Below are 57,671 nucleotides of genomic sequence, written 5' to 3'. Positions count from 1 at the left end.
TAGAGTGCGCGTTCGGCGTCCTGGATCGCTTTCCAGGCCCGTAGTGCTCGGACTGTTTCGGCGTCGAGGGCGATCCAGCGGGCGGAGTCGTCGGTTTTGACCTGAGAGTCTTGAGCGTGCCCGGCGACGACGACGCGGCCTTGATGCACTGACAGCGCTCCGGCGTCGAGATCGAGTGAAGACCAGCGCATTCCGCAGATCTCTGCGCGACGTAGGCCGGTGGTCAGTTCCAGGCGGAACAGTGCGTAGAACCGGTCGAAGCGAATGCGGTCCATGAACTGGGTGGCCTGTACGGGTGTCCAGACCGGTCGTCGTGTTTCGGCTACTCGGGGTGGTCTCGCGTTGTCGGCTGGGTTGTCGACGCGGTATTTCCAGATGTTCACGGCGTCGACGAGTGCGCGGTGGAGAGCGATATGGATGTTGCGGACTGTTTTGGGTTGCAGGCCAGGTGGTTTCGGTGTCGGGATCCGGCCGGATTTGTATCTTCGGACGGCTGCCCGGGCTGCGTGGATGGTGACACCGCAGGCAGTGGTGATCTCTCGTGGTGTCGGTCGTTTCCCGTCGTGGACCAGTACTCGTACATGCGAATGTTGTTGTCGGGCTTGATGCGTCCGTTGGCCAGCAGGTCGGCGTAGAACGACACTAGCATCGGCGCGGTCAGTTTCTGCAGGTCGCCGTCGCCGAGCCGGGGTACGACGTAGGCGGTGATCAGATCTTCCCAGTTGCCGTAGGTGGTGGCGTCGACAATCATCTTGATCGCGGGCAGCCATTGATCGACGAGGTAGGTGCGCAGGGTGATTGTCGAGCGCTTGACATGCTTGTTCTGCTCGACCGCTTTCATGGCGTCGCGGCAGGCGGCCCAGGCTTGTTTTTCGGTGGCGAACCCGCCTTTGGTCTCGTAGTCGGGTTTGCCGTTGGGCTTCTTGTTCGGCAGCCGGAACTGGTAGTACCAGGTCTTCCCGCGTTTGCGGACGTGGCCCTTGTTCATGCGGCGTCCTGCTCGGACGATTCCTGCTCGAGGAGTGCCCGTAGTCGGGCGGTCACGACGTGCAGCGGCCCCTGCCGGTGGGTGGATGGGGTTGCTGGTCAGACGACATAAGGGGGTTGTGTCGATCGTCGCCGCACGGCCCCAAACGGTCAGTCGTCGCGTTCCATAGCCCGCTCGATATGAGCGTCTACCGCCATCTGCTCGGCAACCAACGCGGTGCGCTCATACGAGCACACCCAGCAATGCCCGCCACCGATGGTCGCAGTCATGCCATCGCGGCTACGAGCCACGAACGCGGCCTCCCCGCACACTGGGCACATCTCCACATCCACCGGTTCGTCGGGACGCTCGAACGCCTCAACCTCGTAATCCAGGGCAGTCCGCCGTTCGATTTCCGCCGAGTTACCGAGGGCGTCGAGGTAGCGATGCGCACGGTCCACTTCGATGTCGTCGGCGGCGCGGTTGCTCTCCCAGTCCCTGTCGATCTGTACCCACGTAATCCCCCCCAGTTTCGGATGCCGGTCCAGCGCGGCGAGTGCGGCCAGATGCTCGACGGTCAACGCGCTGTCGGTGTCGGAACCGGTCTCCCGGGCATGACGGATCGCCTGCGTCGCGACGACCGCAGCCTTCAACAACGCGACGTCGACCTGGGTGAACGGCAGCACCACCAGCGGGTCGTGTGTGTCGGGGAGATCGGTGACCGGGTTGTCCGTGTCGTGCGGGACACGGCCGGTGCCGCCGGTCTTGTTCTTTATCACGTCCAGCAGCTCGTTCGCCGACTTGATCATCACCGTCCCGCGCACAGTTTTCTTTTCCTCGCCTGGCCACGTATGCGCGACCAGTACGGTGAGCCCGTTGGTTAATGCCTGGTCGAACACGGCCTCGCGACCGTCGAGACCGGGCTGGTGGGTCAACGTGTACGTGCACTTCGCATACTCGTGCGCCCGCCGGTCAGCATCCATTTCATCGCCCATGTTTGTCGTTGGCCGGCACACGGATGCCGCCCGGATCCTGTTCGCCCCAGCGCATGTGGTGCACAGCCAGAGCGACCGACGTCGAGGTTACAGGCCGCGCCGTACGCCACCTTCGAGTGCGACGCCGGGCTGGTGTGTTGCGCCGACGAACGCCTGGGCCCCGGGGGACGCCTCGGACACGCTGTGGCCCAGAGGTATTCGAGGACGGTGATACCTCAGTCGAATCTGTGGGTTCACCAACGCATCGATTTACAGCACTCGCCTGGCCGTGTCCGCGCGGTCATTCTGTAGGCAATGCGATAGGCCCGAAACCCCGCGGATTCCGTACGACCAGGCCGCTGCTGCCACGATCCACTACCCCCTGTAGTTGGACTGTCTCACCGGTGTTCATCCACTCTGTGACCGTCTTCAGCGGGGTGCCAGTGTAAGCGGTGACGTTGCAGGGGCGGCCACCTCGGACCGTCTTGATCGTCGCGTAGACAATCGGATCCTCTGGGAACTTGCTTACGGTGACGATCGGGCCAGTCATGACGTTGAATTCCCGCCGTTTTGATCGTTTCAGGATTCGGACCGTTTGAGTCAGCTTCTCCTTGGCTGCTGCGGGAACGCTGACTGTCTGCACTATGCGAGCGGGGGTCGGTTGCGAGGAGGCCCACTCGAAACGCGTTTCGAATTCCGCTACTGCATCTTCCGCGAGGACGCGGCTGATCGCCGACACGAACTCACGTGTCACCCCTGCGGAGACGAGCCCGATCACCTCGTCAGTTCTCGGCAGATGTTCTGGCGTGACGACGTGATCGTGGACGGCTTGCATCGCTTGGGCGAAGGTTCGAGTCATTCGACGTTCCGCCGACTCCACTGTCGCGACCGATCGGCGCTCCAACCCTTCCAGTGTCGGTTGTTCGTCATCTACTGGTTCGGGGTCGCTCAGTTTCACGTAGACGGGGATGACATACGAGCCCCGCTCGGTATGGCCCATCCTCACGGTGTCGCTGATGTCGTCGCCGATTTTCGAGTATCCACCGCTGATCTCAGGGCGGAGCCGTACGGCAGCGGTGGCCGAGCTTCGATACATCAGTCGTGCGGATTCGACCATGACTGCACCCGCGGTGAGGGGGATCGTATCGGCGATCACGCTGTCGTTGGCGGCGCGGAGCATGGTGACATCTGTGTCCCACCACCGTAGTCTGCGCTCGACTTCGTCGGCGGGCGTTCCGTGTGCTGCCGCGAGGCGCTGGACGACGCCGTTGAATGCGACGCTGTCGCTGGCGAGGTCTCGGACGATGGCGACCTTTCGAGGATCTTCACCGGGTGTGGTGCGCCTCCACATCCATCCGGCTGCGCCCTCGGAGACCTCGTTCCAGCCGTGTTGCAGCATCCACGCCTTGGTGTGTGTGAGCAGGTCGTCGTTGGACATCAGGATGCTGCCTCCTCTCCGAAGTCGTTCGCGAACTCAGCGTGCCACTCGGCGAGCGTGGAGACACCGAATCGGTTGGTGCGGGGGATAACGATTGACTTCTCCGTCGAGGTCCTGTCGAACTTGGCCCAGTACGCCTGCGTTCGATGCAGGGTGTCGGCACCGTACTCGACCCAGTCGGCCTTGTCCTTGGGAACAAGGACAAGGACAACGAACGTGGCTCCTTGGTGCTTCTTCCACTTGTCGATCCAGTCCGGCTGGAGTGGGAACCGGATGTGCGACCCAGTCATCCGATATGTGCTGGAGCACTTCATCTGGACGCGAACATCAGCTTCAGCGAACTGAACGGTGGCGTCGACAGCGTGAACATCAGAATCCTGAGGCGTCTCCAGCACAGTGCATCCCGCCTGAGAGCACACTGCATACAAGTAGGACAGGCTGTACCGCGACTTGGCGCCGTTGAGGCTCAACCCATAGTCCGGATGCGGGATCGCCAGCACGGTCATGCCCTGATCTCGTCGGCTGACCACAAAAAGTTACGGCGGACCAGGTCGTGCTGCCATATGTCGAGTGGTGTCTTCCCGCTCTCCCTCTTCGTCACCACTCAATTCTCGCCGAACTCCTAAGTCTTACAGCTGGTTTCCGCACGTAGACCTCCGAGGCTGGTGTCCCGGCAGCGGCCCAGTCGGCTACAGCAGACCCCGACGTCCGGTGAGCAGCACGATGAACAGCGGGACTCCCAGATAACGAGGCCAGTCGATTTCGGCCATGTCCGGATCGGAGGTCAGCAGCTGCTCTGTCAGCCGGTCGGTTCGTGGCAGGGGATTGGCGAGGACGTTGGCCTGGCCGTAGCCGAGACGACCGGAGCGTCATGGTGTACGACGCATCGAGTGTCAGACCATCGCCATGGTGGCAGACCGAGGGTCCGGCCAGCCGCGCATCTTGTCTTCAGGGCCGGGCGTTCCGGGAAAGCCGGGCGCGTCTGGCCGAGGAGCAGGGAAAGCAGTCGCGTATTTCGGCAGTCCGCGCGATGATCCGAGCCACCCGCGGTGCCGTCTCATGAGGAAGGGGAGCGATGCGTGCGGTGTGGATGGATTGCGACAGCGGATTCGACGATGTCGTGGCGTTGATGGTGCTCGCGCACGCGCCGGACGTAGACCTGCTGGGAATCTCGACGGTCGTGGGCAACACCAGCATCGACAACACGACCGCGAACACTCTCGACGCTGTCGAGTTCTGCAGCCTGGACACGCCGGTGCATCGCGGAGCCGCGAAACCGCTTGCGCAGGAACCGCAGACGATCGAGCGGATGCTCGGTGACGGCGCGATGGGTACCTTCGGCCGGCGGTTCCCCGCCGCCCGCCGCGCCGAGGCCGACACGGACGCGGTCGGGGCTCTGACCGCGACATTGCGTTCGGCCGAGCCCGGATCGGTCACGATCCTTGCGACCGGCCCGTTGACGAATATCGCCGTCGTCCTGCTGCTGCACCCGGAGCTGGCCGACGCCATCGACTCGATGGTCTGGATGGGAGGTTCGGCGACAAGCGGCAACCACACGGCCGCCTCCGAGTTCAACGCCTACGCCGACCCCGAAGCGTTCGACGGCCTGCTGCGGTCCAGCGTCGCGGTGCGCATGTTCGGCCTCAACCTCACCCGCCAGGTCCGTCGAGCTGAGCCGCTCTGTCGGGCGCGGCGCCACCTTCTGCGAGTTCCGCGTGCCGCGTCGGGCGCAACCTAACGTTCTGGTCGCGATCCCGCGATGGGGGAGGAGGTGATGGCACGGGTGCTGGGCGAGATTCACGTACTCGTCGCACCCGGCAGCGCCGGGGCTACCTAACGCCACGTGAGGGTCAAGCCCTGATTGGCTAGCTATGGCGCGCCCTGCCGAGTACGGAGACATCCTGGTAACGGGTGATATCGACCGTTGGTAAGTTAGGACAGCCCTGGGTGGGTTGTGGGCAAAATTCGTACAAATTTCGGAGCGGCGAGGGCCCGTACTGGCTGCTCAACGTAGGTCTGACCTGCGCGTGGTCGAACATCGAATCAATACCCCGCCCGTGGAAGATCCTCGGGTGGCGAAGCGCGGCGTAGGTGTTCGAAAACCGAACTGGCAGGATGAAATCCGACCTTGTGTTGCGATGGCGGGTTGAAACCGCCGGACGCTAGCGGTCGGGCAGGGTGCAACTCGTGTCAACTCTCTCATGGCGTTCGGCGACCGGTGCGTTCAACGCGCGTGGTTCCACAACCTAGGTGTCGCGTCTCACAAGGATGGTTCACTCGAAAATTCGAGCTCTTCGGAGTCGCGCGGATCTCGTCCGAGTGCGACCATACAGGGGCACTGAGTAGCGTGGCAGCCACGCGGTTGCCCCAACCGGGCTCGTCCGACGACAGTAGAGTCCGTGCGTCAGTCATTCGAGGGAACCGGATTGGTTTGCGGCAGGTGCTCGTCGAGCTTCGTCGACTAATAGGTGCAGCTGAGTAGCCAGGTGCTCAGCCTCGGCGGGGGTGAGGGCCAGCAGCGGTGCCTTTCCGTCGCGCAGTTCGATGACGTAGGACTCGGGGTCGCCGGCGAGAGTGTCTCCCCGGAGCATCGAGGTGGTGAGCGGCAAGTTGCCGAAGATGCTTAGTTCCCGGGTCGATTCCAGTCCCTCATGGATGTGCCCGAGGTCGAGGTCGTCGCCCTCGCGTGGTGTGTAGTGGTTGGAACACCATGCGGGACAGCGCTGTACAGCGTGGGGGCGGGCTTCGCTCACCCCGCGAGCATAGGCCGTGAGCGATGAGACCGAACCCCGTTTTCCGGCTGTCGGTGGATTCGGGGCCGCGAGGGGCGTGTCCGGCATCGGGTCAGCGAGGGTCGCGTGCCGGTCGAACGCCCCTTCTTACCGTCGTTCTACGCTGGCTGCTCCGGCATTCTGACGAGAGGAGCCAGGTACGGCTAAGAAGGTCACCGTTGAGCTGATCGAAGACTACGACGGTAAGTCCAAGGCTGAGGAAACTGTCCGCTTCGGTGTCGACGGTGTGGAGTACGAGATCGACCTGTCGATGAAGAACGCGGGGAAGCTGCGCGAGATAGTGTAGCAGTGGACTGGGGGTCTGGCCGCAAGGTTGGCCGAATCCCGAAAGGCAAGAACAAGACTGGCGTTCGGACCACGGCCGGCAAAGAACAGACCGGCGCGATTCGGGACTGGGCGCGAAAAAAGGGTACGAGGTGTCCAGCCGGGGCCGCATTCCAGCCGACATCGTGACGGCGTTCAACAGGGCGAGCTGAGACCCGTCCGATCCAGAGCGAGGCGTCATGGGGGCGCGGCCGGGCGGCAATACCTCGCCCACTCAGCGCGCACGATCTGGGACCTCTGGGAATGCTCTACCTGGGACTGCATGTGATACGGAGACAGGAACCCGTTCTGTGCTTCTTCAGTTCGAGGCGAACTGAAGCCCCTCCAACTGTGTCTTCAGCCGGTCTTCCTTCAGTTGCAACTCTCTATCTATGTTCAGCCACAACGGGGCCGCACACCACGTGAGAAAACCCGCGTTGTGCCGGTTCGTCCGAGTCCATGCGATGACGCACCACAGCACGGTCGGCCCGGCGACACTCACCATGGCCCAGCGTGCGCCGAATACCGGGGCCGTGGCGCCGTAAACCACTACTGAAGAAAGGTTGAACGCGATCCAGGCCGACCGCCCGACGGTGGCGACCACAAGATCCGTACGGCGTCGCCACGAGGCGGTCAGCCGTGTCCAGGACGCGAGGACGATTGATGTGAGCATCACGAACAGCGCCACCTCCGATACGGTTGCGACTGCCAGCTCACGGACGTAGTCCCACGACAACTGAACCGGGTCGTCAACGACATAACCGACCAGGCCCTCGACGAGTACCGACGTGGCGACGACCGGTAATGCTAGGACGGCAAGGCGAGGGAGATACAGGAAGATGATGCGGCGTGGTCGCGATGCCCAGAGCCGTCGATGGGTCGAACCCGGCCGGACACCGAGGTAGCGGCGGCGTTCCGTGACACTGTGGAGTCTCGCCGCTGTCCGTGCTGCGGCCAGTCGCTGGCGAAGGTCGCTGGCGTCGGTCTGGATGGCCACCACGACCAGGACCGCCAGGAGCGCCGCGAGGTCGGCACCGACCCGGTAGCCAATACTGTCGCCGCCCAGCGGTCCGAACCAGGTAATGACGCCGACCACGATGGTTGATGGCGCGGCAACTGCTGCTACCCGCAGCAACCCTGCACGCCACTGCAGGTGCGCTGCTTGGGTACGCAGGTCGGTCGGCTGGTCTCGGCCTACGGCCAGCGCGATGGTGACCGACGCGCACAGGGCCACAAGCGCGAGGTTGATGGTCAATGCGACCGGTGCCGAGAGTCGGCCTTCGAGCGTGTCCCGCAGGCTGGGCCATGGATTTGCTGCCAGCGGCAAAGGCAGGTTCGGTGGCATCGTTTCCCTGCTCGGTGCACCGACGATCCACGCCGCGTACGCGATCGCCAGCAACGCGACCGCAGCCATGCCGACGACGCCCACCGCGCGGCTACGGGTTTCGGCACGTACCTCGACGAAGGCAGCGCCTATCTCGTCAGCCACGGAACCGGTCTCGGTCGGCGCGCCGGGAACCTGAACGGGCGGCGGCACGGGCTTCTGGACACGGACGGACCTGTCGACCTGTCGGCCGCTGCGACGGCGTAAACGTTCCCGCAACACCGCGGTCACGGCGATCACTGCCAGCTGTGCAATCCGCGACACGACCTGCCCCCTCCTCAACTTTGAACGACAGTGGCGACGGCACTATGCGCCTGCGTGCCCGGCGCAGAGGTGGATGGCGATGGCCCCGGGGGTGTGCACCGACTCGATCATCGGAGTTCCTCGGGGGCGCTTCGGATGGTGAGCTCGAAGACTGCGCGCGCACGGGTTCAATTACCTTGGCCGGTGCCGCGAGCCTCGGCAACCGTGTCCTGGTCCGTGCATCCCGTCCAGGTGCCGAGTGTGAGGTAGGTGAAGTACCCCTCCGGGCTGATCGCCGAGTGCCGGATTTCGCAGTAGCCCAGTGTGAAGGTGCCTTGGTCGACGACGTGTCGTCCTGCCGCGTGCGCGTGGAGCAGTTTCGCGGGAACCACGTAGATCTCACCGTCGGCGCCGATCAGCCAGTATGCGGCTGTCGGGCTCGTCGCCAGGAGGTCACTGAGCTGGCTGAGCTTGATGGTCCATCTGTCGGAATCGGCGGCACCGGCCGTCTGATGGGATTTTTTCACCTGCACGAACTCGGCAAAGGTGATCGACAGCCGCGCCCCGTCACCTCGATCGCGACGACCAGCGCCAGGTCCGCACCGCCATCGTGCTCCTCGGACTTCGGATACGGTCGGTACTTGGTGATCACCTCGGGCGCGCGGCCCGGCTCGCCGGAGATCGAGTGGATGTGCTGGCGTGTGCGCAGCGTCGACTCGATCTCCTTCATCAGGCTACGCAGGTGCCCTTCTTCTTCGTGAGCCGCGAAATCGGCGAACTCCCTGGCGAACGCTTTTCGAGCGTCACCCACCGCGTCACACAGCATCGCCTCCAACTCGAGGTCGGACAGCCATGTTGCGCTGGGCTCGGCGAGGGGACGCGGGAACTCGTGCCGCGCTCGATCGGACCGCCGTGCGATCGCGGAGACGGACAGGGCGCCGGCCTCGTCGAGGTTGGCGACGACCGCGTGAAGTCCCGAGGCGCGCATCGCAATCTCGGGTATCGGGTGGGCAGTGGCGTCAGCGAGGGCACCATGCATGCCAGGGTCTGCCGCGAGGGCGATCGTGGTGCCGTCCACGAGTTCGTTGCGGCGAGGGTTCAGAATCTGCAGCAGCCAGGGCAGCGCTTCCTGCCAGGCTGAAGGATGCTGCTGGACAGCGACATGGAATTCACGGCGTGCGCCGTCCCCTACGAGCCCCTGCCCGTAGTTGAAGAGTCTTTCGCACACCACCGCCGCTGCAACAACTTCGGCGATATCAGAAGCTGCGTCTTCCTCGATAGCCGGGATACTCGCGCTACGAGCCCGCATCCTGCCGCGATCGCCCCGGCGGTCAGCGACATACCTCGCTCGATGAAACCCTGCGCGGACACCGTCGGCGACAGCGGCTGCTCTACGAAGCTCAGGCGGAACCGAACCGACCCGCGCGGTGACCGCTGCCCACCTGAGTAACAGGTCGAGGTTATTCCCGTCGGCGGCCAGGTCACCGGGCGACTCCAGCAGCGCCAGCTCAACCAGATCTGGAACGGATCCGGCCGCGACAGCGTGCAGGGAGATGTCTTCCGTGCTGGCACAGTAGGCACGAAATCCTTTGTGCTGCATGGCTTCTTGCAATATCATGGCGGCGAGATCGGGATACGCTTCGAAGGTCGAACCGAGTTCGGCGTCCGTGACGCCAACCTCGCCTCGCGGTGCGGGCCACAGGAACGGGTTGCCGTCGTCGAACCGCGCGCCACCGAGGTTCAACGCCAGCCGTGGCCTCAAGCTCTCACCCAGATGCTCCCTGACCTTGCCCCAGAGCTTGTCTTTCAACTCGTCCGGCAAGACGCCCCATAGATGGCCCCACACGCCCATGTCGCTCAGTGTGCCCGGCCAGACCGACATCTGTCCGATGATCGAGTCCCCAACCACCCGCGTGTGGCGTGTCAACGGCGGTATATTCGTGTCACGTCAGCAGCAGATCTGTCGCCGAGCGGGGTGCCGAGGGTGGACGAGGCGGCCGTGTTACCGCTCCCACGTCCCGCGCCTGCTCCACACCCGCAACGTGACTGACAGCTTCGGCCACCCACAGGGCCGGGATAACTGCGACGGTGAGCCCCGTTGGCACGCGGCTGACCTGGATGGTCCCGGGTTGCCACACAGTGAGGCGTTGACGGCTCTGCCAGGCAGGTCCCGCCTCACTTGCCGAAGACCGTTCACAGAGCCCTACGCGCTCTCGCGCGGGCGGCGATGGACTCGCATGAATCCGATCCCGTCGTCGATGCACCACTCCAGCACGTCAGGATCCATATGATCCGGGCCGGTCAGCAGTCCGGTCCGCAGTTCCTCGGCGTCGATCGGCAGCACTCGCGGTGTGCGGGCGTGCTCGACCAGCGTGGGGAACATGTCGATGACGCTGTCGTCGTAGTCCTCCAAGGGCTGCGATCCCGAAAACGACTTGTCGACAAACGCATTCACGAGAAGCGGCCAGTCCGGCATACCGAACCAGTCCCTATGCACACCGCCGAAACACGACGTCACCGAAATGAACCACTCGATATCGTGGTCGTCGCGCTCGGTCAACTCGGCGAAGTACATCACCGTATTCTCCGCGTGTCTCGCCCACCGGTCGTAGTACTCGCCAACGAGATCCTCGACGGTCCTCGACCCCGCCGCGAGGCGATCCGGACGGATCACCTCGTGAGACAGTCGCTGCCATGCCGTGTGTGTCCCGTCTGCGGCTTCCAGAAAGTCACGCAGCATCCGGAATATGGAGACGTTCGCGGCGAACATCTCGCCATCGCTGATGCGGTTCAGTCCATCGCCTGCGTGCGCGTCCTCGACGATCGTGTTGCGCCATACGCTCAGCATCATCGAATAGGCAGCGACCGGAGTTTGGTCGGTGCCGGTCCGGTCGGCCCGCTGCCGGGCGTAGAACTCCCGGCCCTGCTCCAGCGTCCAGGTCGCCATGTCGAAGTCACTGTTCACCGGCCGGTAGATGTTTCCGTAGTCAAGGGTCCGTTCGATCGTGACGAAACCCTTCGATTCCAGTCTCGCCAGCTTATCGCGGATGGCCTTGATCTGCCGGGCATCGATGTCGTGTTCGTCGATTTCCCAGGACCGCGGATGCGTCATCTTCGCGATCCGCCTCGCCTGGATCCCGCGCGGAAACAGGTCGACGACATCCACGATTTCGCGGTAGTCGGGTTTCAGAGACTCGTACACAGCGAGTTCCGATTCGCTCCTCATGCAACCTCCTCCCTGCGGCGTCTCTGGCCGGTGCAGTGCCGGGTCGGGCGCACCGCGAACCATCGATGGAGCCTGTGTTCGAGACTAATCGATCGACTGCACCCGGGCGGTGGTCCGCCAAGCCCGGAAACCGATCGTTCCGTGTCGCGTACAGGACCGCGCCCCAGGGCACGAACCTACGGCTGGGCAAACTTCAACTAGCCAGTGTTTTAAAGTGGGTGAGGGCGGGCGTGTGCCCGCCCTCACCCATGTCGGAGCCATTGGTTGATGGCGGTGATGTGGACGGTGGCCTGGTAGCGGACTGCGAGTTTGTCGTATCTGGTTGCCATGGCACGGTTTTCCTTCAGCTGGCCGATGCCGCACTCGACGGCGTGACGGTACTTGTATCGTTCGGCGTCGAACGCGGGTGGCCGGCCACCGGCGGAGCCTTTGTTCTTCCGGTTGGCCGCCTGATCCGCCTTCACCGGGATCGTGGCCTTGATTCCACGTTCACGCAGGTAGGCGCGGTTGGCGCGAGAGCCGTAGCCTGATCCACCGGGCACATCCGGCGCAGATGTCCCGCACTCCCGGATACACCGACTTGGTCCGGCAGACCCGCCCAGTGATCGAGGCGAGATACCGGGCCATGGTCGGCCCGGAAACCGGACGACCTCGTCCCCCGCGATGACCGGCCCGCCCTGGTCTGCGGCTATGCCCGAACTGCGGTGAGCGACAAGGCTTTTGTGAGCAGTGACCGGTCGGGAGCGGCAGTTGTCGACGGTCGGCGATGACTGTGGCAGAGATCGGACTACTCATGTCCGAGGCTCTATGTGTGTTCGTGCTATAACTCTGTCATGGGCATGGGGGTTCCGCTAAAAGAGACTGCGATTAGTCCGGCGCGGGTTCAGGTCATCGCTGCGGATCTTGCGGCGGTCTATCCAGGATTCGACGCTGGTGGGTTCGTGTCTGCTGTTGTGGCGAAGCTTCCGCAGCTGGAGCTGAAGGCGCGGGTCGCCTGGGTGGCAGACAAACTCGCCGAATACCTGCCTGGAGATATCGAGAGGGCCATCGAGGTTGTCGTATCGGCCTTGCCGGCCCACGACGACGCAAACTTTCGCGGGCCCGACTTCGGCCTGTACACATATGCGCCCTACTCTGATTTCGTTGCCCGGTATGGGTGTGCGCGGCCACATCTTAGAACCTCGCTGGATGCATTAGCGGAGATGACGAAGCACTTCACGGCAGAGGATGCCCTGCGGTACTTTCTGAATGCTTTCCCGGACGAGACGCTAGCGTCGGTGACGGCGTGGAGTGTCGATTCGGATTACCATGTCCGCCGCCTGGCTAGCGAGGGAACCCGCCCGTTGCTGCCGTGGTCGCCGCGTATTGCGTTGCATGTGACATCGGCGATTCCTGTTCTCGACAACCTTTTTTCAGACGAGCACCGTTTCGTTACGCAGTCGGTGGCCAATCACCTCAATGACATTTCACGCATCGATCCCGAATTAGTGTTGGCGACGTTGGAACGTTGGCGCGACTTGGGAACGCAGAGTCCTCGTGAAATGGATTTTATTGTTCGGCAGGCGCTGCGGACCCTGATTAAACAGGGCCACTATGGTGCCTTTGAGTTCCTGGGGCTATCGACGTCACCTGCTGTCGAGGTGGTGAGCTTGGCATTGGAGGCGAATGACATCGCTTTGGGCGGCGACCTGGCTTTCACCGTGTCTGTTCGTGCGCGGAGAGCGGAACGCGTGATGATCGACTTTGTTGTCCAGTATGCACGGGCCTCGACCGGTAGCTGTGGAGAAGCCGTGTTCAAGCTCAAGACCCTCGATCTGCCTGCCGGTGAGCAAGTCGTCCTCTCCAAGAGACAGACGCTGCGGCCGACTGCGAGTCGCCGGCTCGGCCCTGGACCCGGGCACCTCCACATCCAGATCAACGGCACGCGCGTTGCCGACGTCGGATTCCAGATTCACAATGCCGCGTTATCCGCCAGCCTCGACTGATCGTACCGCGTTCAGTAGTGGTGCGGTGGCCGCAGTGGTGACCAAGGCCATCACGACGAGCAGCGAATACAGTTGCGAGCCGATGATTCCCGCGGCCATCCCGACATTGAGGAGGATCAGCTCGGTCAGTCCCCGAGTGTTGAGCAGTACTGCGAGTATGCGTGCGTCCTGGGCGCTGGTCCCGGTCAAGCGGGCAGCGAGATAGGCGGCGCCTGCTTTTCCTACTACGGCGCACGTGATGAGCGCTGCGAGTTCTGCGGCTGCGGCGGTGTCGATGGATGTGAGGTCGACTTGTAGGCCAGCGATGACGAAGAAGCAGGGCAGTAACAGCTGAGCGAGTGGCTGGATCCCGGCGTCGGCGGCGGCCCGGAGTTCGGAGGGGAACGCGACGCCGAACAGAAAGGCGCCGAAGATGAGGTGCAGTCCGGCCCATTCGGTCGCCGCGCCCCACAGCAATGCGCCGCAGACCGCGACCAGCCATGCCGAGACGTCATTGGTGTCCTTCGCTGTACGTGTCAGTAGCGGCCGCACAATCCACCGAGTCCCTGCGAGGAGCGGGATGAGCAGTAGAAGCCGCCATTGCTGATGGTTTCCGGTGTCGGCGGTGGCGATGATGGCGGCGAGTAGAACCCAGGCCAGGACATCCTCGACCGCTGCGCAGCCGAGGGCGAGCTGGCCAGCGGGGGTGTCGAACATGCGCCGGTCGTGCAGGATTCGGGCCAGTACAGGAAACGCGGTGACCGCCAACGCACATCCGACGAATGCCACGAACTCGGCCTGGCCGATGCTGTGGTGCCGGGCCAGCACTGTCGCCGCGACGCCGCATCCGAGTGCGAACGGTGCGGCGTATGCCGACAGTGACACGACCAGTACCGTGTTCCGCGCTTGTGAGAACACCCGCATGTCGGTTCCGAGTCCGGCGACGAACATGAACAGCGTGATACCGACGTTCGCCAGCGCGGCGATCGACGGGCGTACATCGGGGGGAAACACGGACGCGGACAGGCAGGTGCCGAGAATGGTCGGTCCGGCGAGGATTCCGGCAGTGATCTCGCCGACCACGGGAGGCTGACCGATCCGTTCGGCCATCCAGCCGAATACGCGGGCAGCCACCAGGATAAGGGCAAGATCAGCCAGCAGAGCGGTGGTCTGACTACTGGGCATTGGTCCCCGGCAGTTCATCGCGGTGTGGGTGCGCCGACAAGGCCGGGCGAAATGTCATTCGTCCGTCGTAGCGAGTACGGGCAACCACCGGACGGCGTGGTCCTTGAAGGACTGGTGCTCGGGCACGAGGCTGGTGTGGTCGTCGAGGGACATCAGTGTCACGCCCATCATTTCGGCGTCGTCGTCGAGTGCGGCGACGGTGCTGCCGCAGGTCGGGCAGAATCCTCGTCGGGTGGTTGGGAAGGTGGCGTACCAGTGGGGCTCGCCGCCGGGGCCCGTCCATTCGAAGGTGTCGTTTGCGAAGTCGACCCAGGCCATGACCGGGCATCCGCCGAGTTTCTGGCAGTGCGGGCAGGAGCACAGGTGCGGCCAGTCGGGTTTTCCGGTTGTGCGATATCGGATCTGCCCGCACAGGCAGCCGCCTTCGTACATCAAAGTCTCCTTATGGTCGGTGTTGTGACTGCGTCGTCTCGGCCCCTGGTCGAGGCGTCCGGTGCTCGCGCGCGACCAGCGTAGAACCGTGTCCGATCGGACTTATGCTCGTTGACTAGAAACATGCCGAGTGCAGGAATCGGTGGATGTCGCGGATGCCGCTGGCGGCCATGCACAGTCGTTCGATGCCGATGCCGAGCCCCACGCTGGCTGCGGGGACGGTGCCGGCGAGGATGGCCTGCTGGACCAGGTGTTGTTCGGCGTTGTAGAGGTCGATTGCGGAGGCGCGGGTGAGGAATTCGTGGGTGTTGGTCTCGTCTTCGTAACCGTGGATAACCTCGATTCCGTCGATGAATACCTCGAACCGGTTGAGGACGGCGACAGTGTCGGGGCGGCGCCGAGCGCATGGTTCGTTTCCTCCCAGCGGCAAGTCGACCAGAAAGGTGGCGCAGCCGAGAGTCAGTGGCTCGATCTCGGAGTGCAGATAGGCATCGAGCAGTGCGGGGAGCGGAGTTTCGGCCGGCATTGCGAGGTGGTCGGCGAGGACGTGCGATTCGAGCGGTTCGTTCTTGAGATCGATCCCCAGAGTGGTCCAGACGTGGTCTGCGACCGACAAGTGGACTATGTCGCCGGAGTACGCCAGTCGCACCATCCGCTCTGCCAAATCGAGTAGGTAGGTGTAGTCCTCGTCGGCGGCGTAGAGGTCGAGCATGGAGAATTCGCGGTTGTGGGTGGCGTCGGGGATATCGGTGCGGAAGCACGGTCCGATCTCGTAGATGCGGGGTGTGTATTGGAGGTTGTATCGCAGTGCGGGCCCGATCATGCTGCGTAGATACCCGGGCGCGCCGACGGTAGCGGTCGGGCGGTTGCCGGTCAGATCGTCGGCACGCCGGAACGTGGGTGTGACAAGCTCCTTGAATCCTTCGTCGTGGAGCATATTGTGGAGGCTCCACAGCAGTTCGGACTTGACGGTGATGGTGTCGTTGTCGAGCACGGTCGGTGGCCTTTCGTCACGAGTACGGGTCAGGCGAAGTAGTCCTCTGCGGTACCTGCGCGGGCGGTGTCGAGGGTGAAGCAATGGAATCCGCCGCCGAACAACCGGCGGTGGCGGTGCTGGACCGGTACGACGGTGAGTCCGTGCTTTTCCAACGTGCGCATAAGGTCCGGGCACAGTGAGTTCACGATGACGGTCTCTTCATCGACCGACAGCACGTTGATGTCGATGTAGCGGCTGGTCAGATTGAATCCGAAGTCGCTGTAGTCGGGGAAGACGGACTCGTCCTGCTCGGGCGGGTACATGATGTCCCACCGTTGCAAAGGCTCCGGCAGGGTGTTTAGGTAATCGGGGGAGCGCAGCATCAGCAGGCCGGGCCGGAGCGGGACGATGATGCTGTCGATGTGGCTGTCGGCAACGGCGTCGAGGCGATGCCATCGGAACTGCGGCAGGGTGCGACGCAGCCAGTCGAAGCCGAGCCGGTGGTTGGCGTTGGCGATATTGACCAGGATGTCGAGCCCGAATCGCATGCATTGTGCGCCGTCGAAGATCAGTTCGTGTCCGAGTCCGGGGATAGGCCGGGTCGCGGGGTCTTCGACCAGTCCGGTGAGATCGAAGTCGTGCGCGTCGTGGTACCCAGTGTCGAGCGAGGCGCGGGCCAGCGCGGGCCGGGGCATCGCCAGCCAGCCGCAGCCACGGGCAAGGTAGCCATAGAACAGGGGCTTGAGGTAGTCGTTCTCGAACACCCGCCCGCGGATGTGTGGCGCGGTTTCGACGATCGTGTCGCCGAGCACGATTGTCTGGTCCCGGACATTCAGCGGCGGCGTCTCCACCGCGTTCCACCACGGTGAGCAGATCGTGGCACGGTCGGTGACCGGCTGCGGGCGCAGCACTCGCACGCCGAGATCGCCGAGGGCTTGTACAAAGCCGTCGACATCTTCTGCCAATTCGTCGACCAGGCGGGAGGGGATCGCCAGCTCGCGGCCGATGCTCGGGTCGGGGGTGACGTTGTCGAGGTAGAACAGCTGGAAGCTGGTGTCGAGGTGGTGGGAGGTATAGGACGCGGGGTCGCCGACGATCACTTCCTCCAGGCGGGTCCACTCGTCGAAGCTATTGATGCTGTGGCTGGGCTGGGTCATGGCTGTCCTGTTTGAGACGGCGGTGAGACGTGCTCGGTGTGAAGTTCGGCGATCAGTACGAATTGCGGCCGTTGTTGATGGGCTGCAACCGGGTGACGATGTCGTCGAGAACGCTGGGGATGTCGGGGGTGGACCGACGGCGGACGAAGAACCCGCTGCACCACGCCACCTCGGCCCAGCCGGCGTACTCGCGGCGCAGGAGGCGTTCGGCTTCCGGGAGCTGGCGCCAGCCGACGTTGGGAAGGAGGTGGTGTACCGGGTGATACATGTCGTCGTTGTGACCGCCGAGCAGATGCCGGGTCAGCCAGTGTGAGGTCCAGCCGCGGGTCTGCCGGAACGGGTCGTCGTTCTCGATCAGCCCGGCATGGTTGCCGAGATCGGTCAGCCAGGTCACTGCCGGACGGACGACGATCAACGGGATCGCCCAGTAGAGGGCGAAGGCGCCCAGTCGGCCGGTAGCGGCTGCGGACGCGGTAGCGGCCGACCAGAGGCTCCAGCGTGCCAGCGCCGCGCCCCAGCTTTCGTCCGGCGACTTCCCTGCGAGCTTCACCATTGCGGACGCGGGCAGGGTGGAGACGGCGTTGCGGGCGAGGACGTGAAAGGCGAACGCTGCCTTGCTCGGTCGCGGGTGGTGCGCGTTGCGCGACAGGTACGACTGCAGCATCGGGTCGTCCGGTGAGCCGAGTTTGGCGTGGTGGAGGCGGTGGCTTCGTTTGTAGGGCGTGAACGGTTCCCCGAGCGTGATGGTAAGGACGTGCCCTAGTAGCAGGTTGGCGCGCCGGGATCGTGTGAGCTTGGTGTGGATGCACTCATGGGTGAGGTTGGACAGGTGACGTTGGCGCACACCGATGTAACTCGCGCACGCCAGTGACGCGGCCGGGTGGCCGACAGCGGTGCCTAATGCGGCGGTCGCTGCGACGACTGCGTAGTCGCGCACCACATCCATCGGGCCTTCCGAGCGGCTACGGGCGCACAAGTCATCCAGTCGCTGGGTCAGTTCTGGCCCCAGTGCGCGCCGCACCGGTCCGGAGGCACCGGCCGACGGCCGGCGGCGAGGTTTCTGCAGGTTGACTGTCATGGGGCAACTCCGGGAATTCGAAACGAAGCGAGTTGTGGCGCACCCCACCGACGCGGAGGGTGTGCCGCGACCGGTGTTCCCCGGTGCCCGCACGGCAGTCGCGCGGGCACCGAGTCCCCGCCGAGGATTCAGGACACGTCGGGGCGGATGCCGGTCTTCACGGCGTCGGGCCGCACACCGGTCTTGAGCACGGCGTCGGGCCGCACACCGGCTTTCATGGTGTCCGGCCGGACACCTGCCTTGAGGCTGGCGTCGGGCCGAACACCGGACTTCAGGGTGTTGTTCACTTTCTTTCTCCTTTCACCGTGCGAGACAACTGCTTTGCCTCGCGGGACCGCGCGGGTCAGGTCGTGGAACGGGCGCGAGCAGTCAGGCCGGACCACCAGTGGGCCATGCCGTCGAGGATTTGCAGCCAGCCATCGACGATCTGCGGAAGATCGAGACCGAACAGCTGGTACTCGCGAATGAAGCGGGCGATGCCCTCGATGTGGGCCGCTTCGACGCTCAGCCCTTCGACGGTCGCGGCTTCGTGGCCTTCATCGAGGTGCAGTGAGTAGTAGTAGTAGTCCAGTTGCGGCAGTTGGCCGCTCGCCTTGCCGACAGCGAGCCGCCCGTAGCGGTCGGTGATCGACCGCAACAGCACGGTTTCGTTGATGGCGACGCCCTCGGTCGCGTAATAGCCCCCGCAGATCCGACTGACCGACGACCCATCGACCAACCAATCGTGTAGCGACACCAGCGTCACCGTCTCCGGCGCAGGAACGTGACCGTTGACCAGCAGACCCAAATCGGTCAGCAGTGCACCGGAGTACAGGGTGTAGTGTGCAGGGACCTTCCCGCGCTCGCCGCCCTCCTCCAGATGGTTGCGGCGGAACTCGTGCGCGAGTTCCATGCACCCGCCCTGCACTGCATCGGCGGCCCGGCGCAGGAAATCAGCGTTGTAGCGAGCGAAGACACTCAGCTCCCTGATATACAAGGCAGCCTGGTCTCGTGTCAGAGTCTCGGGCGATACTTCCTCGGTGATTTGCGCGAAGACATTGTCCATCACGGGGACCAGGTGCTTGTCGACCAACTCGTCCCCGCTGATGTCGGCCGCCCCGTTCCGCAGGACTTTGCTGATCACGGTGTGAGTCGCTGGATGCTGGTCCAGATAGGACTGGACCTTCGACACGGACATGGTGATCACGGCTCCTTGGTGACGGTGAGAACGTCAATTCCGCCGGTGCGCAACAGATCCCACAGTGCGTCACCGTGGAGAGCGTCGGTCAATGTGATGGTCTCGCCCGCAGCCAATCTGGATATGGCAGCGGCCCAGTCCGGCGACTCCGGAACGGATAATGTTATGCCGCGCACAGTGATTCGAATGCTGAGGGCATCGTCGATGCCGTCGATGGCGTACAGCCGGAACGGGGAACGCACCCGCATCCGGGTCGCGCCGCCTGCGAGTGCCGCTTCTGCTTCCCGTGCGCTGTCGAGTCGTCCCAGGTCGTGCTCGACGGTCTCCCAGCCGCCGTTGCTGAGCACCGCCTGCCACCGCTGCGTCACCTGTGCGTAAACATGCTGCGGCAGAGCCCGTTCCGTGGTTTCAAGCATGTCACTGGCAGCAATCGCCAGCGCCGCCGCGACCGGCTCCGGGCCTCCGTCGATGGGGTACATCGGCGACGGAGTGTCGTCGACGACCACGGACTCGAGCACGGTCGGAAGCACCGACCGGGCCAAGAGCCGGGAGTCGGGATAGGTGTAGAAGGCGATAGCGATCGACACGGAGTACTCGTCCTGCACGCCGACGTGGAAGACTCGCCGCGGCAGAAACAACACGTCACCCGGTTCCAGGTGGAATACCTGACCGTGATCCAGCAGCCAGCTGTAGTCACCGAATGTCGGTGCGCCCGAACCGGTCAGCTCCCGGTACAGGTCTCCGGACCAGCAGTAGAAGTGCTTCACTCCGGGGCCGAGATGCACCAGGAATGCGTCCTCGTACCCCTCGTGTACACCGAACGCGGTGCCCGCGTAGTTGCCGGCGAACGCGACCTGCTCGCATCCGCCGATCGGTACGCCCCAGCCACCGAACGCCGACTCGACCAGCTGACCGAGAACCGACGACAGGATGGGAGACGTTGTTTCGAGGTTGTTGACGACCAGACTGAACCGGTCGGCGCCGGTAAGGCGTTGCATCCACGACACGAACGGCTCGTCGCCGTTCCACGGTGCGCCGAGCACGGTGTCGACCAGGGAGTCTCGCCGATCCTCGCCGACGTACACCCTGGCGCGAGCAGAGCTGGGATCACCGTCGGCCGCCGCTCGGCGCAGACGCTGCAGCCCTGCCAACACCTCCGCGTGTCCCAGCACGTCGGTGGGAACGAGATGTTTGAACAGCACCGGAACCGTCGCTCCGGCCGTCTCGGACCGGAACCGGTCAGACCAGAACTCGCGGGAGGGCGGCCAGGTTTTCACCGTCTCTTCGGCAACGGTCATGTCACTCGCCCCCTCTCCGGGGATGTCACCTGATTTTTCACGGTCGGCTCCTTCCGTTCCGTTGGACTCCGCTCCATCGAAAGCGTTTCGTCGAGACGTGACCGATGGGTGTTGTATCGAAATGTCAAGCGCACCAACGGTCTTGAGGTGGTCTTGCCAAGGTGTCCGCCCGGTCAAGCCTGTCGCATAGCGAAACTGGTCTGTGTCCACGACATGCTTTGCTCCCCTCGTCATCTGGGATGCACTCGGCGCGAGTGCGAAGCTGTCGTCAGTTCAGCAGGCGTCACGGGTCTCGCGTGAACGGCGGGCTGAGAGGGTGCTTCGCCTCGAGTGCCTGCCTTCAAGTTTCGCGGGCTCTGAAGTAGCCGCGTAACCGCGTAGTGGTGGGGTACCGTAGGGCTACTGTGGGGTTTTCCCTGGTAGGGCATCGAGTGCGTAGGTGGGGCAAATGGTGCGGGCACGGGAATGGACAGGCTTCGAAGCCGCCGCCTTGCAGGAAGCCATGCGCAAATCCATCCGTGAGTACGCCGCGCTCCTCGGAGTGGAAACGACGACGGTCACCAACTGGCGGTCGCGCTTGGGTACGGCAACGCTTCGATCGGCTACCCAGGCGATTCTCGACACCACGCTGGAGAGACGAGCAACCGACGTCGAGCGCATGCGGTTCGACGAAATCATCGCCGAGGGAGAAACGTCCTGGCGGGCACGCCACAAGCCAGCGACCGGGCGACACGAATCTTCCCGCGCGGCAACGGCACTCACCGTCCCGGCCCCGGACACGACCGCGTTCGAAACGCCTACGGACATCATTCAGCGGATGCGGCGGTTACGTAGCAGCGATGTCGACGACGGTGTCATCGCCGTTGCTGAAGTTGCACTGGGCGGCATCCTCGATCGATACGAACTCGAGGGGCCGGTGCGGTCGGCGCCGCAAGCACGCTCGTTGCGCCGAGAAGTCGAATCCTTGGTCGGGCAATGCCGCCAACCCGAGCAATTGCAGCGGTTACATCGTCTGGCCTGCAAACTATCGGGCGTCCTCGCGTACATGGCTGTCAACCGCGGCGCATTCGGTCACGCCACCATCTATGGACAAGAAGCCCTCGCCATCGCGGGTTTCCTGCGGGACCGGAACCTGGAGGCATGGGTTCGGGGTACGCAGAGTTTCTGCGCGTATTACCAGTGTGACTACACTGCCGCCGTCGAATTCGCCCAGGAGGGTATTCGACGGGCAGACGATGGTAGCCAGGTCATCCGCCTGTATGCCAATGGGCTGGCGCGTGCGTTGGGGAAGATGGGAGATTCCACGGGTGTCGAGCGCGCGATCGACGCGGCTATGTCGACCGCGTCCTCGGTGGAAATCCCCTCCGGTTTGACACCAGCGCTCGCGTTCGTGCCTTTCAGCGAGGCGCGTCTGCTCGCCAACGCAGCCACCGCGTACTTGTCGGCCGGCGAGTACAGCAAAGCACTCGAATGCGGACAGCTGGTGGAAAACCAAGTCAACGCATCGGACTCGGTGTGGAGCCGATCGCTGGTTCGCTTGGATGTCGCGACAGCCCTTGTACGACAACGCAATCGCGACATCGACCACGCGATGGACCTCGGAGGTGAGGCACTCGACACCTCACGAGACCGACCCATCCGATCCGTGTGGCAACGTGCCCACGAACTCGCCGAAACCGTCACCACGGTGAAGACAGGCAAGGTCCGCGACTATGTCGACCAGCTCCGCGAATGGTCGGAACAGGCCGAACCCGTGACCACGCCTGAGGCTAGGACTGAAGTGCGATAACTGCGCACTCGTCCCACCGGTACTGGTGATCGACGCGCTCCAGCCGGACCAGGGCCACCGACCGGACGAACTCCGTGACCGGATCGACGTCACGCAGTCGTGCGACATCGGCGACGACCGGGCCCGCAGGGCGACGTCGATTGTTGTAGGCAATTCCCAGGTGCGGCCGGAACTCGCTCGTCGACCGCGGACGTAACGACGGCCGGACATCGATCACACTCTGCCGAAGGCGAGCATGCAACACCGAAAGCCGATCCCACGGAGCCAGCGAGAACCGCACCGCGCTCGGTGAACCGGTCAACGGCCCAACCTGCAACGAGAAGGACTCGAAGTCAGCCAGCCGCGCCTGCGCCGCAGCAACGAGCACCTCCAGATCGTCGGCACCGACGGCATCTGCTGCAGCGACTTTCAGCACAGTCGCATGAAACCCATCGCGGGGAACCGGATCCAGACGAAGGTGGTCGAGGCGCCGCTGGCAGTGCTCTGCCAACGCAATCAGCGACGGATCGTCGAAGGTCAGATACCAGTAGTACGCCGCATAACCGGTCGGCCACGGCTTCAGAGTCCAATGATCTTCCAACTGCCCGAGCCTCGCGTAGGCGGACCAATCATTATCTCGAATAGCGTCGACATCGGCGAGTGACGCCGGTGGCTGCGGAGGGAAAGGTGCGCTACCGGTCCGCAACTGGGATGACCCGTCCGGCCGCTGAAATGAACTGCACGAGCACGGCGTGCTCATCCGAGGGCGGCCGGCTGCTCGACCGCCAGGTCCCGCTCGATCGCTTCGAAGATCCCAATGTCTGTCTGCTGTTGCCAGGCGGGCAACTGGTCCCACGGCGCAACATAGCTCGGCTTGGGATCGGTTATGTGCCTATAGATTTGCGCTATCCAGCAAATCGCGACGAACTGCCCTTTTGTCTCCGGGCTCAGCCGCGACGCCGCCCCGTCGGTCACGGCGATGAAATCGGCGACCTGACCGTAGACCGTCGCCGCACTGACACGTTCCCACTCCGGCGTGTCCTCCCACGGCGCGATGTAGCTATCCTTCGGCGTACCGGGATAGTATTCGGTCACGCCAGCGATCCACGCCGCTCGAAACACCTTGCCACCGTGCACGTTGTCGCTGTCCACAATGTCCCTCTCAATGTCCGGATCATCCCGCCGCCAGCGTAGCGATCCGGTGCTTCAGATGGGCGACATGGTGATCACTTTGCAGTCCGCCTAGACGCCGGCACAGCTGGATCAACCGCTGTCGAAGATAGGCGGAGACCTGCGCGGGACCGCTCCTTGTTGGCTCATAACCCAGAGGTCGCAGGTTCAAATCCTGTCCCCGCTACTAGCGGAAACGGCCCCGGAACCACTGGTTCCGGGGCCGTTTTCCGTCGGTTTGGCATCACGGTTGGCAGACGTTGGCCTGTCTGCTTCTGGTTTGTTGGTTCGTCGGAGTTGCTGGTGGTGGGGGTCCGGGTTCGATCGGTTGGCCGGCACCGTTGCGCATGTGGGGGAGTATCGCGGATCGGTTGGTGTGCGGGCTCGGACACGCTGAACGCTCGGAAATGCCGAGAAGGCGCACCAAACGAGGCGGCTGCCGCCCGCCGGATCGCTGCGCCGTCGTGTAAAGGCTGATGTGAGCGAATCGTGTTCGGTAACGTCGCGAGCCGTGGTCGACAGTGTCGAAGTTCGTGCCTCGGGCCTTTTGGCGATCGGAGACGGTCACGAGGTCTATTGGGAGGAGTCGGGAAGCGCTGACGGCATCCCCGCGGTGTATCTGCACGGCGGTCCGGGTGGCGGCCTCGGCGCCGGTGCCTACCGAAACAAATTCGATCCCGCGAGATTTCGCATCATCGGTTTCGACCAGCGTGGCTGCGGGCGATCGGCTCCGCACGCCACAGCACCGGGTTATGACCTGAGCAAGAACACGACTCCAGATCTCATCGACGATATCGAACGGATTCGCGAACACCTCCACGTCGACCGGTGGCTGGTCAACGGCGCCTCGTGGGGTTCGACGCTGGCACTGGCCTATGCACAGGCCCACCCCGCGCGGGTTCGCGGCATCGTGCTCGTGGCGGTCACCACGACCGACCGTTTCGCGGTGGACTGGATAACGGAAACGGTGAGCGCCATCTACCCCGAGGCATGGGATCGCCTCGCCACACACGCCGAGCAAGCGGGCATCGGCTACCGCCGCGGCGACGGGCGGATCATCGAGGCCTATGCGCAACTGATGACGCACGAAGATCCGGCGGTGCGCGACCGGGCAGCACGTGCCTGGGCGGATTGGGAGGACCACCACATCTCCATCGGCAGCGGTGGCGTGCAGCGCAACCCCCGCTGGGAGGACGCCGAGTTCCGAGAACTCTTCGCCACCCTCGTCACCCACTACTGGGCCCATGACGGCTTCCTGACACCGCCGATCCTCGAACGCATGGACCGCTTGCACGGCATTCCTGCCACCCTGATCCACGGTCGGCGCGACGTCAGCTCGCCCTCGGGCCTCGTCTGGCGGTTGCACCGCGCCTGGCCGGACAGTGAACTCATCATCGACGAGGGCGGAGGCCACGGCGGCACGGCAATGGGCCAGGCATGGCACGCCGCCAACACACGCCACGCCGACAGGCTCGACGCCGGGCCCAGCATCCGGTAACCGCGATCTCCGGCTGCACGTCGGTTATCGCTGTGGCGGAACCGTAGCGTCGAATCCGACACGACGACAGCGCCATCGGCGGCGAAGGTATAGGTGTGGCGGAACGAGACCAGCGGGACCCGTACGTCAGTGACCTCCGGCTACCACAGGCTCCACATCCACTACGACCGCCCAGTCGTCTCCCGACCTGATGTAATCCGCCCCCAAAGGAAGCGGAAGCAGCCTCCCTATTGGGCGGAATAAGGCGGAGGCGATTTCCGGTCAAGCCGCACCGCAGTGTCGGCCGTCACCGTCTGCTGCGCTGCACTGCGGACGGCGGAAGCGTCCGTCATGGTCGCGTCCACCCTGACGCAGTGCGTGGTAACTCAGCGGCGGGAGTCCGGTTCGGTCAGCCGAGAGTTGCATAGTGGCCTAGGGGGCAGGTTACAACGAGTCCGCAGCCCCGCACCCTGGAATCCGTTCCTGTGTTCACAGTGCCCCGGCTGGGGAGTCCCGTGACAGCGACATGTTATCGGCTGAGTCCGTCCAGCAGGAGGTCGCCGAGTTCCGTGAATGCGTCTCCGGGGGAGAGGCCGGTGGCGTCGAGCAGGGCTCCGGATTGGAGTGCGTCGATGGCGACTGCGACGACGTGGGCGGCGAATGTGCCGTTGAGGTTGCGGAATGCTCCGGCGCGGACGCCTTCGTCGATGAGTTCGTGGACGCGGCGGGCGGCGGCGTCGGAGTTGCGGCGGTAGATCCGGGCGGTCGGGGCGTAGCTGACCATGTCGTCGTAGAAGGCGGGGGAGTGCCGGTGCATGGCCGTGCCGACACCGGAGAGATAGGTGCGGATCCGCTGGCGCGGGTCGGTCTCGGCGGCGACCTTGTCTTCGATTTCCTCGGCGGCCCCGAGGAAGAAGCGTCGTGTGATGGCTTGTACCAGTTGCTCTTTGGATCCGGCAACGCTGTAGAGGGTTGCCTTCGAGCAGCCGAGGCGCTGGGCCAGTTCGTCCATGGTCACCGAGGTGAACCCTTCGGACAGGACGATGTCGCCGGCCTGGCGCAGCAATTCCTCGACACGGTCGCCGGCGACGGCGCGTCTGCGTGGGCTTCGGCGCGGGACGCGCGCTTCGGGGATTGCCGACATGACTCAAAGTTTCGCATGCCGCGTGCCTCTTGCCGCCTGGAGACGTTCCAGGGTACGTTTCAAATATATAAAGTACCCAACTGAGTACCCAACGGAGGGTTTCATGGCTCGGGATCCGAACGTGACTACGGAGGGCATCTCCGCGGAGGTCCGCGAGATCATGGAAACCTTCTCGGTTGCCGACGCCGATCCGGTGTGGTTGTTGTGCGACCGTCACCCGGCTGACGCGGTGGCGTTCACGGTCGTCGAGCTGGACGGCTCGACCACCGACCTCACCTTCGGTGAGCTGCGGGAGCGGTCGCAGCGTTGCGCGGGCCTGCTCGCCGAGCTCGGTGTTGCTCGGGGTGACCGAGTGGCCACCTTGATGGGTAAGAGCGTTGATCTGGTGACGGTGCTGCTCGGGATCTGGCGGGTCGGCGCGGTCTATGTGCCGTTGTTCACCGCGTTCGCGGCCGGTGCCGTGGCGTCCCGGTTGTCGGGAGCCCAGGCGAAGGTGGTGGTGGCAGACGTAGACCAAGCCGGCAAGGTGCCCGACGGCGCGTGGATGCTGCTTGTGGCCGGTACCGAGGCGGTGGGGGGTTTGACCGCTCGTCTGCAGGTGGCGCGCCCGTTCGAGGGCAGTACCGCGATCGGGGGCGAGGGCGCATTCGTGCACATGTTCACCTCGGGTACCACCGGCGCGCCGAAGGGGGTTGTGCACCCGCTGCGTTACGTCGGGGGATGGCAGGCGTACCTGCGTTTCGCACTCGGCGTGCGGGAGGACTCGGTCTATTGGTGCGGTGCGGACCCGGGCTGGGCCTACGGGTTGTACTCGGCGATCGTGGCGCCGATGGTCCTCGGGCTGCGCTCGGTGCTGCAACGCGGGGGATTCGGTGCCGCCGCGACCTGGCGCACGCTGGCCGATCTCGCTGTCACCGACTACGCCGCCGCTCCGACTGTTTTCCGGTCCCTGCGCGCCAGCGACGTTCCGATACCGAAAGACCTATGCCTGCAACGGCTTTCGAGCGCGGGCGAGCCCCTGACCGCTGAAGTCAACGAGTGGACGGTCGAGGCGTTGGGCTTGCGGGTGCACGACCACTACGGGCAGACCGAGGTCGGGATGACGATCGGGTTCCCGCATCATCACGATCTCGAGGTCCCGGTGGTGGCGGCGATGGGCGTGGCGCTGCCGGGCTGGTCGGTGACCGTTCTGCAGGACGGCACGAGTGAGCCGGCAGCGGCCGGCGAACTCGGGCTGCTCGCCATCGATATCGCCGGCAGCCCGCTGATGACCTTCACCGGCTATTCCGGGCGCGACGCCACCGACCGGTTCACCGCCGACGGGCGCTTCTACCTCACCGGCGACCTGGCCCTCCGCACCGCCGAGGGACTGCTGAAGTTCTCCTCTCGCGACGACGACGTGATCATCATGGCGGGATATCGGATCGGCCCGTTCGACGTCGAGTCCGTCCTCGTCGGCCACCCCGCCGTCGCCGAGTGTGCCGTCGTCGCCGGGCCCGACTCGGTGCGCGGCGAGGTCATCGAGGCTTTCGTCGTGCTGCGCCCAGGCGTCGAGTCTTCCGGCGCACTGGAACATGAACTGCAACAACACGTCCGGACCGGGTATGCCGCGCACGCGCACCCGCGGCGGGTGCATGTGGTGCCGGAGTTGCCCAAGACCGCCAGTGGCAAGATCCAGCGTGCCGAGTTGCGGCGCCGTCTGCGCGCGGCCGCCGAGTCCGCGCAATGACCGTCGTGTCGGACCCCGTGGTGCTCGTCGAGCAGATCGGCGCGGTGCGCTCGTTCGTGCTCAGCCGGCCGCGGCAACGCAACGCGTTGAACCCCGCGCTGGTCGACGCACTGGCCGAGGCGCTGGCCGCCGCCGAGCGCGACCCGGCCACCCGGGCGGTGCTGATCCGTGGTGCGGGGCCCAGCTTCTGCGCGGGCGCCGATCTGCGGCATCTGCTGACCCTCGCCGAGGCGGGTGAGTCGCCAGTGCCGTTCCTGCGCACCGTTTCCGACCTCACCCGGCGCATCGAGGTCAGCCCGCTGCCCGTCGTGGCCGTCCTGCACGGGCACGCGGTCGCCGGCGGCCTGGAGATCGCGTTGGCCTGCGATGCGGTCCTGGCCGAGAGCGGCACGCTGATCGGGGACGGACACATCCGCAACCACCTGGTACCCGGCGCGGGCTCGGCAGTGCGCATGCGCCGCAAACTCGGTGACTCGATGGGCCGGTGGCTCGGTCTCAGCGGGGAGTTACTGCCCGCAGAGCGGTTCCTCACCGCAGGGTGGCTGCACAGCGTCGCCGAACCGGGAAGGGGCGCGGCCGAGGGGCTGCGCGTCGCGGAAACTCTTGCCGCCGCAGCGAATCCGGCTCAGTCGGCGCTGAAACGGCTGTTCGCCGAACTCGACGATCAGCCCGCGGTCGAGGCGGGGCTGTCGCTCGAGCTCGCCGCGTTCGACCGGCACTGGGCCTCGCACGACGTACCGCGTGCTTTACGCCGGTTCCTCACCCGTCGCGCGGCGAGCTGAGCTCGCTACGCACCAGAAAGGAAAATTCGTGAATCGCTATGCCGGACAGACAGTTCTGGTGACCGGGGCCGGTCAGGGGCTCGGGCGGGCGATGGCCCACCGCTTCGCGGCCGAGGGTGCTGCGGTGATGATCGGTGAGATCAACGAGACCACCGGTACCGAGCTCGCCGAAGAGCTGACCGAGAAACACGGTACCCACGCCACGGCGCACGTCCTCGACGTGACCGTGTCGGGCGAGGTGAACGCGTGGGTCGAGCAGGTGTACACCGACCGTCACCGTATCGACGTCCTGGTCAACAATGCCGGGATCATCCGCGACAACCGCGCCACCGACATCAGCGACGACGACTGGCACGCCGTGCTCGACACCAGCCTCTCGGCCGCCTTCTATTGCCTCCGCGCCGTACTGCCGAGCATGCAGGAGCAGGGTTACGGCCGCATCCTGTCCTTCTCCTCGATGAGCTGGCGCGGCAACTACGGGCAGGCCAACTACGTGGCAGCCAAGGCCGGGATCGTCGGCCTCACCCGCACCATCGCCTTGGAAGGCGCCCGTCACGGCGTCACCGCCAACGCCATCGCCCCCGGACTGATCGAGACGCCGATGCTCGCATCGATGAACGGCCCGGCCCGCGAGAAACTCGTCTCCAAGGTTCCGCTGCGCCGCACCGGCGATCCCCGCGATATCGCCGAAGCCGCCGCCTACCTCTGCTCACCCGCAGCCGGCTATGTCACCGGCGTCGTCCTCGACGTCGACGGCGGCCTCGGAATCGGTTCGTCCATCCGCTGATCCGGATGCCAATGATTATCGCGCTCCCAGCGGGCGCGGTCGAACACCATTCTTTAGGAGCTCCAAGCAATGCCTCCACGGAAAAGCCTGTACACCGCCGGTGCCATAGCCACCGTGTTGTCGATCGCCTTGTCGGGATGTTCTTCCGATGGCGTCGCCCGCAATACCGGTCCCGATCCGTCCGGACAGCCCACCGCCCGCGCCGTCGACGCACCGGCGCCTGAAGCCGTACGTAACTGGTTCCACTACAGCCGATCTGCCGACTTCGACAGCATAGAATCGACAGTCCAGGTACCGACCCGCGACGGAACCCTCCTCGACTGCACGCGGAATCAGCCCGGCAACGACGGAAAACCCGCCCCCGGACCCCATCCGGGAGTGGTCATGGAGTTCACGCCCTATGAGATAAGCGCCGCGCCGATGCCCGGCTCCTACTTTGCCGAGCACGGTTACGACGTGCTGGTCTGCAATGTTCGTGGATCGGGAAACTCCGGGGGCGAGTATCCGAGCTGGTTCCAGCCCCAGGAAGCGGCAGACAACTACGACCTGATCGAATGGTTGGCCGCCCAGCCGGAATCCACTGGCAAGGTCGCCCAGATCGGCGAGAGTTACGGTTCGATCACCGCCTACCGGGCGGCCGCGCTCAGGCCCCCGCACCTGACCACGATCGTGCCGATAGTGTCGCCGACCAACATCTACGCCGAGTGGGTCTATCCCGGCGGAGTACCGTCGGGTCGGAACCAGTCGTGGTGGGCCAACGAGGCGCCTGTCATCGACATGCAGGCCCACGCCGGTACCGCAGCGAGTTTCCAGAACCACCCGCTGTTCGACGACTACTGGAAGCAGGCCGTCACCACCAACAAACTCCGCGATGTGCAGGTTCCGGCCCTGCATATCGGCGGCTACTCCGACATCTTCAAAGAAGGCAGCTTCGACGCTCTCGCACAGCGGCCGGACAAAACCTGGCTGCTCACCGGGCCGTGGACCCACAATGTCGAGCTGCCGGAGCCCGGCGATCCCGAAACCGCGAACGCCGCGCTTCCCACCGGCGCAGTCCTGCAATGGTTCGATCACTGGCTCCAGGACCGGCCCGAGGCCGGCCTTCCGCCCTCACGAGTGGTGAGCTACGAATCCACCTCCGGTGCGGGACAGTGGACACAGTCCGATCAGTGGCCTTCTCCGAACGCGAAGACGCGCCGTGTATTTCCCGTATCGGATGGAACTTTGAACACCACAGCCCCGGCCGCGGGCGAAAGCAGCTACTCGGTCAATCCCAACGACGGCCCCTCGGTGGATGAACTGGGAACCATGCCCACCGATCCATCCCAGGACCAAGCAGCCTCGGAAGCCGCCGCACCGCCGAACCAGAGTGACCGCTACGGAACCACCGATCCCCGCACCACGTTCACCCTGCCTGCATTCGACACCGACACCTCCGTCGAAGGACCCGTCACCTTCCACTTCGAAGCATCCTCCACAGCACCGGACACCTACTTTGTCAGCAAGCTCGAGGTCGTAACAACCGACGGCAAGGTTTTGCCGATCGAAACCGGATACCTCCGCGGCCAGCTGCGCGAAAGCTTGGAACGTACCGTTCCGATCCCCGTCGGAGAACCGGTCCGGTACCGAATCGACCTCGGTAACACCCACTGGAAATTCAAAGCCGGTGAACAACTGCGGATCACCCTCAGCGGTGGCGACTCACCGAAGATCACCCCCAACGCGCCGGCCGGCATCATCACAATCCACCACGGCGCCGACACCTACGTCGACATACCCACCGTCGACTGAACCGACACCGATGAAACCGGGCACCACCAAGCGCCCGGTTTCATCGGTGCTGTTGCACATTGATCCCTCGGAACATCGCACAATGACACTGGCTACCAACGCTTTTCATCCACTACTGTCCGAGTGTTGCTGTCGTGCTGTGTAATTCCTGCCAGCATCGCGCGGTCTTCCGCGGTCGGCGCCCGTGTGCGTCTTGGGGTACAAGAGGCAAACCTCGACCACCCGTATACCCACTCGATGACATCGGGCCACTGTCCGGCAATCATCGTTCCCGTCACACCGTCCGGCCGCCACGGCGCCATCACATGCTCGTCGAGCACGCTCAGCGCGATGTTGGCCAGCAGTTCTCGGAGTACTACGGCGACTCCGCCCCGCTACGGACCGATCGGCCGACGATGAATCCAGCCCCGGCCGCAACGCTGGCCGCGTTCGGAAAGGTCAGGCCCGCAACGGTTCCCGTGTTCACTGTGATTCGCTCGATCGAGGAGGAGTCCGACTCTGCCCCTGCGGCCCACTCATTCGGACCACCTCTGGCGCGGCGACGCCGTCTGTCGGCGGCGTGGCTTGGATTCCGCGCACCGCGAGGCTTCGTCCATCACGACATCACGATGCGAGTACGTCACACAGGCCACTCGACGCCGGCCAGCTTCTCCGACACCGTCCATAGCAGCTCTGCCGTGGCAAGATCTCGAGATCTGCTGCCCGACCGCACAACCCGCGGATATCCGCGTGCTCCTGCGAATCCGTCAGGTCCGATGAATGCCCCGTTCGGCGGAGCGTCGAGAGCGGTCGCGGCAAATAGGATCGGCAACGCACCCACCTCTGCGTCCTGCGCGAGAAGGCGGTTTGCAATGCGGCCGATGCGTTCTTGAAGTCGGTCGCCCGCCACTCGCGGCCCGGCCAACTGCAGATTTGTCGCCGCAAACCCTGGATGGGCGGCGATGCTTCGTAGCGGACTCCCGGACGCGGCAGCCTTCCTGGCCAATTCATAGCTGAACATCACATTGGCCAACTTCGAGTCGCAGTAGGCCCGCCACTTGTCGTGCCGCACATCGTCGAAGACCTGAAGGTTCATCCGACCGAGCCGATGCATTGCACTGCTCACCGTGACGACTCGTGCGTCCGGGCGGCTCAGCATGCCGGATGCCAGCAATGCAGTGAGGGCGAAATGGCCAAGGTGATTGGTACCGAAATGCAGTTCGAAACCGTCTGTGGTCAAGCGTGGCGGCATCGCCATCACGCCTGCGTTGTTCACGAGTACATCGGGTGTGTACTCCAGCATCTTCAGTTGGGTTACAAACGACCGGACGGAAACGAGATCCGCGAGGTCGAGCTCCAGTACGGTGAGATCGGCGGCGGGCGTCGCAGCTCGTATTTCGGCTGCTACTTCGTGGCCCCGGGGAACACTTCGACAGGCCATCACGACCTGTGCTCCCGCCCGGGCGCACTCACGGGCGACAATTCGTCCGAGGCCGCTGTTCGCGCCGGTTACGATCACGCATCGGCCGAGCATGGGAGGGATGTTGCGTGCAGTCCACCTCATACGTTGCCCAGTAGAAACTTACCCATCTCGCCCATGTTCTGGGCCATAAGCTTGTCTGCCATGGAGACCGGGCGTTTGAAGCGGCTCGGGGGGCCGGTGATGATCCAGTGCAGCACACGCATACGCCAACTCAGCAACTGGTTCGGCTCCATGTAGCCGAACAGCTCATGGATATTGTCCGCGGAGAAGAAGTCTGCAGGTTTCGTGGCGTCGGAGAAGACGCCGAGCAGACCGGTAGCGTGCCGTGGGCTCTTGGCTATGGCACCCATGAGGTCCAGCTCTTCGGGGCTGTAGTCGTGGAGGTCCGCCATGTCACAGGTGTAGTCGTAGTGCTGAAATGCCTTGGTGTTTCGCGCCTGTTCGTATTCAGCCAGCGCGTCGTTCATGGTGGCTCGGCCAGAGAGCCCGCGATCCAGGGCGGCGGACAGCAACTCGGCACCGCCCATGGCATCGGTAATACCGGCGGCAGTGCAGGGGTCTTTGCTGTAGGAGGCGTCACCGACCAGCGCCCAACCCGGGCCGTACGGCTTGCGGAAGAAGTTCGGCACCGACCCGCAGATCCATCGTCCTGCTTGTTTGCCGGCTCGGAGTCGCGTCGCGAACTCGGGCGCAACCTCCTCGTAGGCGGCGGTGAACGAGGCTTCCGGATCGGTTGTCAGTGCGTCGAACTCACTGGGCTTCCAGGTCATTCCGACAATAGCCAGGCCGTCGTGGGTCGGCCAGGCGAAGCCGTGCTTCTGGTTCGCCCGGACCGTCGCTACCTCGTTATCCAGCGGTAAGCCGTCCCAATACGTCCACCAGCTCTTCGCCCGGGTCGGCTGGACGTTGTACTTCGGTGCACCGACGAGTCGGGCGATCGTCGAATTGGTTCCGTCGGCTCCGACGACGACGTGTGCACGTTCCTCGAACTTGCCACCACTGCGCGCTTTGCCCGCGGCACCGATCACGCTGCCGGCCTCGTCGCGAAGCAGGCTGCTGACGGAGACGTTCTCCCGCAACTCTGCTCCGGCACCGACTGCTGCCTTCACCAATACGTGGTCGAGAACCTCACGGTCCGGCGAATATGCCATGTTGACCCCGTCGACGAGAGGCAAATCGGCCATGATATTGACTGGCCCGGCAGCCAGACCGTATCGATAGATCGGCGGGCAGCCACACGCCAGTATCTCTTCGAGCAGGCCCCATCTCTGCAACTTGGCGACGCCGGGAGGATGTATCAGCCTCGTAGATGTGGGGCTGTCGCTCGGGAAATTTGCCCGGTCGAGCAGGAGGACTTTGTAGCCCATGCCTGACAGCAGCATCGCTGTCGGAGCACCCGCACATCTGGCACCGACAATTATGACATCGTACAAGGCCAACCCCTGCCTGCTGTATCCATGACTCCGTCGCGCCCGCCGGGGGACGCATTGACAAATCGACTGTATAGCTCGATCCGGCGGCACAAAAGCGTTGCGTCGACTCATCCGATAACGCCCGCTTTCCGGCTGACGGGCCACCGGTGATGAGTCGACGTGACCCGTTGACTGCGCAGTCGGCAGATGTTTATCGTGTTTGCGGTGGTGCGGAGATATGCCCTGAGGTGTATCCAGCATATTCATCCAGCGGGGTTTTGAATGTCAACCGACAGGGAGAAGTCATGTCGCCAGAAGACAACCAGCGAACCGTGCAGCGCTTCTATGAAGAAGTACTGAACGGAGGCAATGTCGATTTGATCGACAATATGGTGACAAAAGATCATCGCAGCTGGGAGACAACCGACCCGGTCGGAAACGGAAAGCCGGGCGCCCACAATCTGAAGCGATGGGTTCTCGAGAAGCGAGCCGCCTTCCCTGATATCGAGGTCATCGTCGATGAGTGGATTGTTCAGGGAGACTTCGTCGTCAGTCGCTGGACGTGTCGTGGGACCCACACCGGCGAGGATTTCGAGGGAATTCCGCCGATGGGTGCCAAGATCAATGTCATGGGCGTCGCGATCGATCGGTTCGAGGGCGATCGCACGGCTGAGAGCTGGCTGTTCTTCGATGGTCTGGATTTCGCGAAGCAGCTCGGTGCGTCGATGATTCCGGGGCCTCGGGTGGTGAAACAAATTATGACGAACCGCGTCAAATCATTGTTCTGAGACACGCCTGCCGGAATGCTGTCTCTTGTCGAGTCTAGGAGCCCTCATGTCGCCGTTCGTACCCAGTGCGGAACTGCTCGATGTCCTGCAGCGTGATCTTTCGATCGCAGTTGGTGACCTGAAACGGGATGATCGGTTGATCGAAGATTTGGGCTTGGATTCTGTTGCATTCGCAATTGCTCTCGTAGCGATAGAAGACAGAATCGGGATAAAACTGTCCGAGGAAAAGATGATGCAGTGCACGACGATCGGGGATATCGATGCTCTGCTTCGTTCGGAAATGTCGAACAACCGGGAAGAAATCGTATGAATGCGATGGATTTTCCGGTCGAGTTGAAGAGTCTCGACTGTATTCACCTCAGGCTCGATAAGCCCGGTCACCCGATGAACTGGGTACTGGCGATGGATGTGGCAAACGCCGGCGGTCCGATTCGTGTCGACGAGATCAGGGCTCGCATCGCGGAAAGGCTGTATGAAAGCAGTCTGTATCACATGTGTCTCCCGAAACGGGATCGACGGCGTCCGCACTTTGTTCAGGTATCTGGCATAGATCTGGAAGCTCAGGTGGTCGAGGTCGACGTGGAGAGCCGAGAAGATGTGCCGGCGCAGATCGAGGAGCTGATGGAAAATCAGATGCCTCGTCGAGCTCCGCTGTGGAACTTCGTTTTGGTGAACCAGAAATCGGAGGCTGCGCAGACCATTTTGCTCAGGGGACATCATGCGCTCTCCGACGGACTGGGAGCCACCGGCTTCGCGGCCTTGCTCGCAGATACCGAATCCGGCACCACCGCCGAGTACGCCCGGTATGTGACCTCGGAACGCTTCGAGGTCACAGGCGTCGGAATGCGTGATGCGATGATGGCGGGACCGCGCTACTACCAAACCTCTCGAGGTGGCCGTCGCGGCCGGACTCGGCGCTTCGTCCGAGCCAAGCACTCCGTACGCCGGGTCGGGAGCGTGTCCATTCCGGTGGCGACCGCCCGCAACAACGCCCTGCGGGCCGGAGGGTCGACGACCGAGTACATATACGCGGCAGTGAGTGCCGCGTATAACCGGGCGTTTCCTCGTCGGGATGGCAAGGGCCTGCGCATGATGTTCCCGGTCACCTTGGATCGCGAGCTTTCGCACACGGGCAATGCGGCATCGCTTGCCTACATCTCGCTCGATCCGGAACTGGACACGGTGGCGGCGCAGCTTGCCGTCGTGCAGTCCCAACTCGCGAATACGAATCCGTTGGAACAGGCCATGGAACTGCCCAAGGCATCGATGGGCCTCAAATACATGCCGTGGCGTGCTCAGGTCCTGATTACTCAGATGTCCGTCGCCGACAGTTGGGACCTGACAGTGGGAGTGAATCCGGGATTCAGCCCGGATCAGAACCTCCTCGGCCACCAGATCACGCGTATCACGGCCTTTCCGCCGCTGGCAGGACACGAGTTGATGCTGTCGGCGTTGGTATTCCGCAATGAAATCACGATCGGCGTGATTGCGGATCCGCGTGCGCTGCCCACAGATATCGCGTTTTTCACGGATTGTCTCGAAAAGCTTCTGACGGAATGAGTAGGCAGTTGATTCGTCCCTCCGGTAGCGAACTCGTAGACACCATCGGGAACGCGATGCTCGACAGCCCCGGGCATCTCGTGGTGATGGACGCCGAATCCGGACAGTGGGTCCACCACCCGTGGCCGAGCATCTTCGAGCTCGGAACCCGGATGGCAGGACGTCTGGAAGATTCCGGCGCAAGCAACGTGGTGGGCGTCGTGGGGGAGGTGACGGCCGAGCTCATCGCCTCGATCTATGGCTGCTGGGCGGCGGGCCGGAGCGTGTCGATCCTGCCCGGCCCCGTTCGGGGCAGCGCACCGGACCAGTGGGCCGCGGTCACGGTCCGCAGGCTCAGGACGTTGGACTGCGACACGCTGCTGTCGCACGGTTCGACGCTCGAGTTGTTGCGTGATCGGTCCGAAGGAATGTCGCTGTACGACTTACAGTCGTTGCCGGGCTGGTCGACTGCACCCGATTCGATAGGTCATCGGATCCCGGTCGGCGCCCCCGCTGTCATGCAGGGGACTGCCGGCTCGACAGGTGACCCCAAGACGGCAGTGCTGTCACATGAGGCAGTACTGAACCACTTCCGGGGCCTGTCCGATCGTGTCGGCGGTAGCCGTGACGACGTCCTCTGTTCGTGGTTGCCGCTCTACCACGACATGGGGCTGATGTCCGTGGTTTGCGGGATGGCGATGGGAATCACGATGTGGCTGGCTCCCACGAGTGCGTTCGCGCGAGCGCCGTTCGAGTGGATCCGGTGGTTGGACCTGAGTTCGGCCACGCTCACGGCGGCTCCGAACTTCGCCTACAACCTGATCGGGAAGTACTCCCGCCGGCTGAGCGCGGTCGATCTGAGTGCGCTGCAGTACGCCATCAACGGCGGCGAGCCGGTCGACGCGGATGGCCTCGCACAGTTCGCATCGGCGCTGGCCCCATTCGGGCTGGACGCGAACGCCTTGGCGCCGTCGTACGGGCTCGCCGAGGCGACTTGCGCGGTGACGGCGTCGGCGCGAGGTGTCGGGCTGCGTATCGATGACGTTTTGCAGAAGAGGCCGGCGTCCGACCCCGTGCGGCATCGGCACGCGCTGCTCGGCCAGCCGCTGGACGGCGTCGAGATCAGAATCGTCGCAGGCGAGCGTGATCTTCCCGAACTGGCGGGCCGGGACGTGGGGCTTGTGGAAATCCGCGGTCGTTCGATGATGAGCGGATATCTCCACGACACCGTCGTTGTCACCGCAGATCAATGGTGGCCGACCGGAGACGTCGGCTACCTGATCGACGGCGAACTTGTCGTGTGCGGTCGTGTGAAGGAAGTAATCACCGTCGCGGGCCGCAATGTCTTTCCGCACCATATCGAGCGTGTGACCGCGCTGGTTCCGGGCGTACGCGCGGGAGCGGTTGTGGCGACCATGACCGAAAGGCGCTCTACCGATGCACGCCCCGATCGCTTGGTCATCGTGGCCGAGTTCAGCGGGAAGAATGCGCCCGGTACCGAGGACCGGATTGTGGCGACCGTGGCCAGCGAATGCGGTGTGGTGCCGACTCGGGTGGTGCTGGTCTCGCCCGGCACATTGCCGAGGACGACCTCGGGAAAATTGAAACGACTCGAGGTAGGTGCACAGCAATGGTAGCGACGGCAGAAGACGATTTCGCGGCGCTGCTGAGAAGCGTCCTCGACGACGACTTTCACTGTTTGGTGGCGGAGGCCGATCGCACTCGTCGATTCCCGCGCGAGATTTTGACCCGACTCGGATCGTCCGGGGTCTTCGCGGCCAAATGGTCGCGTGGAGCCGATCTGGACTTGCACAAGTTGGTGCTGCTGTCCACTTCTGTGGGCGCACTCGGGTCAGCGGGTATCAGCGTGGGTATCAGCTTGCACGACTCGGCCATCGCCATGCTGCGGCGGTTCGGCGTCAAGTCGGAGTATCTGAGCTCGATTGCCACCGATGCCATCGCGGGGCGGGCGGTTATGTGTATCGGGGCATCCGAGTCGGGCGGCGGCTCCGACTTGCAGGCAGTAACCTCGACCGCCACCCGGCGCGGTGACGGATTCGTTCTCTCCGGCGCCAAGAAATTTGTGTCGTTGTCCCCGATAGCGGACTTTGCCGTGATCGTTGCCCGTTGTGTCGATGACCACGCCGTGGATCGCCGGTGGGGCAATGTCGGCCTGTTCGTGCTGCCCATGGCATCGGCCGAGGTGGGTGAGGTATACGACAAAGTCGGTGCGGCGTCGCTGGACACCGCACCGATCGAGTTCGACGCCTGGATCCCGGAGTCGGCGATGCTCGCCCGCGCGGGCACCGGTCTCGCTGCCCTGACGTGGGGTTTGAGTCATGAACGAGTGTCGATTGCGGGGCAGGTCGCGGGGGCGTGCGAGCGGGTGCTCGGGGTGACCGTTGCCCGGATGATGCGACGCGAACAATTCGGGCAGAATCTGTTCGCCCACCAGGCGCTGCGATTGCGGGTCGCCGATCTGCAGGCGCGAGTCGACGTGCTGCGATTGGCACTGGAGGGCCTGGCCGGCATGCGTCAGATCGACCTGCGCACGGCGGCGGCACTGAAGGTGTCTGCCGCCCGGCTGGGCGAGGAAGTGGTCGGCGAGTGCATGCACATCTTCGGTGGCAGCGGTTATCTGCTGGACGAAGGACCGATCGGCCGGTGGTGGCAGGATATGAGGCTTTCTCGTCTCGGCGGTGGCAGCGACGAGGTTCTGTGGGAACTGGTCGCGGCAGGAATGACGCCGGACTACAGCGGCTACGAGGCGCTGTTCGGCACCCTTGACTCTTCTCATTGTTGACAGCGGTAGGTATCGGAGTAAGTGATGACCGAGAAAGTTGCGATTCAGTTTCCCGGACAGGGAGCCAATTTCGATGGTGCGCTGGAGAATCTCTGCGACACGTACCAGGAGGCGAAATCCGTACTCACCGAGATCGACACCGTAGCCGAGTCCTTTCTGGGTGAATCGCTGTCGTCCTGGATCGGCGGTGGGAAGTCCGCGAGCGGCACCGGTTCGGACCCGCTCGCCACCGACATGATGCAGATCGTCATGTACAGCACCGCTGTGGCGACGTTCCGTATTCTGCGGTCCCGGGGGGTGGCGCCGACAGTGCTGCTCGGACACAGTGTCGGTGAGATCGCCGCTCTCGTCAGCGCGGGCGCGTTCACCGTTGCCGAGGGCGCCGAGCTGATGTGTCACCGGGTTGCCGCGCTGCGTTCCGCCCAGGTCGAGGACGGTTACATGGCCGCCCTGCGCGCCGACCGTCAGACGACTGCCGGCCTCCTGGCGCTGCTGCAGGACCCGGATACCGTCATCGCCGCGGAGAATCACGACCTGCAGACCGTGGTATCCGGCCGCCGGGTGACCATGGACAAGATCGCGAAGGTGGCAGGCGCCCTGGATGTGGCCTTCCATCCGTTGCGGTCGCCCTACCCTTTCCACAGCCCGCTCTTGAGCGCGGCGGCGGTCGATTTCGAACGACGAATACGGCATATCAGGCAACGGCCGACCGAAATCGATGTCTTCTCGCCCATTCTGGGGCGAATCTATCAACCGTCGGACGATCTGACCGCCGCGTTGTCCGAGCATCTGGTTCGGCCGGTGGGCTACGCCGGTGCCGTCCGCGAGGTGTACGCCACCGGTGTCGGAATGTTCGTAGAGAGCGGCGGGCTCGACGCCCTGACCAAGATTGCCGGCAGGGTGCTGGAAGGCCGCAGGCACCAAGCGATGGCTGTGCTGACGCCGACGCATCCGATATCGGACGCGCTCGACGCATTGGCCGTTGCGGGCGTGGCGACAACGGGCTCCGCAGATCTCTCGCCGCGGAATCTTCTTCTGCCGGAACTGGATTCGGCGGAATTCTCGGAGTTCTGGCGGGACCGGGGTGCGCGGGTGGTCGAATTTGCGCGCCTCGAATACGCGGCGGCGATGCGCGACAGGGCGGATGGCGAACCGTCACAAGAGTTTTCATCCAGTACAGCCGACGTTCCCGCAGCGCCTGCGCCATCGAACGAACCCGGCCGCCGACCGGAGGTTATCGACTCGCTCGTGACGATGTACGCGGAGGCTTTGGAATACCCGACCGAGGTTTTCGAAGAGGACACCGACCTGGAAGGCGAACTGGGTGTCGACTCGGTCAAACAGATGGAATTGCTGGCGCGGGTGAGCGACCGATTCGGACTTCCTCCCCGGCCGGCTGATTTCGGGGTATCGGAACACAACACCCTGGGGCGCATCGCCGATCTCGTTCTTGCGGCGGGTTAGGACCGAAACATGACAGCTCATGGCGAACTTGCCGGAAAGATTGCTCTGGTCACGGGTGGTGCCCGGAACGTGGGCAAGATCATCGCCCTGCGGTTGGCAGCCGAAGGCGCGACCGTCATCATCAATCATTTGCGATCCCCGGAAGAGGCGCGGCGGACGAGGGAGGAAATCGAAGCCCGCGGCGGTCGCGCCCACGTGATTCGAGCGTCCGTCGCTGTGTCGGAGCAACGGGACCGTATGTTCGCTGAGATCGCCGAAGAATTCGGTGGGCTGGATATTCTGGTGAATAATGCCGCCGACGGCCGATTGGTCGCTACCTCGGATGTCACCGAGGACATGCTCGACAGGGCCGTCGGAACCAATCTCAAGGGCGGATACGGCTGTGCGCGCCGCGCAGCGGAGCTCATGAAGGGCCGACCGGGCGCGGCAATCGTCAATGTCTCGACATTGGGCGGCGGAAATCTGGTGATGGCCAACTACTTCGCGTGTGGTCCCGCCAAGGCTGCGGTGGAGGCGATGACCCGGTACCTGGCGGTCGAGTATGCGCCTGCGGGGATCCGAGTGAACACCGCGGCCGCCGGCATGCTGGTGAGCCCGGTGGCCGACAAGTTCCCCGATGCCGAACGAATGCAGCAGGCGATCATCGACGCCACTCCGATGCGTCGACTCGGCCGACCCGAGGAACTGGCCGATGTGGTCAGCTTTCTCGCCTCCGACAGGGCCAGTTGGATCACCGGGCAGATGATTCTGGCGGACGGGGGACTGTCCACCGGATACGCCCTGTTGTCGCCGCCACCGGGAATCGTCGAGCCACTTGCTGAGCCGATCGAATATGCCGCACCCGCCGACGTTCCCGTCCCCACTGATGTCCCTGCCGCCATCGAGGCCACTGCCGCCGATGCTGCTGCTGCCGCCGGCGACCCTGCCTTTGATGCTGATGCCGACGCGATCGCGGTCGTGGGCATGGGGATTGTCGTCCCGGGCGCCAATAATCCGGACGAGTACTGGGACGAGCTGTTGAACGGCGCGGCGCGGTTCACTCCGGTACCGGAGGATCGCTGGACCGCCGCCAACTTCTACTCGGCTGACAGCCACGCGGAAGACAAGACCTACTCGCGCAGTTCGGCTTTCGTGACCGATTTTGTTCCTGATGCCGCGTTGGCGGCGGAATTGCGCGGGACCGGGCAGACGGAAGGCGACCTCGAATCGACCACACTGTGGCTGCGGCATTCGATCATGCAGGCGCTGGCGACGGTGTCACGGCGCCCTGCCGACCGTTTCGGATGCTTTGTCGGCTACACCGCTGACGGCAGCCAGCACCTGGAGGAAGCCATGGTGCACGCCGGCTTCATGAGCAGGCTGGAGTCCGTCGTCGCGCGGAGCGAACTCGATGGCGAAGCTCGCGCCCGCTTGTCGGCAGCGGTCGATGAGATACTGTGCCGCAAGTATCCGCGCAGTGGACCGGATCCGTTGCGGTTCTTCCCACATCGCGTGGGGCTGGGCGCTATAGACGGAGTTCTTCCGCCCGGATCCGACCTGATGATGGTCGACACGGCCTGCTCTTCGTCGTTGTACGCGATAGACCTCGGAGTCAAGCGGCTGCTCGACGGTGATCACGACATTGTCGTCTGCGGCGGCGCTTTCGCGGTCGGCCCGCGGGGCTCGGTGCTGTTCGCGAAGCTCAGCGGGCTGTCGGAGCAAGGCCAAGTGCGTTCGCTGGATCGTGACAGTGACGGGGTGCTGTTCTCCGACGGCGCCGCCACCGTCGTCCTGAAGACGCTTCGACGTGCACGCGAAGACGGCGACCGGGTATTGGGCATGATCAAAGCCTTCGGCAGTTCGTCCGATGGCAAGGGCAAGGCTATCTACGCTCCCAGCGCGGTCGGGCAGAAACTGGCTATTCGTCGGGCGCTGGTCCGGGCGAACGAGCCGGGTCTCAGGCCGGATTGGGTTGTGGCGCATGCGACCGGAACGCCGGCAGGCGATCTGGCGGAGTTCACCACGCTGCGGGAAACGCTGGCGGGAGACCGGCCGGTGCTGGTCACTTCCAACAAGTCGGTCATCGGGCACACGGGCTGGGCCGCGGGCACCGCGTCGTTGATTCATGTGCTGCTGGCGATGCGTCACGGTGCAATTCCTCCGCAACACAACTATGCCGAGTCGCCGAAGGCATTCGGAATCGATTCCACGAACCTCGAAATCCCCACGGAGATAACGGAGTGGCCGGTGCATGCCGACGGCACCCCCCGTATCGCAGCGGTGTCCGGGTTCGGGTTCGGCGGCACCAATGCGCACCTCGTGGTGGAAGAACCATCGGACGTGGCCGCGGTTCGGGTGGTGGCGAGGGAAGAGTCCGCGCCGCGGACGCAACCCGAGCGCATCGCCGTCGTCGCCACCGCGAGTCTTTTTCCGGGCATGTGCGAACTGAGTGCATGGCAGGGCGCGCACGCCCGGGGCGAAGCCGATCTCTCCTTCGGAACCACGTATCCGCTTCCCCCACTGCACGAGGTGCGGATGCCGCCGCCGTCGGCGCGGGGGATCGACCGGTGTCAGTTGATGGTAATTCAATGTGCCGCGTCGATTCGACGACAGCTGGGCACGTTCTGGGAAGAAAATACAGAGGAAACCGGCGTCATTCTGGGACATTTCGGGGCCACGCATAACGCGACCCGCTACGCGGCTCGTTGCTATCTCGATGACCTCGGCTCGGCGTTTACCGAGGATGCGCTATCGAACGACGACGGCGTACTGCGTGGTCTCGTCGATGAGATCGCGGCCGAGGTGCGAGCGGCGGTTCCGGTGTCGAGTGAGGTGACCTTCCCGGGCATGATGCCCAATGTGATCCCGGCCAGGGTAGCCAACTATTTCGGGCTCAACGGCCTCAATATGACCGTCGATACCGGCTTCACATCGGTCTTGAGCGCAGTGTCGGTTGCCGAGAAGTATCTCCGGCACGGAGATATCAAGGTGGCGCTGGTCGGCGGCACGAATGGGAACTCGACACCCGAGATTCGCCGGTTGATCGGCGAGGCGCTGCCGGCCGGGACCTCCCTGGCCGAGGCGACGTTGTTGATGGGGCTGACCACCGAGAGCGTCGCGGTGGCGGCAGGACTGCCGATCCTCGGTTTCCTCGACGCAGACGAGTCCGCGCCCGCCGCGGCTGGAAGCCAGATGATTTGTGGCGCAGAGCATCCGGGAAGGACCGCATGCTTCCTCGGCGCCGAAGGGGCCGTCGGCATCTTGGAGGCTCTCGAACATGTCGAGCGGTCGGGCAGCACGGTTGTGGTGTGCCGAGGTGAGGACGGGGTATCCGACCTCGCGTTGCGCGTATGTGGTCCGGCCCCGGTGGAGCCGGCCGACAAGGTGCGGCCGTATACGTGGCGCCTCGTCCCGGAGCCCGGCGCTGAGACCACGGCAGGTGTTCCCTTCTGGCCGGCAGCTCCCACCATCGTGATCACCGATATTCCGGCGAGGTTGGCCGACATCGAACTGCCCGGCTCGACAGTGGTGCTGTCGACCACCGAGCCGCCGGACGGTAGCGGGTTCGTCTTCATCCCGGAGGTCACCGCGACGGCCGTGGCGGACGCGCTCACACTTGTGGATGCGGAGTGCCGCGTGCGTCATGTTCGTTTGATCACCAGTGCGGCGGTCGATCTGGACCAGCACCCGGGAGCGGAGCGAATCGGCTCTTCCCGAACCCTGCACGATCTGTTGTTTCTCCTTGTACAGCATCGTGCCGATACGATGCGCGGTGACGACTCGAGTCATATCGGATTGCTGTTGGACGCGATGACAGCCGGCACACCGCATCCGCTGGTGGGGTTGTTCACCGGATTCTTCAAGGTGTTGCATCTCGAGCGTCCGGACAGCATGGTCTTCGCGCTGGTGACCGACGACGGCGATTGTGCGCGCGCGTGCGAGGTGGCCGCGCGCGAGTCGACCCTGAATCGCGTGCTGCCGGTCACCTACTACCAGGGTGTGGAGCGATTCGTCGCCGAGTTGGCGGTGCCGCCCGTGATGGAGGCCGGTGACAGTCGCGGTTCCCTCCAGGATGGTTCGGTCGTCGTCGCGGTTGGTGGCGGCAGGGGCATCACGGCTGAGCTTCTGGTGGCCCTGGCCCGCGAGACGAAGGTGGTGTGCTACGTCCTGGGGAGCACCGAGATGGACGGGTCGGCGTCGTCCTATCTCGACATGAGTGCTGCCGACTTCGCTGCGGGGCGAGCGGACTTCATTCGCCGGAATCTGAATCCCGGGGCGGGGCGGACAGTCGGTGATGTGAATCGGGAGTACGACCGGATCGGTAGTGCTCGCGTCACTGCGTCGAACCTGGCACGTATCGGTGAGCACGGCGCGAAGGTGCGATACCTCCGCTGTGACATCACCGATGAGGTCCAGGTGAAATCCGTTATGGATCAGGTCATTTCGGAGTCCGGGCAGATCGACCTCCTGATCAATGCGGCGGGTCTGAACCAGTCGGCACCTATTCACGCCAAGAAATTTGCCGACTTCCGCAGGATTCGCGATGTGAAGCTACAGGGCTACTTGCACCTGAAACGGGCACTGGCCGGCCGGACACCGCGCATGTGGTGCAATTTCGGCTCTCTGCTGGGGATTACCGGCCAGGTAGGCGAAGCGGACTATGCTTCGGCCAATGATTTTCTCGGAACGGCCGCTGGTTTCCAGGATCGGGTGGTAGGAGCCGACGAGTTCACCATGGGCTGGACACTGTGGGGCGAGGTCGGGCTGGGAGCGGACGAGCTGACGAGGGCATACTTCGACAAGACCGGTTATTACTCGAATATGTCTACGTCCGAAGGGATTCGGCACTTCCTGCATGCTGTGGGTCTGCCTGCCCGCGAACCGTACGTCGGATATCTGGGTGACGCGGAGTGCGCGACCGTCGAATCGCTCTTGCCGGGTTTGGTGCGGTCCGCGGGCGCCCCGTTCTTCCTCGATAGATGCGTCGAAAAGGGTGTTGCTGACGGCCTGCCTTGGGCGATATTCGAGCGAGAGTTCTCGCAGTCCCGAGATCCGTACCTGAAGCACCACTGCGTCAACGGCGTGCCGACGCTGCCTGGGGCGTTCTATGCCGAGATCGCCTCGGAGGCGGCAGCAGCTGTCCTGCCGGAACTGCGCGTGCACGCGTTGGAGGATTTGGCGTTCCATCATTTCCTGAAGCTGCCGCATGCGGATCGGCGGCAGCTCAAGCGAGTGACCGCCACCGTCGTCGAGTGGAGTCCGGCACAGGGGCATGCGGTTGTGCACGTCACGGTGACAGGCGATGTCACGGCTCCGAACGGCACGGTTCTGGTGCAGGACAGACCCCACGCCACCGCCAAGGTTCACCTCGCGGCGCAACTTCCACCAGCGCCGGACTGGAACGAGTGGTATCAGGCCGAGGAACTGTCCGTGATCGATCCGTACCATCACCCGGCGGCGCCGATCTCGTTGACGCACGAGTTCGTCTCCACTCGTGATCCCAGAATTCATCCGCTCGGCAAGAGGTCGACTTACCGGGCCGGCGTCCCAGCTTCGGACGGGGTCTACAGCCGGTTCGGCGTGCCGGTGGTCCTGTTGGACGGACTGTTGCGCACCGGTGTTCTCACCGAAGGCGATGACGGAAGGCTCCCGATCGCCGCGGTGCTGCGGATCGGCCGGGTCGATCTCTTCGAGCGTACGAACGACGCGCTGCTCGGTGCGGAGTCCGGCACGGTCGACCTATATGCGATGTTGCCGAACCCATCGGCGGACGGCCACACCGCAGGAACGGACAACAGATTTGTCGCCGCACGGCGCGGCGGGCCGATTCTGCTCCAGCTCAGCGACATCGACTGGTCATTGGCCGGGTATCTGGATATTGCCTCGGGTGCTGTCATACCGCCGCCGGTCGGCACCGCGGCCTCGAGCGCCGCCAGGCTCAACAACAACGGCGTGACAGCGGCTCTGCCGCGCCGGGGAGGACAATAGTCATGGCTGTCGGCACCGAATTGTCGAGTCGGAGATCCCCTGGCGGATCACGGATTCCGCCCGGGCCGAAGGGCTTTGTATCCATATTGCGAAACGGCCGTTCGTTGCAGCAGAACGCGCCGGATCTATTCAACGATATGCGGCGTGAGTACGGGGACATTGCCAGGCTGCCGCTGGGGTTGTTCACCGCATACCTGTCGTTTCACCCGGACCTGGTCCAGCATGTCCTGCAAGATAACAACCACAACTATATCCGCGGATTCGGCTACGAGTGCTTCAAGATCTTCATGGGGCGTGGGTTGCTGACGCTGGATGGTGATGAGTGGAAAAGTCACCGTAAGATCGTCAATCCGCTGTTTCACAGGTCGGCGGTGGACCTGATGTCCGAGACCATGGTCCGCTGGACTTCGCTGACCCTCGATAGCTGGGATACCGGCACCGGGCGAGAGCATGTTCGCGATGTGGTACCGGCCATGATGCGAATTACGCTGGGGGCACTGGGCGAGATCATGTTCGACACCGACCTCGATGCCGACCACGGCCGGGTAACCGAGGCCATGTCGACGGCGATCCAGGCCATCGTGTTCCGCGGTACCATCCCCCAGCTGCTGCCGGATTGGCTGCCGTTCCCGTCGAACCGGCGGATCGAGCGCGACCGGCGCACCATGTACGACATTGTCGGCCGGATCATCGAGTCGCATCGAAACGGCCGGCACACCGATCGCGCGGACCTGGTCTCCCTGCTGCTCGATTCCGTCGATGCGGACACCGGCCGTCCGCTGACCGATACGGCTGTCCGGGACGAGATCATGACGATCTTCATGGCCGGGCACGAGACCACGGGAACGGGGCTGGCCTGGGCACTGTACGAGCTGGCGGCGAACCCGGAAGCGCAACAGCGTCTGCATGCCGAGGTGGAGCAGGTACTCGCCGGGCGCGCCCCCGACCTCGCCGACCTGGCCGATCTGCCCTATCTCAAGATGGTGACCGACGAGACGCTGCGACTGCATCCGCCGATCTGGGCCTATCCCCGGGACGCGGTGGCTGATGACGAACTCGGGGGCTGGCATCTGCCCGCAGGATCTACGGTCTTTCTCGTTCCCTATGCGACGCATCGGAATCCGGAGTATTGGCCCGACCCGTTGTCCTTCGAACCTGAAAGATTCAGCCCGACCGGCGAGGCGCAGCGCCCGAAGTACGCCTACTTCCCCTTCGGCGGCGGGCAGCGCAAGTGCATCGGAAACACGATGGCACTGTTGCAAACCCAGTTGTCCTTGGCGCTGATCGTGCAGCGCTTCGAACTCGGCCTGAACTCGTCGGAGCCGGTCGAGCTGGGAACCACGGTGTCACTGCGACCGGTAGCCGGTATTCCGCTACGAATCCGAGGCAGGCGCCGGTGACCGGCGCACCGATCCCCGGGAGGACCGACTCGGGTACGCACGCGCGAAAGCCCACCTTCTCCTACTCGGACGATGGCGGTGTACGGCCGGTGGACCGATGCCTCTGGCGGTTGGTCGAGGTCGGCGCGTTGCCCGCACAACCGAGCCCCCGGCTGATGGGTCGCTCGGTCGTGGTTATCGGTGGTTCGGAGGAACTCGCGGACCATCTGGTCTTCGCACTGCGTCGAGCGGGTGCAACGGGACACCGGCTGCCTCCGCCGCTGCCCGGGACCGCAGCGACGGACGGGAGAACGGCTGTCGAGGAGTTTCGCCGGACAATCGGGCGGGTGGACGGAATTGTCGACCTCAATCTCGAGCTGCCGTTCCAACCGCGGGACAGCTACGGCTGGGATCCGGCGTTCCAACAGACGGTCGCGTTACTGCAGGCATGCTACGACGATTGGCGAGCGGAGTCCGACGCCGACCGCCTCTTCTATGTGGCAGTCACCCGCATGGGCGGGCATATGGGTTTCGCCGACGCGCCGATGTCGCAGCCACTCGGCGGCTTATGGGCCGGACTGGCCAAGAGCCTGCCGCGCGAGATCCCGAATTGCAATATCCGCGTTGTGGACCTGCCGATGTCCTCGGGAGGAAATACTCCCGAGAAGTTCGCCGATCTCTTGTGCCGCGAGCTGTATCGGTGGGGGTATTTCGAGATCGGGTACCACCAGGAACGCCGCATGACGCTCAAGGCGGTTCCGGCGCCGCTCGGCGGCTTCTCCGAGGGCTCAGCCGGTATCGCTCCCGACGACGTGATCGTCGTCTCCGGAGGTGGTCGCGGTATCGGATTTGCGCTGGCGAGGGCCCTGAGTCGGAACTTCGGTTGCCGGGTGATCGTCAGTGGCAGGAGCCCCGCGCCCGATCCTGCCGATCCGTTGATCCGGATGTCGGACGACGATTTCCAGGCGCGCCGCGACGAGTTGCTCGTTGCCGGAGCGCGGCAGGGCCGGTTCGCTGCTGCCCGTGCGGAGCTGGAGCAGTCCAGACGCGATCGGGAACTGGCCGAAGCTCTTTCGACAGTGCGGCGGGACGGGCTCGCCATCGAATATATCCGTTGCGACATAACAGAACCCGAACAAGTTCGTGAATTGATCGCGGCCGCCGGCGAGCGGTTGGTCGGCGTCGTACACAATGCGGGGATCGACGAGCCGACCCGGCTTCCCAAGAAGGCGCCCGAGCGGATGCGGCGAACGATCGCCATCAAGGTCGTGGGTTTGCTCAATCTGCTCGATGCGGTGTCGGATCTGCCACTCCGTTTCTTCCACAATGTGGGATCGTTGACCGGGCGGATGGGCGCGATGGTCGGCCAGCTCGAATATGGCGCGGCCAACGAGGCGTTGAGCAGGATCGGACTGTGGGCATCGGCCTCGACGGCGCAACTCGGCCGGTCGCGCGCAGTGCCCGTCACCACGATGTGCTGGCCGACCTGGGAGCGGCTCGGCATCATCAGCAACTATGAGGCCGCACTCCGGTATGCCTCGGCCGTCAGCGTCGAGGAGGGTCTGTTCCACTGGCTGGCAGAGATTCGTGAGGGAGGTCGTGGCGAGCGGACATTCATCGGTGAGTTCGGCTCGGCCCTACAGCCCTTGCTTCTGCGTGGATATCCGCTCAGCACCGGCATAGCGGCTGTCGAGGCGATCGCCGGCCAAGTGCTGTTCCTAGGGGAACCGCTGCGCTGGCGCCCGGGCGAGACCTTCGAGGCGGCCTTCGATGTATGGCCCTCGGTGCTGGCTTGCTGCAACGACTTTCGGATCGACGGATGGCCGGCACTCCCCGTCAGCATGGCCCTGACCTACAGTCGCTCGATTGCGGAATGGACTCTGCCGGAAGGGCGTCACCGGACCCTGGCGACAATCGAGAATGTCCTCGTCGACCTCTCCGCATTGCGCGTCGACGAGGGACGTGGCGTACTGCGGTTGCGGGCGGACAGCCGGGGTAGCTGGGACGGTCACGGGCAATGGCAGGTGCGTGTGCGGGTTACCCGGGCCGATGGAACCTCCGACCGCCGGGTAGTGGAATCGGTGCTGACGTTTCGGGAGTCGTCATCCGATGATGGTGACGCCCCGGTGCTTCGGCTGGCACGCCCGGGCAGGATTGTCGAGCAGGCGCCGGTTCCGGGCCGCCTACATTGGGCGGGCGAGGCATTTCAGCTCGGGCAGTGGCGATTCGACACCGGCGGTGGCGCTTGGTTCGCGGAGGTGGCCCCCGACACCATGAGCGACCTCATCAGGACTTCGCCGGTGCCGAACGGGGAACTGCCGCACAACCAGCTGGAAAGCATTCTGGCCGCCGCGTATTCGCAGCATCTGACCGGAGGTTCGGGGCCGCATCCCGAGCATCTATCGATTGATTGTGTAGAGCTTGCAGGCCGAGGTTCGGCAACGACGGTCACGGTGGATTCGGATCCGCCGTATCGGACCTGGACAGGCCGTGACAGCCACGGCGAGGTGTGTCTGCGGGTTCGTGGTGTGCGGTTCGACCGAGTACAAGGCAGGTAGGGGAGAAGATGCGCGGCCGATTGAACAACGTGATGGTGAAGACAGGACCACTGGCGCGGGCGGCCACCCGTTTCCATGTGTTTCTGCATGCCAGAGGCAGGTCGAGCCTGATCGACCGGTATTTCGGAGCGCCATTGGTCACACTCACCGTGCGCGGACGCCGAACCGGGCGTCCTCGGTCGGTGCTGCTCATCCTCACCAGACGGGGAGACGACATCCTGGTCACGCCTTCCAACGCGGGAAGCGCGACTACGCCGGCCTGGTTCCTGAATCTGATGGAGGCGCGTACGGCGACGGTGGATGTGGCCGGACAGCGCTGGGAGGTGGCTGCTCGTCGAGTCGACGGTGACGAACGGCGGGAGTGCTGGTCGATCCTGGTCGAGGCGTACCCCGATCTCGTGGTGTACCAAAGGCTGACCAACCGCACAATTCCCGTGGTGGTATTGGAAAGGGTTGCAGCACAGTGCGGGTCGTAGTGACCGGAGCAAGTGGATTCGTCGGCGCGCACACGGTGCAGGCGCTGGTCGCCGCCGGCCACGAGGTTGTCGGCTCGGCACGTTCCGCCGAGCGGGTGAAACGCGCGCTGGCGCCGCTCGACTGCGCGCACGTGGATGTTGTCGAAGCCGATATCTCTGATCAGCGTGCCGTCGCCGCCGCCCTGCGCGGCGCGGACGCCGTAGTTCATGCTGCGGCTGTCTATTCGCACGATGTGCGTGAACGGCGGCAGATACTCGCCACCAATCCCCTCGGAACACAGCTGGTGCTCGGCCAGGCGGCCGGCATGGGACTGGATCCCATCGTCCACGTCTCGTCCTACGTCGCCTTGCTTCCCCTGCGCGGCACCATGGTTCCCGATTCACCGATCGGTCTGCCGCGCACACCGTATGCCCTGTCCAAGGCGCGGTCCGAAGTAATCGCCCGCCGTTTGCAACGCGAGGGTGCACCGGTGGCCATCACCTATCCCGGAATGGTGTGGGGGCCGCACGATCCCGCTTTCGGCGAGAGCACCCGACTGGCACAGGCGGTGCTGGCCGGTGAGATCCGCGTCGGAGCACCCGGGGCGGTGCCGCTGGTGGACGTTCGAGATGTCGCGGCACTGCATGCGGCTCTCCTGTGTACCGGCCGCGGGCCTCGTCGCTTCTTGGCCGCGGCAGAGGTAGTGCGAATGAAAGACATTCTGAGCATTGTCGCGACCCTGGCCGACCGGCCTGCCCCGGTCGGAACGGTGCCGGGGCCGATCATGCTCGGCTTGGCGCGTATCACCGATCTGCTCCAGCGATTCGTGCAACACCGGCTCGTCCCCGACTATCAAAGTGTGTGGACTGCACTGAATTGTCCGTCGATCGATACCTCGGCGACAGTGGAGGAACTCGGTATCACGTTCACGGCCGTCGACACGACCATAGCGGATACAATTCGGTGGATGCACGCCACCGACTGATTTACGAGCGCATTGCGCGGCGAATCAGACCGGGGTGGCGACCGAGTTTCGGGCCGATCTTGGCAGCGAATGCCGTGAGTCCGAGCCAAGGGCGGAGGTGATGCGTGATCCGTCGAATCCGTCCGTGCTCGTCGAGTTCCACGAACATTGCATCGTTGACATTCACGCCGCTGACTTTCGCGGTGCACAACGCCACCTGGGCCGAGTCGTTTTCGATGCGCTGATACCAGCGGATTCCGTCGAGGCAGTCGTATGCGGCGGCGAACAGTATTCGCAGGTCATCGTGCCCCCGGATAACCATGCGGCCGGACACCGGAGAAATCAATTCCGCATCGGGAGCGAGCGTGGCGAGCATCGTCTCGACATCCTTTTTCTCTGATGCGGTGCAAAAAATTTCGAGGGCCTTACCGGTCTGCGACATCGCCATATTCCACTCCCCTGTGTGTTGTTCTGCAACAATACTAACAGATCGTCGGCAGGAGTGATCGCATGGACGGCGTGCCCCGTTTTTCGGTGGAGTTCACGGGACAAGGTGCCCAGCCATCGCCCCTTCCTGGTCCCGATATCATGATCGGCGACAACGAAGAGACGAGGTCGGGACTCTGCGGCAACGGTGAGCAACGCAGCGTGCAGTGGCGCTGCGACAGCGATGCGCGTAATCCGACTCACGCCGTAGGCTGTGGCTTTTTCCTGGGCGGAACGCAACAGGTCGTCGGCTGGATTGCTGCCGCGTATCAAATACGCGTCGTCGCCGAGGATGTCGTCGTCCCCGGACGAGAGTTTTCGAACAGCTCGGACGCTGTAGGCGCCGACCAGTATCAACGGTACGTTCGCTGTGTGGGCAATGCGGGCGGCGTACTCGACCGCCAGATCGGAGCGCGTGGTGCTGTCGACGCCGACCACTACGGGGTCATTCGATTCCGAATACGTTTCGCCCGGCTCGGATATGCGGGCGCCGAGTGCATCGGTCGTCATGGAACTATCCTTCGCCGTGTACGGCGTGCGCCGCGACGGCCGGAGGGCTGACAGCGTTGTCCTCCGAGCAGTGGGCAATCACTGTCCACCGAACGGTGGAGGGCGGTGCTTTCAGCGTGGCAGTATGCCCAGGGCCATCGCTTTCGTCACCGCCGCAGTTCGGTCGGACACCTCGAGTTTGGCGAACGCCCTGATCAGGTGCGTCTTCACCGTCGCTTCGGTGATGTGGAGCTCGCGGCCGATGTCGGTATTCGTCATGCCGGTTGCTACGTATGCGAGCACCTGTGTCTCCCGGGCGGACAAGGTGGGCAGTGAGGGGCGCCGCAACCGGTGTGCCAGGCGCTCGACCACGGCCGGGGCCAGCACAGTCTCGCCCCGCGCGGCCGCCCGCACGGCCGCGGTCAGCTCCGTGCTGAGGAAATCCTTCAGGAGATAACCGGTCGCGCCGGCCGCGACAGCGCGCAGGATGTCGGTGTCGGTCTCGAACGTCGTCACGACAACGATTCTGGTGGTCGGGACACACGCGAGGATTTGCTCGATCGCGGTGACCCCATCACCGCCGGGCATCCGCAGGTCCATCAGGATCACGTCGGGCCGCGTTTCCTCTGCCAGCGCGACAGCGGCGGCGCCGGAATCGGCCTCGCCGCAGACGACCAGATCCGGCTCGGCCGTGAGCATTCCGCGCAGACCCTCGCGCACCACCGGGTGATCATCGACGAGCAGAATGCTGGTCATCTCGGGACCTCCACACATACGGTAGTGCCCGTGTCTGGGCGGCTGTTCACGGTCATACTGCCACCGATTTGCTCAGCTCTGTCCCGCATCCCGCGCAAGCCGAACCCGGTGCCGACTTCGTCGATGGAGAATCCGATTCCGTTGTCGGCCACGGACAATCGCACGCGTACGGCGGTAGCGGTCACCTCCACCCGTACCGCCGAAGCGTCGGAATGCTTGCGTACATTGGTGATCGCTTCCTGTGCGGCGCGCAGCAGCACGACCTCGGCTGCGGTGCCGAGGGGCGGCAAATCATCCGACGCACTGAATGTCACCGCAGTTCCCGCTTCCGAGGCGAGCTTGTCCGCAAGCTGTCGAAGCAGGTCGACCAGAGACCCCTCGGCCAGTGCCGGTGGAGTCAACGTGACCACCATGGTACGGGCTTCGGTGAGGTTTTCCCTGGCCGTATCGCCGATGAGTGCGATATGTCGGCGGGCGGCAGCGGCGTCGGTATCGAGTTCGCGCTCCACCGCTTGTGTGAGTGCCACGATACTGGTGAACCCTTGTGCCAAGGTGTCGTGGATATCTCGGGCCAGGCGGGTCCGCTCCGCAGCCTGGCCGGCCTCGTGCGAGAGGCGGGCCATCTCCGCTCTGTTCCTGGTCAACTCGTCGAGCAGCGCGGCCTGCTGTTCACCTCGCTCCACGGCCAGCGTGACGGCGGCGCCGATCACCGGGCTGACGATCACGCCTATCAGCGAAATAACCAGCGCCAGCGGCGCTTCCGAGCCCAGCGTGCCGTCCGATCGCAGTGTGCTGAGGGTGGGGAGGAGGCTGATCGCAGTACCCGTAAGTACGGCTGCCCGCAACGGCAATGCCGTGTAGACCAATACGTAGACGACCGGGAGCGCGGCAATGGCCGGACGCGAGAAGTGCATTGCGATCGTGAACAGAGCTGTCACGCCGGCCAGGAACAGTGCCATCCGACCGCGTGATGCACGCAATCCGTAGAACTCGCCCGGGCCGTCGATGTGCCCCCAGCCGAATGACAGGGTCCACACCGCGATTCCGCCGAGTGCTGTGCAGGAACCTACCGGGTTGCCCGGGAACTGCTGCCGCAGAATCACGACGACCGTGCCGGCGGCGAGACATCCGACAACTACGAAGCCGCCCAGCAAGCGATACCACGTGCTCGAACGCAGGAAGGAGTTCGAACGGGAGAACGAGGTGGTCCCGAGACGGATCATCGGTGTGCCGTCGCTTCGCAGACGACCATGTCGTCAGGAGCCGTACCCGCGTGGGTCCTGCACATTCAGACGCCTCATTCCTCGGAGGAAACACCCCGGAGCATGTTCGTGAGCGTGTGGATCCTCCGTCGAATAGCGGCCGGATTGAGTTGAGCGTACGTGTGGTCGAGGATGGCCTTGTCCTCGACTGTAACGATGGGATGGAGTACGGCGCGGCGATGGGGGGTGGCGGCGCGGTCGTATCTCCTGGTGGCCCTCGCTCCCGACCGTACCTTGGAAATCAGTTGCTGGTGTGGATAGAAGTAGTTGGTCAGGTCCGATTGTAGGATCCAGATCTCGTTGAGCAACTCCAATTCCGAAGGTGTGCCGCAGATTAGCTCCTCGTCGAGGATCGTTCCGGTGGCCAACCCGTAGGGCCGTCCGCCGGCGCGATACGGGCTGGAGTCGGCGGTATCATGAGCGACCCGCCGGTTGACGCACCAGGCTTCGACGGGTTCGTGGATCAGGCTGTCTACCGTCGTTACTCTGAGCACCGGGAACGGCATGACCTTGTGAATTTCGTCGATCGCGGCCGAGACCAGTTCAGATGATCTGCCACCGATCGAACGGTTTTCTGTCCAACCGGTAGCGCCGTCGATCGTTGTAATGGTGTAGATGTCGTTGTTGTGCTGCAGGATGTCGATATCTATGTGCCCGGGTGCCACATCACGATAATGTGCCCCCGAGCCGCCGGGTATCACACGCCTCCGGGGCATCCGCCTCGCTCGCTCGGAGGAGAGCCGACGGTCTATGGTAGCCGCGGATATCGACATCAACAGTTCTGCCGTAGAATCGTCGATCTCGAGTTCATCAAATCTTCGGAGTATTGGGACCAGGTCGGGTAGCATTGGAGCCAGCCGCTTGCCGGTGGGCATGTCGAGTATTTCCCAGCACAGCTTCAAGGCGTCGATGACGGATGGTCCGTATGTTATCGATGGTTCGTGCTGAGGTAGAGAGATTTTCGGTGATATTGCGAGGCGTAGCATTCTCCGCGCGTGATGTCGGCTCCAATGATTTCTTTTACAGATTTCATCCAGAATGCGACCCTTCTCTGATCTGCTGGCACGTTTGTACCGAAACGCCTCGTCTGTGCTTATCGGATTTTTGCGAAGAGTTCTGGATGTTTCTGGCAGGTATTGACTGGACAGGTTTCGTGGAAAATTCGTGCGTGAAATGGTAGTGCCCCCCGGGAAAACTAAAAGGCAAAGATAATGCGAACCCCCCGAGCGTCGCTCGGCCACGTCCCCATGGGCCATCTTGTGGTGCGGCCACTCCGTTCAGCCGCGCCCTCCGGGGGGTGAATTAAGGTTATCTGAGGTCAGATAATATGAGCGAGCCGGAGGAAGATCTTCGACACGCTGCCGATCAGGCCGGCTGAGTGCAGAAATTCCACGGTTCCATGGAATCCGTCTCGGATCTTCTCGTGATACTGTGTATTTTTACGTGCCGTCCGAACTGCTTCCCGAACGTCCAAACCGACTGCGGCGTAAACTTTCCTATTCACCTGACTGGTGACGATAAGATATCCGCCTATCGCCAATAGCAGACGCGTTCCGGCGATCGTGATCCATGATGCGCCGGATATGCGGCGGACAATCTCTTCGCGTGCATAGCGCATATGCCGAGCTTCTTCGACGACGTGAATGCGGCATACTTCGCGGTTCAACGGCTGCACGCGCTCGTCCCGCATTGCTTCACGTTGTACCATGTCCAGGGCTTCTTCCGCGAACAGAGTTCCGCCGTAGGCCAGCGATCCGGTAGCGAACGTCTTGAACATTCGGACCGTCTGATGTCGCCAGCCCTGCGGGCGGTAGCTCGGGACGCCGAATCGTTCTGCTGCGCGAGCGAACATGATCGAATGCCGACACTCGTCAGCTATCTCGGTCAGGGCGAACTGAGCATGCGGCGTCGACGGATCTTGGTCGTACACGTCCCGGAGGATCATTTGCATCAGGCTGTTCTCGAGCCAGATCCCGGTACCGAAGATACTTGCGGCCTCATGAATTGTGAGGGCGACGCGTTGATCCATGGTCATGCAATCCCATAAACGGGTACCATAAAGTGTGCACCATTCTGGCGGCAATCCGTAGCGATTGTCGGGAATCGGTGCTTCCCAGTCGATCTCGGTCATCGGATTGAAAGATGTGCGTGCTGCGGAAGCAAGCAACTGCCTACCGGTCTCCTGTCGGTCCTTGACGCTTCGCTTCATGGGGCCCCCTCCGGCAAATACTTGGTTGCACCACGGTAGCAGCGCAGTCGAACGTGGGTACGGCGCGCCAAGTCGACTCATCAGAACTTGCCCGCGTATGTATCGGCCATAGGCGCTCGGCGGTCGTCCAGCAATCCATCCCGGGCTGTGTATGCCTGCGTAGATTCAGTAGATCATGTTGTGCGCCAACATGTAGCAACATTAATGTATATCACTCTGTGACACAGACACTCTGGACTGCGTTGCGTGTGCTTGTCTGCGTCGGTTGTGCAATACTGCTCGGGCGGTCAGCATATTCGCGGCGGCCGGACAAGATTTCGAGGGGTGAGGGGAAGTCAGTCTTGGGCGATTCGGCAGTTGAGATAGCCGGTCTGGTGCGTGAGTACCGGCTCGGTGCGCAGACGGTGCGTGCACTCGATGGGATTGATCTGACAA

General features: G+C 63.9%; 50 protein-coding genes and 1 pseudogene (2 of these 51 only partly in view). 21 read left to right on the top strand and 30 right to left on the bottom strand.

What is annotated here, in order from left to right; genetic code table 11:
* From D892_RS48280 to D892_RS0102380, 5 genes are all read right to left on the bottom strand, one after another.
* Nucleotides 1–275 carry the 5' end (the start) of a site-specific integrase gene (locus D892_RS48280; protein ID WP_232235960.1) on the bottom strand. It extends 331 nt beyond the left edge of the window, so 275 of the gene's 606 nt are visible here — the first part of the coding sequence; it begins with the start codon at nucleotides 273–275; its stop codon lies off the left edge, out of view.
* 104 nt (nucleotides 276–379) lie between these two features.
* Complete coding sequence (locus D892_RS48275) at nucleotides 380–988, bottom strand: Arm DNA-binding domain-containing protein (protein ID WP_232235959.1); 609 nt, start codon at nucleotides 986–988, stop codon at nucleotides 380–382.
* Nucleotides 989–1,137: 149 nt separating this feature from the next.
* On the bottom strand, nucleotides 1,138–1,962 hold the full coding sequence (locus tag D892_RS0102390; protein WP_156959350.1) for a hypothetical protein: 825 nt from the start codon (nucleotides 1,960–1,962) through the stop codon (nucleotides 1,138–1,140).
* A 280-nt stretch (nucleotides 1,963–2,242) separates the two neighbouring features.
* Nucleotides 2,243–3,379, bottom strand: a complete 1,137-nt coding sequence (locus D892_RS0102385; protein WP_024799713.1) for a hypothetical protein — start codon at nucleotides 3,377–3,379, stop codon at nucleotides 2,243–2,245.
* Nucleotides 3,379–3,885, bottom strand: coding sequence for a DUF4365 domain-containing protein (locus D892_RS0102380; protein ID WP_024799712.1), 507 nt, complete (start codon nucleotides 3,883–3,885; stop codon nucleotides 3,379–3,381). The genes D892_RS0102385 and D892_RS0102380 overlap by 1 nt, the downstream gene beginning before the upstream one ends.
* A gap of 569 nt (nucleotides 3,886–4,454) precedes the next feature.
* On the opposite strand from D892_RS0102380, the gene D892_RS0102370 reads away from it, so the two are divergent.
* Complete coding sequence (locus D892_RS0102370; RefSeq protein ID WP_024799711.1) at nucleotides 4,455–5,117, top strand: nucleoside hydrolase; 663 nt, start codon at nucleotides 4,455–4,457, stop codon at nucleotides 5,115–5,117.
* A gap of 670 nt (nucleotides 5,118–5,787) precedes the next feature.
* Here D892_RS0102370 and D892_RS46310 read toward each other — a convergent pair.
* Nucleotides 5,788–6,132, bottom strand: coding sequence for a hypothetical protein (locus D892_RS46310; protein ID WP_156959349.1), 345 nt, complete (start codon nucleotides 6,130–6,132; stop codon nucleotides 5,788–5,790).
* 202 nt (nucleotides 6,133–6,334) lie between these two features.
* Here D892_RS46310 and D892_RS44780 point away from each other — a divergent pair.
* Nucleotides 6,335–6,647, top strand: a pseudogene (locus D892_RS44780) (Lsr2 family protein).
* Nucleotides 6,648–6,793: 146 nt separating this feature from the next.
* On the opposite strand, the gene D892_RS0102365 reads toward D892_RS44780, so the two are convergent.
* From D892_RS0102365 to D892_RS0102345, 5 genes are all read right to left on the bottom strand, one after another.
* On the bottom strand, nucleotides 6,794–8,122 hold the full coding sequence (locus D892_RS0102365; RefSeq protein WP_156959348.1) for a hypothetical protein: 1,329 nt from the start codon (nucleotides 8,120–8,122) through the stop codon (nucleotides 6,794–6,796).
* Between the two features lie 167 nt (nucleotides 8,123–8,289).
* Complete coding sequence (locus D892_RS0102360; protein WP_156959347.1) at nucleotides 8,290–8,628, bottom strand: hypothetical protein; 339 nt, start codon at nucleotides 8,626–8,628, stop codon at nucleotides 8,290–8,292.
* The gene (locus D892_RS0102355; protein ID WP_156959346.1) at nucleotides 8,625–9,983 is read right to left on the bottom strand and encodes a hypothetical protein; all 1,359 of its coding nucleotides are present in this window, start codon (nucleotides 9,981–9,983) and stop codon (nucleotides 8,625–8,627) included. Before D892_RS0102355 ends, D892_RS0102360 begins: the two co-directional genes overlap by 4 nt.
* Nucleotides 9,984–10,304: 321 nt before the next feature.
* On the bottom strand, nucleotides 10,305–11,327 hold the full coding sequence (locus D892_RS0102350) for a hypothetical protein (RefSeq protein ID WP_156959345.1): 1,023 nt from the start codon (nucleotides 11,325–11,327) through the stop codon (nucleotides 10,305–10,307).
* 242 nt (nucleotides 11,328–11,569) lie between these two features.
* Complete coding sequence (locus D892_RS0102345) at nucleotides 11,570–11,869, bottom strand: IS5/IS1182 family transposase (protein ID WP_024799706.1); 300 nt, start codon at nucleotides 11,867–11,869, stop codon at nucleotides 11,570–11,572.
* A 291-nt stretch (nucleotides 11,870–12,160) separates the two neighbouring features.
* Here D892_RS0102345 and D892_RS0102340 point away from each other — a divergent pair, with 291 nt between their 5' ends.
* Nucleotides 12,161–13,312 (top strand): DNA alkylation repair protein, encoded by a 1,152-nt coding sequence (locus tag D892_RS0102340; RefSeq protein ID WP_036566659.1) that lies wholly within the window; start codon nucleotides 12,161–12,163, stop codon nucleotides 13,310–13,312.
* On the opposite strand, the gene D892_RS0102335 is transcribed toward D892_RS0102340, so the two are convergent.
* From D892_RS0102335 to D892_RS0102300, 8 genes are all read right to left on the bottom strand, one after another.
* Nucleotides 13,292–14,425: a cation:proton antiporter gene (locus tag D892_RS0102335; RefSeq protein ID WP_198036815.1), complete on the bottom strand. Its 1,134-nt coding sequence runs from the start codon at nucleotides 14,423–14,425 to the stop codon at nucleotides 13,292–13,294. The genes D892_RS0102340 and D892_RS0102335 overlap by 21 nt on opposite strands.
* 105 nt (nucleotides 14,426–14,530) lie before the next feature.
* A complete protein-coding gene (locus D892_RS0102330) occupies nucleotides 14,531–14,908 on the bottom strand; it encodes a GFA family protein (protein ID WP_024799703.1) in 378 nt (125 codons plus the stop codon).
* A gap of 115 nt (nucleotides 14,909–15,023) precedes the next feature.
* Nucleotides 15,024–15,902, bottom strand: coding sequence for an amino acid--tRNA ligase-related protein (locus D892_RS0102325; RefSeq protein ID WP_024799702.1), 879 nt, complete (start codon nucleotides 15,900–15,902; stop codon nucleotides 15,024–15,026).
* A gap of 29 nt (nucleotides 15,903–15,931) precedes the next feature.
* Nucleotides 15,932–17,041: an inosamine-phosphate amidinotransferase gene (locus D892_RS0102320; protein ID WP_024799701.1), complete on the bottom strand. Its 1,110-nt coding sequence runs from the start codon at nucleotides 17,039–17,041 to the stop codon at nucleotides 15,932–15,934.
* A gap of 52 nt (nucleotides 17,042–17,093) precedes the next feature.
* Nucleotides 17,094–18,062, bottom strand: a complete 969-nt coding sequence (locus tag D892_RS0102315; RefSeq protein ID WP_232235958.1) for a fatty acid desaturase — start codon at nucleotides 18,060–18,062, stop codon at nucleotides 17,094–17,096.
* A 185-nt stretch (nucleotides 18,063–18,247) separates the two neighbouring features.
* Nucleotides 18,248–18,406, bottom strand: coding sequence for a hypothetical protein (locus D892_RS47540; protein WP_198036814.1), 159 nt, complete (start codon nucleotides 18,404–18,406; stop codon nucleotides 18,248–18,250).
* Between the two features lie 56 nt (nucleotides 18,407–18,462).
* On the bottom strand, nucleotides 18,463–19,296 hold the full coding sequence (locus D892_RS0102305) for a DUF3865 domain-containing protein (protein WP_036567926.1): 834 nt from the start codon (nucleotides 19,294–19,296) through the stop codon (nucleotides 18,463–18,465).
* 5 nt (nucleotides 19,297–19,301) lie between these two features.
* Nucleotides 19,302–20,594, bottom strand: a complete 1,293-nt coding sequence (locus D892_RS0102300) for a JmjC domain-containing protein (RefSeq protein ID WP_024799698.1) — start codon at nucleotides 20,592–20,594, stop codon at nucleotides 19,302–19,304.
* A gap of 439 nt (nucleotides 20,595–21,033) precedes the next feature.
* Here D892_RS0102300 and D892_RS40210 point away from each other — a divergent pair, with 439 nt between their 5' ends.
* Entirely contained in the window at nucleotides 21,034–22,383 is a 1,350-nt protein-coding gene (locus D892_RS40210; protein ID WP_156959343.1) for a transcriptional regulator, read from the top strand.
* On the opposite strand, the gene D892_RS0102290 is transcribed toward D892_RS40210, so the two are convergent.
* On the bottom strand, nucleotides 22,364–22,963 hold the full coding sequence (locus tag D892_RS0102290; protein ID WP_051498963.1) for a 2'-5' RNA ligase family protein: 600 nt from the start codon (nucleotides 22,961–22,963) through the stop codon (nucleotides 22,364–22,366). The genes D892_RS40210 and D892_RS0102290 overlap by 20 nt on opposite strands.
* Nucleotides 22,964–23,118: 155 nt before the next feature.
* On the bottom strand, nucleotides 23,119–23,514 hold the full coding sequence (locus D892_RS0102285) for a hypothetical protein (RefSeq protein WP_232235957.1): 396 nt from the start codon (nucleotides 23,512–23,514) through the stop codon (nucleotides 23,119–23,121).
* Between the two features lie 529 nt (nucleotides 23,515–24,043).
* Here D892_RS0102285 and pip point away from each other — a divergent pair.
* Complete coding sequence (pip, locus tag D892_RS0102280) at nucleotides 24,044–25,030, top strand: prolyl aminopeptidase (RefSeq protein WP_024799694.1); 987 nt, start codon at nucleotides 24,044–24,046, stop codon at nucleotides 25,028–25,030.
* A 508-nt stretch (nucleotides 25,031–25,538) separates the two neighbouring features.
* Here the strand turns inward: pip and D892_RS0102275 are convergent.
* Nucleotides 25,539–26,153: a TetR/AcrR family transcriptional regulator gene (locus D892_RS0102275; protein WP_024799693.1), complete on the bottom strand. Its 615-nt coding sequence runs from the start codon at nucleotides 26,151–26,153 to the stop codon at nucleotides 25,539–25,541.
* Between the two features lie 103 nt (nucleotides 26,154–26,256).
* Here D892_RS0102275 and D892_RS0102270 point away from each other — a divergent pair, with 103 nt between their 5' ends.
* The 4 genes from D892_RS0102270 to D892_RS0102255 all read left to right on the top strand — a co-directional run bounded on the left by D892_RS0102270 (nucleotide 26,257) and on the right by D892_RS0102255 (nucleotide 31,242).
* A complete protein-coding gene (locus D892_RS0102270) occupies nucleotides 26,257–27,882 on the top strand; it encodes an AMP-binding protein (protein ID WP_051498962.1) in 1,626 nt (541 codons plus the stop codon).
* A complete protein-coding gene (locus tag D892_RS0102265; RefSeq protein ID WP_036566653.1) occupies nucleotides 27,879–28,664 on the top strand; it encodes an enoyl-CoA hydratase/isomerase family protein in 786 nt (261 codons plus the stop codon). The genes D892_RS0102270 and D892_RS0102265 overlap by 4 nt, the downstream gene beginning before the upstream one ends.
* Before the next feature lie 28 nt (nucleotides 28,665–28,692).
* Nucleotides 28,693–29,451, top strand: a complete 759-nt coding sequence (locus D892_RS0102260; RefSeq protein ID WP_024799690.1) for an SDR family NAD(P)-dependent oxidoreductase — start codon at nucleotides 28,693–28,695, stop codon at nucleotides 29,449–29,451.
* A gap of 114 nt (nucleotides 29,452–29,565) precedes the next feature.
* Nucleotides 29,566–31,242, top strand: coding sequence for a CocE/NonD family hydrolase (locus tag D892_RS0102255; RefSeq protein ID WP_198036812.1), 1,677 nt, complete (start codon nucleotides 29,566–29,568; stop codon nucleotides 31,240–31,242).
* Nucleotides 31,243–31,861: 619 nt separating this feature from the next.
* Here D892_RS0102255 and D892_RS0102250 read toward each other — a convergent pair.
* A complete protein-coding gene (locus D892_RS0102250) occupies nucleotides 31,862–32,785 on the bottom strand; it encodes an oxidoreductase (RefSeq protein ID WP_024799688.1) in 924 nt (307 codons plus the stop codon).
* Nucleotides 32,782–34,248, bottom strand: a complete 1,467-nt coding sequence (locus D892_RS0102245; RefSeq protein WP_255360288.1) for an NAD(P)/FAD-dependent oxidoreductase — start codon at nucleotides 34,246–34,248, stop codon at nucleotides 32,782–32,784. Before D892_RS0102245 ends, D892_RS0102250 begins: the two co-directional genes overlap by 4 nt.
* A 173-nt stretch (nucleotides 34,249–34,421) precedes the next feature.
* Between D892_RS0102245 and D892_RS0102240 the strand changes: the two genes are divergently transcribed.
* The 11 genes from D892_RS0102240 (at nucleotide 34,422) to D892_RS0102190 (ending at nucleotide 52,055) form a co-directional block, all read left to right on the top strand.
* Nucleotides 34,422–34,904 carry an ester cyclase gene (locus tag D892_RS0102240; RefSeq protein ID WP_024799686.1) on the top strand — a complete coding sequence of 161 codons (483 nt, stop codon included), beginning with the start codon at nucleotides 34,422–34,424 and terminating at the stop codon, nucleotides 34,902–34,904.
* A 25-nt stretch (nucleotides 34,905–34,929) separates the two neighbouring features.
* Nucleotides 34,930–35,214, top strand: coding sequence for an acyl carrier protein (locus D892_RS0102235; protein WP_255360205.1), 285 nt, complete (start codon nucleotides 34,930–34,932; stop codon nucleotides 35,212–35,214).
* Nucleotides 35,215–35,219: 5 nt separating this feature from the next.
* Complete coding sequence (locus D892_RS0102230) at nucleotides 35,220–36,464, top strand: wax ester/triacylglycerol synthase domain-containing protein (RefSeq protein WP_198036811.1); 1,245 nt, start codon at nucleotides 35,220–35,222, stop codon at nucleotides 36,462–36,464.
* Nucleotides 36,461–38,080 (top strand): long-chain-fatty acid--ACP ligase MbtM, encoded by a 1,620-nt coding sequence (gene mbtM, locus D892_RS0102225; protein WP_084160893.1) that lies wholly within the window; start codon nucleotides 36,461–36,463, stop codon nucleotides 38,078–38,080. Before D892_RS0102230 ends, mbtM begins: the two co-directional genes overlap by 4 nt.
* A complete protein-coding gene (locus D892_RS0102220) occupies nucleotides 38,074–39,246 on the top strand; it encodes an acyl-CoA dehydrogenase family protein (RefSeq protein WP_024799682.1) in 1,173 nt (390 codons plus the stop codon). The genes mbtM and D892_RS0102220 overlap by 7 nt, the downstream gene beginning before the upstream one ends.
* 24 nt (nucleotides 39,247–39,270) lie before the next feature.
* Nucleotides 39,271–40,710, top strand: coding sequence for an acyltransferase domain-containing protein (locus D892_RS0102215; RefSeq protein WP_024799681.1), 1,440 nt, complete (start codon nucleotides 39,271–39,273; stop codon nucleotides 40,708–40,710).
* Between the two features lie 9 nt (nucleotides 40,711–40,719).
* Nucleotides 40,720–46,677 carry an SDR family oxidoreductase gene (locus D892_RS0102210; RefSeq protein ID WP_024799680.1) on the top strand — a complete coding sequence of 1,986 codons (5,958 nt, stop codon included), beginning with the start codon at nucleotides 40,720–40,722 and terminating at the stop codon, nucleotides 46,675–46,677.
* Nucleotides 46,678–46,679: 2 nt separating this feature from the next.
* Entirely contained in the window at nucleotides 46,680–48,077 is a 1,398-nt protein-coding gene (locus D892_RS0102205; RefSeq protein WP_084160892.1) for a cytochrome P450, read from the top strand.
* A gap of 719 nt (nucleotides 48,078–48,796) precedes the next feature.
* Nucleotides 48,797–50,614 (top strand): SDR family NAD(P)-dependent oxidoreductase, encoded by a 1,818-nt coding sequence (locus D892_RS0102200; protein WP_198036810.1) that lies wholly within the window; start codon nucleotides 48,797–48,799, stop codon nucleotides 50,612–50,614.
* Nucleotides 50,615–50,622: 8 nt separating this feature from the next.
* Nucleotides 50,623–51,090: a nitroreductase/quinone reductase family protein gene (locus D892_RS0102195; RefSeq protein WP_024799677.1), complete on the top strand. Its 468-nt coding sequence runs from the start codon at nucleotides 50,623–50,625 to the stop codon at nucleotides 51,088–51,090.
* Nucleotides 50,976–52,055 (top strand): SDR family NAD(P)-dependent oxidoreductase, encoded by a 1,080-nt coding sequence (locus D892_RS0102190; RefSeq protein WP_084160891.1) that lies wholly within the window; start codon nucleotides 50,976–50,978, stop codon nucleotides 52,053–52,055. The genes D892_RS0102195 and D892_RS0102190 overlap by 115 nt, the downstream gene beginning before the upstream one ends.
* Before the next feature lies 1 nt (nucleotide 52,056).
* Here D892_RS0102190 and D892_RS0102185 read toward each other — a convergent pair whose 3' ends face one another.
* From D892_RS0102185 to D892_RS0102165, 6 genes are all read right to left on the bottom strand, one after another.
* Complete coding sequence (locus D892_RS0102185) at nucleotides 52,057–52,482, bottom strand: nuclear transport factor 2 family protein (RefSeq protein WP_198037211.1); 426 nt, start codon at nucleotides 52,480–52,482, stop codon at nucleotides 52,057–52,059.
* On the bottom strand, nucleotides 52,377–53,030 hold the full coding sequence (locus D892_RS49485) for a universal stress protein (protein WP_084160890.1): 654 nt from the start codon (nucleotides 53,028–53,030) through the stop codon (nucleotides 52,377–52,379). Before D892_RS49485 ends, D892_RS0102185 begins: the two co-directional genes overlap by 106 nt.
* Nucleotides 53,031–53,141: 111 nt before the next feature.
* A complete protein-coding gene (locus D892_RS0102180; protein WP_024799674.1) occupies nucleotides 53,142–53,765 on the bottom strand; it encodes a response regulator transcription factor in 624 nt (207 codons plus the stop codon).
* A complete protein-coding gene (locus tag D892_RS0102175) occupies nucleotides 53,762–54,988 on the bottom strand; it encodes a sensor histidine kinase (RefSeq protein ID WP_024799673.1) in 1,227 nt (408 codons plus the stop codon). The genes D892_RS0102180 and D892_RS0102175 overlap by 4 nt, the downstream gene beginning before the upstream one ends.
* A 74-nt stretch (nucleotides 54,989–55,062) precedes the next feature.
* Complete coding sequence (locus D892_RS40205) at nucleotides 55,063–55,692, bottom strand: hypothetical protein (RefSeq protein ID WP_156959340.1); 630 nt, start codon at nucleotides 55,690–55,692, stop codon at nucleotides 55,063–55,065.
* Nucleotides 55,693–56,345: 653 nt separating this feature from the next.
* The gene (locus D892_RS0102165) at nucleotides 56,346–57,236 is read right to left on the bottom strand and encodes a diiron oxygenase (RefSeq protein ID WP_024799672.1); all 891 of its coding nucleotides are present in this window, start codon (nucleotides 57,234–57,236) and stop codon (nucleotides 56,346–56,348) included.
* 341 nt (nucleotides 57,237–57,577) lie between these two features.
* Between D892_RS0102165 and D892_RS0102160 the strand changes: the two genes are divergently transcribed.
* Nucleotides 57,578–57,671: the 5' portion of an ABC transporter ATP-binding protein gene (locus tag D892_RS0102160; RefSeq protein WP_036566639.1), read on the top strand. Its footprint extends 620 nt past the window's final position; only the first 94 of its 714 coding nucleotides appear in the window; its start codon is at nucleotides 57,578–57,580; its stop codon lies beyond the right edge, outside the window.

The organism is Nocardia sp. BMG51109, from assembly GCF_000526215.1.
GTDB lineage: Bacteria > Actinomycetota > Actinomycetes > Mycobacteriales > Mycobacteriaceae > Nocardia.
This window is presented reverse-complemented; position numbering and strand designations above follow the sequence as displayed.

Excerpts from the sequence above, each read along its gene's own strand:
- D892_RS0102380 (WP_024799712.1), bottom strand. The coding sequence starts at position 3,885 with ATGACCGTGCTGGCGATCCCGCATCCGGACTATGGGTTGAGCCTCAAC.
- D892_RS48275 (WP_232235959.1), bottom strand. The coding sequence starts at position 988 with ATGAACAAGGGCCACGTCCGCAAACGCGGGAAGACCTGGTACTACCAG.
- D892_RS0102195 (WP_024799677.1), top strand. The coding sequence starts at position 50,623 with ATGCGCGGCCGATTGAACAACGTGATGGTGAAGACAGGACCACTGGCG.
- D892_RS0102185 (WP_198037211.1), bottom strand. The coding sequence starts at position 52,482 with ATGGCGATGTCGCAGACCGGTAAGGCCCTCGAAATTTTTTGCACCGCA.
- D892_RS0102385 (WP_024799713.1), bottom strand. The coding sequence starts at position 3,379 with ATGTCCAACGACGACCTGCTCACACACACCAAGGCGTGGATGCTGCAA.
- mbtM (WP_084160893.1), top strand. The coding sequence starts at position 36,461 with ATGAGTAGGCAGTTGATTCGTCCCTCCGGTAGCGAACTCGTAGACACC.
- D892_RS0102330 (WP_024799703.1), bottom strand. The coding sequence starts at position 14,908 with ATGTACGAAGGCGGCTGCCTGTGCGGGCAGATCCGATATCGCACAACC.
- D892_RS0102250 (WP_024799688.1), bottom strand. The coding sequence starts at position 32,785 with ATGAGGTGGACTGCACGCAACATCCCTCCCATGCTCGGCCGATGCGTG.
- D892_RS0102350 (WP_156959345.1), bottom strand. The coding sequence starts at position 11,327 with ATGAGGAGCGAATCGGAACTCGCTGTGTACGAGTCTCTGAAACCCGAC.
- D892_RS0102205 (WP_084160892.1), top strand. The coding sequence starts at position 46,680 with ATGGCTGTCGGCACCGAATTGTCGAGTCGGAGATCCCCTGGCGGATCA.
- D892_RS0102200 (WP_198036810.1), top strand. The coding sequence starts at position 48,797 with ATGACGCTCAAGGCGGTTCCGGCGCCGCTCGGCGGCTTCTCCGAGGGC.
- D892_RS0102180 (WP_024799674.1), bottom strand. The coding sequence starts at position 53,765 with ATGACCAGCATTCTGCTCGTCGATGATCACCCGGTGGTGCGCGAGGGT.
- D892_RS0102300 (WP_024799698.1), bottom strand. The coding sequence starts at position 20,594 with ATGACCGTTGCCGAAGAGACGGTGAAAACCTGGCCGCCCTCCCGCGAG.
- D892_RS0102175 (WP_024799673.1), bottom strand. The coding sequence starts at position 54,988 with ATGATCCGTCTCGGGACCACCTCGTTCTCCCGTTCGAACTCCTTCCTG.
- D892_RS0102265 (WP_036566653.1), top strand. The coding sequence starts at position 27,879 with ATGACCGTCGTGTCGGACCCCGTGGTGCTCGTCGAGCAGATCGGCGCG.
- D892_RS0102240 (WP_024799686.1), top strand. The coding sequence starts at position 34,422 with ATGTCGCCAGAAGACAACCAGCGAACCGTGCAGCGCTTCTATGAAGAA.
- D892_RS0102355 (WP_156959346.1), bottom strand. The coding sequence starts at position 9,983 with ATGTCGGTCTGGCCGGGCACACTGAGCGACATGGGCGTGTGGGGCCAT.
- D892_RS0102245 (WP_255360288.1), bottom strand. The coding sequence starts at position 34,248 with ATGAGTCGACGCAACGCTTTTGTGCCGCCGGATCGAGCTATACAGTCG.
- D892_RS0102210 (WP_024799680.1), top strand. The coding sequence starts at position 40,720 with ATGACAGCTCATGGCGAACTTGCCGGAAAGATTGCTCTGGTCACGGGT.
- D892_RS0102370 (WP_024799711.1), top strand. The coding sequence starts at position 4,455 with ATGCGTGCGGTGTGGATGGATTGCGACAGCGGATTCGACGATGTCGTG.
- D892_RS0102390 (WP_156959350.1), bottom strand. The coding sequence starts at position 1,962 with ATGGGCGATGAAATGGATGCTGACCGGCGGGCGCACGAGTATGCGAAG.
- D892_RS0102275 (WP_024799693.1), bottom strand. The coding sequence starts at position 26,153 with ATGTCGGCAATCCCCGAAGCGCGCGTCCCGCGCCGAAGCCCACGCAGA.
- D892_RS0102220 (WP_024799682.1), top strand. The coding sequence starts at position 38,074 with ATGGTAGCGACGGCAGAAGACGATTTCGCGGCGCTGCTGAGAAGCGTC.
- D892_RS0102320 (WP_024799701.1), bottom strand. The coding sequence starts at position 17,041 with ATGACCCAGCCCAGCCACAGCATCAATAGCTTCGACGAGTGGACCCGC.
- D892_RS0102165 (WP_024799672.1), bottom strand. The coding sequence starts at position 57,236 with ATGAAGCGAAGCGTCAAGGACCGACAGGAGACCGGTAGGCAGTTGCTT.
- D892_RS0102270 (WP_051498962.1), top strand. The coding sequence starts at position 26,257 with ATGGCTCGGGATCCGAACGTGACTACGGAGGGCATCTCCGCGGAGGTC.
- D892_RS0102215 (WP_024799681.1), top strand. The coding sequence starts at position 39,271 with ATGACCGAGAAAGTTGCGATTCAGTTTCCCGGACAGGGAGCCAATTTC.
- D892_RS49485 (WP_084160890.1), bottom strand. The coding sequence starts at position 53,030 with ATGACGACCGATGCACTCGGCGCCCGCATATCCGAGCCGGGCGAAACG.
- D892_RS0102340 (WP_036566659.1), top strand. The coding sequence starts at position 12,161 with ATGGGCATGGGGGTTCCGCTAAAAGAGACTGCGATTAGTCCGGCGCGG.
- D892_RS0102305 (WP_036567926.1), bottom strand. The coding sequence starts at position 19,296 with ATGTCCGTGTCGAAGGTCCAGTCCTATCTGGACCAGCATCCAGCGACT.
- D892_RS0102230 (WP_198036811.1), top strand. The coding sequence starts at position 35,220 with ATGGATTTTCCGGTCGAGTTGAAGAGTCTCGACTGTATTCACCTCAGG.